This is a genomic window from Peribacillus frigoritolerans (genome assembly GCF_004358755.1).
GTDB lineage: Bacteria > Bacillota > Bacilli > Bacillales > Bacillaceae > Bacillus_P.
In genome coordinates, this window is record NZ_SMZY01000009.1 from 1 (window position 1) to 55137 (window position 55137).

Annotated in this window: 58 protein-coding genes, 2 tRNA genes and 1 rRNA gene; 1 reads left to right on the top strand and 60 read right to left on the bottom strand. The window is 41.6% G+C overall.

Going from position 1 to position 55137, the window contains the following annotated elements:
* Positions 1–326: 326 nt before the first annotated feature.
* The 48 genes from lysS to metG form a co-directional block, all read right to left on the bottom strand.
* Complete coding sequence (gene lysS / locus E2R53_RS22065) at positions 327–1826, bottom strand: lysine--tRNA ligase (RefSeq protein ID WP_070877679.1); 1500 nt, start codon at positions 1824–1826, stop codon at positions 327–329.
* A gap of 92 nt (positions 1827–1918) precedes the next feature.
* Positions 1919–2920 (bottom strand): tRNA dihydrouridine synthase DusB, encoded by a 1002-nt coding sequence (gene dusB / locus E2R53_RS22070; protein ID WP_133313821.1) that lies wholly within the window; start codon positions 2918–2920, stop codon positions 1919–1921.
* A gap of 15 nt (positions 2921–2935) precedes the next feature.
* Positions 2936–3142, bottom strand: a complete 207-nt coding sequence (locus E2R53_RS22075) for a helix-turn-helix domain-containing protein (protein WP_070877677.1) — start codon at positions 3140–3142, stop codon at positions 2936–2938.
* Complete coding sequence (folK, locus tag E2R53_RS22080; protein ID WP_133313822.1) at positions 3094–3618, bottom strand: 2-amino-4-hydroxy-6-hydroxymethyldihydropteridine diphosphokinase; 525 nt, start codon at positions 3616–3618, stop codon at positions 3094–3096. Before folK ends, E2R53_RS22075 begins: the two co-directional genes overlap by 49 nt.
* Positions 3615–3977 (bottom strand): dihydroneopterin aldolase, encoded by a 363-nt coding sequence (gene folB, locus E2R53_RS22085; protein ID WP_133313823.1) that lies wholly within the window; start codon positions 3975–3977, stop codon positions 3615–3617. The genes folK and folB overlap by 4 nt, the downstream gene beginning before the upstream one ends.
* Positions 3970–4827 (bottom strand): dihydropteroate synthase, encoded by an 858-nt coding sequence (gene folP / locus E2R53_RS22090; protein WP_133313860.1) that lies wholly within the window; start codon positions 4825–4827, stop codon positions 3970–3972. The genes folB and folP overlap by 8 nt, the downstream gene beginning before the upstream one ends.
* 15 nt (positions 4828–4842) lie before the next feature.
* Positions 4843–5706: an aminodeoxychorismate lyase gene (gene pabC / locus E2R53_RS22095; RefSeq protein ID WP_133313824.1), complete on the bottom strand. Its 864-nt coding sequence runs from the start codon at positions 5704–5706 to the stop codon at positions 4843–4845.
* Between the two features lie 4 nt (positions 5707–5710).
* Positions 5711–6298, bottom strand: a complete 588-nt coding sequence (gene pabA, locus E2R53_RS22100) for an aminodeoxychorismate/anthranilate synthase component II (RefSeq protein WP_133313825.1) — start codon at positions 6296–6298, stop codon at positions 5711–5713.
* Positions 6295–7728: an anthranilate synthase component I gene (gene trpE, locus E2R53_RS22105; RefSeq protein WP_133313826.1), complete on the bottom strand. Its 1434-nt coding sequence runs from the start codon at positions 7726–7728 to the stop codon at positions 6295–6297. Before trpE ends, pabA begins: the two co-directional genes overlap by 4 nt.
* Before the next feature lie 133 nt (positions 7729–7861).
* A complete protein-coding gene (gene cysK, locus E2R53_RS22110; RefSeq protein WP_133313827.1) occupies positions 7862–8785 on the bottom strand; it encodes a cysteine synthase A in 924 nt (307 codons plus the stop codon).
* Positions 8786–8891: 106 nt separating this feature from the next.
* Positions 8892–9803: a peptidyl-prolyl cis-trans isomerase gene (locus E2R53_RS22115; protein WP_133313828.1), complete on the bottom strand. Its 912-nt coding sequence runs from the start codon at positions 9801–9803 to the stop codon at positions 8892–8894.
* 23 nt (positions 9804–9826) lie between these two features.
* Positions 9827–10705 (bottom strand): Hsp33 family molecular chaperone HslO, encoded by an 879-nt coding sequence (hslO, locus tag E2R53_RS22120; protein ID WP_206197421.1) that lies wholly within the window; start codon positions 10703–10705, stop codon positions 9827–9829.
* A 19-nt stretch (positions 10706–10724) separates the two neighbouring features.
* Positions 10725–11492 (bottom strand): type III pantothenate kinase, encoded by a 768-nt coding sequence (locus E2R53_RS22125; protein WP_133313830.1) that lies wholly within the window; start codon positions 11490–11492, stop codon positions 10725–10727.
* Positions 11493–11711: 219 nt separating this feature from the next.
* On the bottom strand, positions 11712–13646 hold the full coding sequence (gene ftsH / locus E2R53_RS22130; protein WP_133313831.1) for an ATP-dependent zinc metalloprotease FtsH: 1935 nt from the start codon (positions 13644–13646) through the stop codon (positions 11712–11714).
* A 103-nt stretch (positions 13647–13749) separates the two neighbouring features.
* A complete protein-coding gene (gene hpt / locus E2R53_RS22135; RefSeq protein WP_070877665.1) occupies positions 13750–14292 on the bottom strand; it encodes a hypoxanthine phosphoribosyltransferase in 543 nt (180 codons plus the stop codon).
* Positions 14293–14313: 21 nt separating this feature from the next.
* Entirely contained in the window at positions 14314–15699 is a 1386-nt protein-coding gene (gene tilS, locus E2R53_RS22140; RefSeq protein ID WP_133313832.1) for a tRNA lysidine(34) synthetase TilS, read from the bottom strand.
* A gap of 141 nt (positions 15700–15840) precedes the next feature.
* Positions 15841–16827: a protein kinase domain-containing protein gene (locus E2R53_RS22145; RefSeq protein ID WP_133313833.1), complete on the bottom strand. Its 987-nt coding sequence runs from the start codon at positions 16825–16827 to the stop codon at positions 15841–15843.
* Positions 16793–17530, bottom strand: coding sequence for a VWA domain-containing protein (locus E2R53_RS22150; protein WP_133313834.1), 738 nt, complete (start codon positions 17528–17530; stop codon positions 16793–16795). The genes E2R53_RS22145 and E2R53_RS22150 overlap by 35 nt, the downstream gene beginning before the upstream one ends.
* 121 nt (positions 17531–17651) lie before the next feature.
* Positions 17652–20132, bottom strand: coding sequence for a stage II sporulation protein E (gene spoIIE / locus E2R53_RS22155; protein ID WP_133313835.1), 2481 nt, complete (start codon positions 20130–20132; stop codon positions 17652–17654).
* Positions 20133–20337: 205 nt separating this feature from the next.
* Positions 20338–20409 (bottom strand) — tRNA-Glu (locus tag E2R53_RS22160).
* Positions 20410–20417: 8 nt separating this feature from the next.
* Positions 20418–20494 (bottom strand) — tRNA-Met (locus E2R53_RS22165).
* A gap of 304 nt (positions 20495–20798) precedes the next feature.
* Positions 20799–21251, bottom strand: coding sequence for a S1 domain-containing RNA-binding protein (locus tag E2R53_RS22170; RefSeq protein WP_070877661.1), 453 nt, complete (start codon positions 21249–21251; stop codon positions 20799–20801).
* An 81-nt stretch (positions 21252–21332) separates the two neighbouring features.
* On the bottom strand, positions 21333–21713 hold the full coding sequence (locus E2R53_RS22175) for an FtsB family cell division protein (RefSeq protein WP_133313836.1): 381 nt from the start codon (positions 21711–21713) through the stop codon (positions 21333–21335).
* Positions 21714–21726: 13 nt separating this feature from the next.
* Positions 21727–22356, bottom strand: coding sequence for a spore cortex biosynthesis protein YabQ (gene yabQ / locus E2R53_RS22180; RefSeq protein WP_133313837.1), 630 nt, complete (start codon positions 22354–22356; stop codon positions 21727–21729).
* Positions 22353–22658, bottom strand: coding sequence for a sporulation protein YabP (gene yabP / locus E2R53_RS22185; RefSeq protein ID WP_070877658.1), 306 nt, complete (start codon positions 22656–22658; stop codon positions 22353–22355). The genes yabQ and yabP overlap by 4 nt, the downstream gene beginning before the upstream one ends.
* Before the next feature lie 92 nt (positions 22659–22750).
* Positions 22751–23014: an RNA-binding S4 domain-containing protein gene (locus E2R53_RS22190; protein ID WP_070877657.1), complete on the bottom strand. Its 264-nt coding sequence runs from the start codon at positions 23012–23014 to the stop codon at positions 22751–22753.
* 15 nt (positions 23015–23029) lie between these two features.
* On the bottom strand, positions 23030–24499 hold the full coding sequence (gene mazG / locus E2R53_RS22195) for a nucleoside triphosphate pyrophosphohydrolase (RefSeq protein ID WP_133313861.1): 1470 nt from the start codon (positions 24497–24499) through the stop codon (positions 23030–23032).
* 20 nt (positions 24500–24519) lie between these two features.
* Positions 24520–26112, bottom strand: coding sequence for a putative polysaccharide biosynthesis protein (locus E2R53_RS22200; protein ID WP_133313838.1), 1593 nt, complete (start codon positions 26110–26112; stop codon positions 24520–24522).
* Between the two features lie 128 nt (positions 26113–26240).
* Complete coding sequence (gene spoVT, locus E2R53_RS22205) at positions 26241–26777, bottom strand: stage V sporulation protein T (RefSeq protein WP_133313839.1); 537 nt, start codon at positions 26775–26777, stop codon at positions 26241–26243.
* A 202-nt stretch (positions 26778–26979) separates the two neighbouring features.
* Positions 26980–30510, bottom strand: a complete 3531-nt coding sequence (mfd, locus tag E2R53_RS22210; protein WP_133313840.1) for a transcription-repair coupling factor — start codon at positions 30508–30510, stop codon at positions 26980–26982.
* A 155-nt stretch (positions 30511–30665) separates the two neighbouring features.
* Positions 30666–30896: an anti-sigma-F factor Fin family protein gene (locus E2R53_RS22215; RefSeq protein WP_070877652.1), complete on the bottom strand. Its 231-nt coding sequence runs from the start codon at positions 30894–30896 to the stop codon at positions 30666–30668.
* A gap of 65 nt (positions 30897–30961) precedes the next feature.
* Complete coding sequence (pth, locus tag E2R53_RS22220; protein WP_070877651.1) at positions 30962–31519, bottom strand: aminoacyl-tRNA hydrolase; 558 nt, start codon at positions 31517–31519, stop codon at positions 30962–30964.
* A gap of 209 nt (positions 31520–31728) precedes the next feature.
* A complete protein-coding gene (locus E2R53_RS22225) occupies positions 31729–32379 on the bottom strand; it encodes a 50S ribosomal protein L25/general stress protein Ctc (protein WP_133313841.1) in 651 nt (216 codons plus the stop codon).
* 283 nt (positions 32380–32662) lie between these two features.
* A complete protein-coding gene (locus tag E2R53_RS22230; protein WP_133313842.1) occupies positions 32663–33616 on the bottom strand; it encodes a ribose-phosphate diphosphokinase in 954 nt (317 codons plus the stop codon).
* Positions 33617–33762: 146 nt separating this feature from the next.
* Positions 33763–35118, bottom strand: coding sequence for a bifunctional UDP-N-acetylglucosamine diphosphorylase/glucosamine-1-phosphate N-acetyltransferase GlmU (gene glmU, locus E2R53_RS22235; RefSeq protein ID WP_133313843.1), 1356 nt, complete (start codon positions 35116–35118; stop codon positions 33763–33765).
* Between the two features lie 216 nt (positions 35119–35334).
* Positions 35335–35625 carry a septation regulator SpoVG gene (gene spoVG / locus E2R53_RS22240; RefSeq protein ID WP_070877647.1) on the bottom strand — a complete coding sequence of 97 codons (291 nt, stop codon included), beginning with the start codon at positions 35623–35625 and terminating at the stop codon, positions 35335–35337.
* Positions 35612–35773, bottom strand: a complete 162-nt coding sequence (locus tag E2R53_RS23430; protein ID WP_165971070.1) for a hypothetical protein — start codon at positions 35771–35773, stop codon at positions 35612–35614. Before E2R53_RS23430 ends, spoVG begins: the two co-directional genes overlap by 14 nt.
* Before the next feature lie 68 nt (positions 35774–35841).
* Positions 35842–36219, bottom strand: coding sequence for a RidA family protein (locus E2R53_RS22245; protein ID WP_133313844.1), 378 nt, complete (start codon positions 36217–36219; stop codon positions 35842–35844).
* A 9-nt stretch (positions 36220–36228) separates the two neighbouring features.
* Positions 36229–37065, bottom strand: coding sequence for a pur operon repressor (purR, locus tag E2R53_RS22250; protein WP_133313845.1), 837 nt, complete (start codon positions 37063–37065; stop codon positions 36229–36231).
* A gap of 55 nt (positions 37066–37120) precedes the next feature.
* Complete coding sequence (gene ispE / locus E2R53_RS22255; protein ID WP_133313862.1) at positions 37121–37990, bottom strand: 4-(cytidine 5'-diphospho)-2-C-methyl-D-erythritol kinase; 870 nt, start codon at positions 37988–37990, stop codon at positions 37121–37123.
* A 176-nt stretch (positions 37991–38166) separates the two neighbouring features.
* Positions 38167–38349, bottom strand: a complete 183-nt coding sequence (locus tag E2R53_RS22260; protein ID WP_133313846.1) for a small, acid-soluble spore protein, alpha/beta type — start codon at positions 38347–38349, stop codon at positions 38167–38169.
* Positions 38350–38517: 168 nt separating this feature from the next.
* Entirely contained in the window at positions 38518–38787 is a 270-nt protein-coding gene (gene veg / locus E2R53_RS22265; RefSeq protein WP_070877642.1) for a biofilm formation stimulator Veg, read from the bottom strand.
* Between the two features lie 270 nt (positions 38788–39057).
* Positions 39058–39954 carry a sporulation peptidase YabG gene (gene yabG, locus E2R53_RS22270; RefSeq protein ID WP_133313847.1) on the bottom strand — a complete coding sequence of 299 codons (897 nt, stop codon included), beginning with the start codon at positions 39952–39954 and terminating at the stop codon, positions 39058–39060.
* A 294-nt stretch (positions 39955–40248) separates the two neighbouring features.
* Positions 40249–41130, bottom strand: coding sequence for a 16S rRNA (adenine(1518)-N(6)/adenine(1519)-N(6))-dimethyltransferase RsmA (gene rsmA, locus E2R53_RS22275; protein ID WP_133313848.1), 882 nt, complete (start codon positions 41128–41130; stop codon positions 40249–40251).
* A complete protein-coding gene (gene rnmV / locus E2R53_RS22280) occupies positions 41123–41686 on the bottom strand; it encodes a ribonuclease M5 (protein WP_133313849.1) in 564 nt (187 codons plus the stop codon). Before rnmV ends, rsmA begins: the two co-directional genes overlap by 8 nt.
* A gap of 117 nt (positions 41687–41803) precedes the next feature.
* Entirely contained in the window at positions 41804–43033 is a 1230-nt protein-coding gene (locus E2R53_RS22285) for a ubiquitin-like domain-containing protein (RefSeq protein ID WP_353653496.1), read from the bottom strand.
* A gap of 232 nt (positions 43034–43265) precedes the next feature.
* Positions 43266–44036, bottom strand: a complete 771-nt coding sequence (locus tag E2R53_RS22290) for a TatD family hydrolase (RefSeq protein ID WP_133313850.1) — start codon at positions 44034–44036, stop codon at positions 43266–43268.
* Positions 44037–44127: 91 nt separating this feature from the next.
* Complete coding sequence (gene metG, locus E2R53_RS22295; RefSeq protein ID WP_133313851.1) at positions 44128–46083, bottom strand: methionine--tRNA ligase; 1956 nt, start codon at positions 46081–46083, stop codon at positions 44128–44130.
* A gap of 520 nt (positions 46084–46603) precedes the next feature.
* Between metG and E2R53_RS22300 the strand changes: the two genes are divergently transcribed.
* Positions 46604–46888, top strand: coding sequence for an AbrB/MazE/SpoVT family DNA-binding domain-containing protein (locus E2R53_RS22300; protein WP_175443492.1), 285 nt, complete (start codon positions 46604–46606; stop codon positions 46886–46888).
* Between the two features lie 179 nt (positions 46889–47067).
* Here the strand turns inward: E2R53_RS22300 and rsmI are convergent, their stop codons facing one another.
* From rsmI to rrf, 12 genes are all read right to left on the bottom strand, one after another.
* The gene (gene rsmI / locus E2R53_RS22305) at positions 47068–47943 is read right to left on the bottom strand and encodes a 16S rRNA (cytidine(1402)-2'-O)-methyltransferase (RefSeq protein WP_133313852.1); all 876 of its coding nucleotides are present in this window, start codon (positions 47941–47943) and stop codon (positions 47068–47070) included.
* On the bottom strand, positions 47921–48244 hold the full coding sequence (locus E2R53_RS22310; RefSeq protein ID WP_133313853.1) for a GIY-YIG nuclease family protein: 324 nt from the start codon (positions 48242–48244) through the stop codon (positions 47921–47923). Before E2R53_RS22310 ends, rsmI begins: the two co-directional genes overlap by 23 nt.
* Positions 48231–48974, bottom strand: a complete 744-nt coding sequence (locus E2R53_RS22315) for a tRNA1(Val) (adenine(37)-N6)-methyltransferase (RefSeq protein ID WP_133313864.1) — start codon at positions 48972–48974, stop codon at positions 48231–48233. Before E2R53_RS22315 ends, E2R53_RS22310 begins: the two co-directional genes overlap by 14 nt.
* A gap of 152 nt (positions 48975–49126) precedes the next feature.
* Positions 49127–49492, bottom strand: coding sequence for a DNA replication initiation control protein YabA (gene yabA / locus E2R53_RS22320; RefSeq protein ID WP_133313854.1), 366 nt, complete (start codon positions 49490–49492; stop codon positions 49127–49129).
* A 13-nt stretch (positions 49493–49505) separates the two neighbouring features.
* Positions 49506–50333, bottom strand: a complete 828-nt coding sequence (locus E2R53_RS22325; RefSeq protein WP_133313855.1) for a PSP1 domain-containing protein — start codon at positions 50331–50333, stop codon at positions 49506–49508.
* Between the two features lie 2 nt (positions 50334–50335).
* Positions 50336–51325: a DNA polymerase III subunit delta' gene (gene holB / locus E2R53_RS22330; protein WP_435796810.1), complete on the bottom strand. Its 990-nt coding sequence runs from the start codon at positions 51323–51325 to the stop codon at positions 50336–50338.
* Positions 51326–51343: 18 nt separating this feature from the next.
* Entirely contained in the window at positions 51344–51784 is a 441-nt protein-coding gene (locus E2R53_RS22335; RefSeq protein ID WP_133313857.1) for a YaaR family protein, read from the bottom strand.
* A gap of 13 nt (positions 51785–51797) precedes the next feature.
* Positions 51798–52127 carry a cyclic-di-AMP receptor gene (locus E2R53_RS22340; RefSeq protein ID WP_070875703.1) on the bottom strand — a complete coding sequence of 110 codons (330 nt, stop codon included), beginning with the start codon at positions 52125–52127 and terminating at the stop codon, positions 51798–51800.
* A 95-nt stretch (positions 52128–52222) separates the two neighbouring features.
* Entirely contained in the window at positions 52223–52849 is a 627-nt protein-coding gene (gene tmk, locus E2R53_RS22345; protein ID WP_133313858.1) for a dTMP kinase, read from the bottom strand.
* A 5-nt stretch (positions 52850–52854) separates the two neighbouring features.
* Positions 52855–54282 carry an aminotransferase class I/II-fold pyridoxal phosphate-dependent enzyme gene (locus E2R53_RS22350; RefSeq protein ID WP_133313859.1) on the bottom strand — a complete coding sequence of 476 codons (1428 nt, stop codon included), beginning with the start codon at positions 54280–54282 and terminating at the stop codon, positions 52855–52857.
* Between the two features lie 84 nt (positions 54283–54366).
* Positions 54367–54570, bottom strand: coding sequence for a sigma factor G inhibitor Gin (locus E2R53_RS22355; protein ID WP_286166384.1), 204 nt, complete (start codon positions 54568–54570; stop codon positions 54367–54369).
* Between the two features lie 475 nt (positions 54571–55045).
* Positions 55046–55137, bottom strand: a 5S ribosomal RNA gene (gene rrf, locus E2R53_RS22360); the annotation flags it as partial.

The window sequence follows — 55137 nt, forward strand, 5'->3', positions numbered from 1 at the left end:
GCCAGCGTTCGTCCTGAGCCAGGATCAAACTCTCCGAAGAAAATTTGTGACTCAATTTGTTGCTGACTTAAAAATTTAAAACGTTTGGTACGCTTTTGGTTTTGTTTAGTTTTCAAAGATCATTTGCTTCAAGAGCAGCTTTATTATAATAACAAATTCGTTTTAATAAGTCAAGCACTCTTTTCAACTTTTTGTTTTTCTGTTTGTCCGCTTTTTTTGCGGCAACGTTTAATAATATATCACCGCTAACACTATTAAGCAAGCCTTTTTTACAAAAAAATAAAATAAAAAAACCTCCGTCTTTAAACGGAGGTTTTTAACCTATATTAACGATGTCTCATATGCGGGAATAACAATACATCTCTAATAGAAGATGAGTTTGTCAGAAGCATAACAACACGGTCGATTCCGATACCAAGACCGCCTGTTGGAGGCATTCCGTATTCCAAAGCTTCAATGAAGTCTTCGTCCATCATATGCGCTTCGTCGTTTCCTTGTTCTCTTTCTTGGAGCTGTGCTTCAAAACGCTCCTTTTGATCAATTGGATCATTTAACTCTGTAAATGCGTTCGCATGTTCGCGAGCTACAATGAATAGCTCAAAACGATCAGTAAAACGAGGATCTTCATCATTCTTTTTCGCAAGAGGAGAGATTTCAACCGGATGACCAAAGATAAATGTCGGTTCAATTAAATGCTCTTCTACTTTTTGCTCAAAGAATTCATTGATGATATGGCCAACCGTCATATTCTTGTTGATTTCAACATTATGCTCAGCTGCATGCGCACGCGCTTCTTCAACGGTCATTTCCTGCCAGAAGTCTACACCTGTACGCTCTTTAATTGCATCAACCATGTGCAGTCTAGTCCACTCAGGCTGCAGATCAATCTCATATTCGCCATAAGTCACTTTTGTAGATCCTGTTACCTCTTTTGCAATATGAGCAATCAGGTTTTCAGTTAGCGACATGATGTCTCTATAGTCAGCATAAGCCTCATAAAGCTCAATCATAGTGAATTCAGGATTATGGCGTGTAGAAATACCTTCGTTTCTGTACACACGGCCAATTTCATATACTTTTTCCATTCCGCCCACAATAAGTCTCTTCAAATGGAGCTCAATCGCGATGCGCATGTACAATTGCATATCAAGTGCGTTGTGGTGCGTTACAAACGGACGTGCTGACGCTCCGCCTGCAATTGTATGCATAGTTGGAGTCTCAACCTCTAAGTATCCGTTTTGGTCCAAATATCGGCGCATAGACTGAATGATCTTGCTGCGTGCGATAAATGTGCTTTTGCTCTCGTCGTTCATGATTAAATCAAGGTATCTTTGACGGTAGCGCTGCTCGATGTCTTTTAAGCCGTGAAACTTGTCTGGAAGAGGACGCAATGATTTAGTCAGCAATTCAAAGCTTGTGACTTTAATAGAAAGCTCGCCCACTTTTGTTTTGAACATAACACCTGTAACTCCGACAATATCCCCTAAGTCAGCTGTGTTGAAAAGCTCATATTGCTCATCGCCTACAGCATCCTTGCGAACATAGATCTGAATTTGCCCTTCGATGTCTTTAATGTGAGCGAATCCCGCTTTGCCTTTGCCGCGCTTTGTCATGATTCTTCCGGCAAGCGTGACAGAGATTTCTCTTTCTTCAAGATCTTCTTTTGAAATTTCACCGTACTCGCGCACCAATTGTGCTGTATAACCCGTACGCTCGAAGCGTTTGCCGAATGGATCCAATCCTTTTTCGCGCAATGTATGTAGTTTTTCCCTTCTCACTTTCAGCTGGTCATTCAGTTCTTCGTGGGTTAATTCTTCGTGACTCAAAAAAATCAGCTCCTATTCTATTAGTTATGAACGAAAGCAGAAAAACTGCCAGTTCAAACTGGCAGTATGCAATCGCTGCGGTGGAAGACAGATTATCCTGCCTGAATACTGTTTTGTTGTTTTGCTTCTACCTCTAATGTAAACTCATCAATCAAGTTTACGAGCCCATCTCTTGTTTCCATTGTATTAATGGCGTTTCTTACGATGGCGTTGCCGCGGATTCCTTTAAGGTACCATGCCGCATGCTTTCTCATTTCTCTGACAGCAACTGTTTCACCTTTTAACGCGATTAAGCGGTCCAAGTGCAGCTTGCAGACATCCATTTTTTCACGTACTGACGGCTCACCGATCAATTCTCCCGTTTCAAGGTACTGAACTGTACGGTAAATCATCCATGGGTTTCCAAGAGCCGCACGGCCGATCATGACGCCATCCACACCTGTTTCATCAAGCATTTTTTTTGCGTCCTGGGGAGTTTGAACATCGCCATTTCCGATAACAGGAATATTGACGGATTGTTTAACCTCTTTAATGATATCCCAATTTGCTGTTCCTTCATACATTTGAACTCTTGTTCGGCCATGAAGCGCTACGGCTTTTCCGCCAGCTCTTTCAACTGCCTGAGCATTTCTGACAGCATAGATATGCTTGTCATCCCAGCCCATACGCATTTTAACAGTAACCGGTTTTTCAACAGCTGCGACAACAGCCGAAACCATGTCGTATATTTTGTCTGGATCAAGGAGCCATCTTGCACCTGCATCACATTTTGTGATTTTAGGTACAGGGCACCCCATATTAATATCGATAATATCTGCAGTCGTATTCTTATCTACGAATTTAGCCGCTTCTACCAATGTGTCCTTTACCCCTCCGAAAATTTGAAGGCTTAATGGTTTTTCGCGCTCATCGATATAAAGCATGCCCATCGTTTTTGCATTGTTATATAGAATCGCTTTATCGCTGACCATTTCAGCACAGACGAGACCCGCTCCAAATTCTTTTACTGTCAGACGGAATGCAGAGTTGCAGACTCCAGCCATCGGCGCAAGAACAACGCGGTTTTTCATTTGAATATCGCCTATTTTAAACATTGTAGACCTCCCTTCTTAATCTCTTGGTGATAATTCTTCTATGGTGACATTCAGCGCGGCCGCTACTTCTTGTATCAACTGATCATTCGGCAGTCTGTTTCCCCGTTCAACTTCACCTAAAACAGACACGGAAATACCCAGGTCTTTTGCAAAGCCCTCTTGAGTATATCCTTTTAGCTTTCGAAAAGCGCGAATACGTCTTCCCCATTTTTCTGCTTCCATATTCGTACTCCTTTTTTATCTGTTAATTGATCTATAATCATCGAAAGCGGCTGCTCGCTGTTTGGAATCCTTATATCTGGCTGTATCTCATAAAGCGGTATTAATACGAACGAACGTTCCAACATTCTTGGATGAGGAATAATTAGGTGCTCTGTTTCAATATTTTCGTGATTAAACAATAAAATGTCAAGGTCTAAAGTTCGGGGACCCCATTTTACTTCTCTTTTTCTCCCAAGCTCTTTTTCAATATTCTGCATAACATCGAGCAGCTGAAACGCTGTTAAATCCGTGCGGACGGAGAGCACCATGTTCAAAAATGCATCCTGATCTTCGTAGCCTACTGGATCCGTTTCATAAATAGAGGAAATACCTTCTACCTCTATGTCCGAATGGTCATTCAGGCTTAGGATGGCATCTTTTACATAACGCTCTCTGTCTCCAATATTAGAACCAAGTGCAAGATAGGCTTTGTTCATGCGCGGCCTCTCCCGATTTCAACCGCAACGTGCTGATAATGTCCTGCGATTGGAGGGTCCGGCTTGTACAGTTTTACCGTGCAATGACTTACCTGCTGAAATTCCTTCAGCACTTTTTCAGCAATTTTTTCCGCTACAGATTCTACAAGCTTATATGGCTTGCCTTCTGCAATGTCTTTACAGATGTTATAGAGAGAAGCATAGTTCACTGTATGCTGAAGATCATCCGTGCGTCCCGCTTCGCGCAAATCAAGCTCAACTGTGAGGTCTGCGCGGAAGCGCTGGCCGAGTTTTGTTTCTTCCGGGAATACCCCGTGATACCCGTAGAACTCCATGCCGCTTACAAAAATTTTATCCATGAACAGCCGCCCCTTTACCAAGCATCGCATCCATCATTTTAGCCATTCTTGCAATGCCCTGAACATCATGCACACGCACAATGCTGCATCCTTTTTCAATGCCGAGGCACACTGTAGCGCCCGTTCCTTCCATTCTATCAGAAGGAGGCAGGTCCAGAATGCGGCCAATGAAGGTTTTCCTTGATGTTCCCAGAAGAACCGGATAGCCAAGCTGCGAAAATGTTTCAAGGTTTCTCATGACAACAAGATTATCTTCCATTGTCTTTGCAAAACCTATACCCGGATCTAAGATAATCTTATCATCCTGAACACCAGCCCGCTTGACAATTTCTACACTTTCATTAAGATCGGCAATCATATCAGAAATCAGGCTGCCGTAATTTCGCTTTGGCCGATTATGCATTAAAACAATTGGGACATTGTATTTGGCCGCTACAGCAGCCATATTAGGATCTGCTTTTGCTCCCCACACATCGTTGATGATAGTTGCTCCCGCGAGAATAGCCTGTTCTGCGACATCCGCTTTATACGTATCGATAGATATTGGCACATTGATGACCTTAGAAAGTTTTTCAATGACCGGAACCACTCTTTTAATCTCTTCAGCAGCATCAACATACTTCGCCCCCGGACGCGTGGATTCACCGCCAACATCAATGATATCTGCTCCTTCAGAAATCATCACTTCTGCATGCGCAAGTGCAGCATCTATATGATTAAATTTCCCTCCATCAGAGAAAGAGTCCGGAGTAAGATTTAAGATTCCCATAATAAAGGTTTTCTCGCTGAGGTTTAATCTATAAGGGCCGCATGATAATTCTTTTTTATTGTCCAGTAATGTCGTATCCATCATCTCATCAATCCTTTACAGCTCATATCTGCTTTTCAGCAGCATTGTACTTTGCTTATACTTCTTCTGTAGTGTTTGCGTAATTTCACCTTTTTTCCCTAAAAAAGAGTGGGAACCAACTTCTTTTAAAGGAATGATCTCCTGAACAGAATTGACTGCAAATACCTCATCAGCCTTCAGCAGATCTTCTGCTAAATAGAAACCTTCTTTCACCTGAACACCGCTTTTTTCTAAACAGCGAATGACAAACTGGCGGGTAATCCCATTTAGAATCCCAGTATCAATTGCAGGGGTATAGACGATTTGGTCTTTTGCCCAAAAAAGATTTGATACAATCCCTTCTGCCACAAAACCTTCTTTCGTTAAAAAAATACCTTCAATTGATGGTTCATTGCCGATTTCATGCTTGGCCAAAACATTATTAAGATAATGATGTGACTTCAAGCGCTGCTCTCCCTCAGGGGTGTTACGGGGCAGTGACAAGATGCGCCCGCACTTTTCAAAGTCCTCAGGCATTTCAGGCAGCTTCCTCATAAAGAGCATCACAGTCGGCTTCATATATTCCACTGCACCAAAGGCAAGCCCGCCGGCGCCAGCAGAAACATTTAAACGAACTGAAACGTCCTCATTCTCCAGCTGATTCAGGACAAGCAGCTTGTGAATTACTTCCTCAATTTGCAGACCGGACAGATCTAAGTGGATATGAAACTCTTCCAGGGCACCCCGGAGACGGTTCAAATGATCGTCCAGCAAAAAAGGGTGCCCCTTATACAGCCTGAATGTTTCAAATGCCCCTAATCCATACAGATATCCATGATCAAAAGGAGAGATTTTCGCATCCTCAGCTTTTACATAACCTGAATTAAGGTAAATATACATATCGTTAAACCGGTTTTTTGGACGGCTGGTAAGTTTTGATGAAATTGCCGAGTAAATGTTTCCCGAAAGAAGTCATAATCGATTCAGGATGAAATTGCACACCTTCAATCGGAAGAGTTTTATGTCGAATCGCCATAATTTCATCTTCATCTGTCCAAGCTGTAATCTCAAAGCACTCAGGCAATGTTTCTTTTTTCACAATTAAGGAATGATAGCGCGTTGCGGTAAATGGATTTTCGATACCCTGAAAAACCGTTTTTCCATCGTGATGCATCTCTGATGTTTTTCCGTGCATTAGCCGTTCCGCACGGACAACATCACCGCCAAATACCTGGGCAATGGATTGATGCCCTAGGCACACCCCAAAGATAGGGATTTTCCCTGCAAAGCGCTCGATGGCAGCAAGACTGATTCCCGCTTCGTTAGGACTGCACGGCCCTGGCGAAATCATCAGGAATTCGGGAGCAAGCTCTTCAATTTCATCCAAAGTGATTTCATCGTTCCTGCGGACAAGCAGTTCTTCACCAAGCTCTCCTAAATACTGCACTAAATTAAACGTAAATGAATCATAATTATCAATCATTAAAATCATCTTTCTCTCACCTCTGCTGTCATATTCTCTTCTTCACTCAGCTCTTTTGCTCTCAGTAAGGCCTGCGCCTTTTTCAATGACTCTTTGTATTCATGCTTTGGATTTGAATCAATGACAATCCCCGCTCCTGACTGGATGTAGGCATGTCCATCCTTTGCAAGCAGTGTGCGAATGACTATGTTCAGCTCCATATCACCATTATATCCAATCCAGCCGATTGATCCCGTATATATGCCTCTGCGTGATGGTTCGAGCCCTTCAATGATTTCCATCGTTCTAATTTTCGGCGCCCCAGTTATCGTGCCTCCAGGAAAAACACCTTTAAAAACGTCGATATAGTCTTTGCCCTCAGCTAATGTTCCTTGGACATTTGATACAATATGCATGACGTGCGAATACTTTTCAATGACCATGAACTCATTTACTTCAACCGTTCCGTATTTGCACACCCGGCCTAAATCATTTCTCTCGAGATCGACGAGCATAACGTGCTCTGCCCGTTCCTTTTCATTTTCAATCAGTTCATTTGCAAGCTTTTTATCTTCTTCTTCATTTTCCCCTCTGGACCTGGTTCCTGCAATAGGGCGCGTGCTTGCCTTTTCTCCATCAATTTTTACTAAAAGCTCTGGAGATCCGCTGACAATCTGGAAATCCTTTAATTCCAGATAGGCCATATAAGGAGAAGGGTTTAATTCTCTTAGGGTTTCATATACTTTTAGCGGATGAACTCCGAGTGGCTGCGTTTGCCTGACGGATAAGTTCACTTGAAAAACATCGCCGCTCTCAATATATTCTTTGATTTTCTCTACTGCTTCCATAAATGATTCTTTAGTAAAAGCACCCTTTAACGCATCCGCTCCAGGCTCAGCGGCCGGTTTATGAATAAACGGCTCAGTGTGCTCCTCAGTCCACCTGTGTTCCATTACAGCAAGACGTTTCTTCGCCTCTTCTACTTCATTATCCGCAGGGTAATGGGTAATGAACCAAATTTCATGCTTTTGGTGATCATAAACAGCAAGATCATCAAACAGCAGGAAAAATAGATCAGGTGTTTCAAGATCATCTTCTGAATGCCGATCCAGCTTTTCGAAATATCTTACACAATCGTAGCTGAAGAAACCAATGGCTCCTCCCTGGAAATCCGGAAGCTCTTCATCTTTTACAGATTTATAAGCAGAGAACCAATCTCTGAATACATCGAGCAGATTCCCTTTCCGTTCTTCTGCAGAATCTTTCACTTGTATGTTTAAAACAGAATCTTTCCCTCGTACTATCGCTGCAGGCTTAAGTCCTGCAATGCTGTACCGTCCGCCTCTGCCGCTTTCTAAAAAAGCATGATACTCCTCATGTTTTGATAGATGCTGATATTGTTTAAAGAAATCAAGATTGTATGCCGTTTTTTTTGCGAGCGGCTTTCTCTCAAGATGCATCTGGACCCTCTCCTTTAAAACTCATACTTTCATTTTACCTAAAACACAAGAAGATTACATGATGAAAATATTGAAAGGAGAGGAAACTGAGCGGCAATATAGAAAAAAACAGCCCGGGGGCTGTTTTTTATTTTTAATCAAATTGATAAAGCGGAGTGCTTAAGTATCTTTCGCCGTTGCTTGGAATAATGGCCAGCACTTTTTTGCCTTTGCCTAATTCTTTCGCAACCTGCAATGCCGCTTTAATGGCTGCACCTGAAGAAATTCCTCCAAGCAAGCCTTCTTCTTTAGCAGCTTGGCGGGCCACCTCAAATGCTTCTTCATTTTTAACGGTAATGACTCCGTCGTAAATGTCTGTTTTTAAGATATCAGGGACAAATCCTGCGCCGATGCCCTGAATTTTATGAGGACCTGGTTTACCGCCAGACAATACCGGTGAGTCTGAAGGCTCAACTGCATAGATCTTAATGTCCGGATAAGCTTCTTTCAGCACTTCACCCGCACCAGTGATCGTACCTCCAGTTCCGATACCTGCAATAAATGCATCAAGCTGATCGCCCATTTGGCTCACAATTTCAGGACCTGTTGTTCTGCGGTGAACTTCTGGATTTGCTTCATTTTTAAATTGCTGAGGCATGAAGTAGCCATGTTCTTTAGAAAGCTCTTCAGCTTTTCGAATGGCTCCGCCCATTCCTTCAGGACCTGGTGTGAGCACAAGCTCAGCTCCGTATGCTCTTAAAAGATTACGGCGCTCCATACTCATTGTCTCAGGCATAACCAAGATTGCCTTAATGCCTTTGGCAGCAGCAACCATTGCTAAGCCAATTCCCGTATTGCCGCTTGTCGGCTCAATAATCGTATCTCCTGCTTTAAGCAGACCCTTTTCTTCAGCTGCCTCAATCATCGCCAGTGCAATCCGGTCTTTTACGCTGCTGCCCGGATTCATGAACTCAAGCTTCAAATAAACATCAGCACTATTCTCTTCTACGATTCGATTTAACTTCACTATCGGTGTTTCCCCAATCAGTTCGTGTATAGAATTTGCTACACGCGTCAATCTGACCACCTCTATTTCCGAGTATTTTTATTGGCTTTATAAAGAATGTACCAAAACTCAGTCTGAATTGTCAATCTTTTCTTACTTTTCGAATAGGACAAACTGCTTATTCTTTAGAGGCATTGTCTCCATAAAACCACGTAACCCCCGCCTCTTCCCATAACGGTTTAACGGATACAGCAGATTCCATTTGCTCCAGTGCAATCTGCCTTCTCATTTGATTTTTCACATCTTCGTATGAATACTGAACTCCATCAAGCTTTTCTTTTAATAAAAGGACAGAATAGCCAAGATCACTCTTAATCGGCTTACTCCACTCATCAACCTTCAGCTTCTCAGCCTCAACAACATATTGCGAGGGAAGATAATCATTATTCTCTGACACAAATCCAAGCTCCCCGCCCTCATTTGCAGTGAATTCATCAATTGATTTTTCTGAGGCCAGAGCTTCAAAGCTTGAGCCGCCTTTTAATTCCTCTATCACTTTTAAAGCATCTTCCTCTGTCTTCGTTACAATATGAAATAAGTGATACGAATCTTCAATGGAATACAAGTCTTTGTTGGAGTCATAATAGGCTTTTAGTTCCTTATCAGATATTTCAACATCCTTTGTTAACAATTCTTCCAGCAGAATGCTGTACCTGATTTGCTCGCGCAGCTCTTTAGTATCTGTAAGATGTTCATTGTCAAGCGAGTTGTACATGGATTTGTATATCGTAAGCTCGCGGTCAAGTTCTTTATCCGGAATCTTGATGCTGTGCTTTTCAGCAAGCTCCTCAACTACTGTAAAATTAATCATCTCTTCAAGGGTTTCTTTTCCGAAACGCTCTTCAAGCTCAGCCATCCAGTCTTCCCTTGTAATTTCTACTTTTCCGACCACAGCAATTGACTCCGATTCCTGGTTTTTACCAGAAACAACAGCTGCCATACTGTTATCTTTAGATAAGAAATACGCCAAGGTAAAACAATTAATGATGACAAGACCGAAAATGATTGGCCATACTGTTTTTCCGCTCATTTCTCCATCTCCTGTTTCATTGTTCAGTTTGAGGCGCTTTCTTTCAGCTCTGTTAATTCTTCTTTATTAAAATGGTATCTTTCATTGCAAAAATGACATTCTGCTTCTGCTTTGCCATCCTCTTCAATCATGCTTTGAATTTCTTCTGCACCGAGGCTGATAATGGCATTCGCAATTCTATCGCGGGAGCAGGGACAATGGAACGCAACAGAATGTTTATCAAGAAGCTTCACATTTTCTTTTCCCAATACTTCAAAAAGAATTTCTTCAGGAGTTAATCCTTTTTGAATTAATTTCGAGATTGGCTCAACACTTCCAAGACGTTTTTCGATTTCTGTAATCGTTGATTCATCTGTACCCGGCATTAATTGAATAATGAATCCTCCCGCTGCAAGGATGGTATTATCCGGATTCACTAGTACGCCAACACCCACAGAAGAAGGAACCTGTTCTGAGGATACAAGGTAATAAGTAAAATCCTCGCCTAATTCACCAGATACGATCGGAACAGAACCAGTAAAATGTTCTTTCATTCCAAGATCCTTCACAATCGAAAGCATTCCTGAAGTACCTACCGCTTTTGCGACATCAAGCTTGCCTTTTTCGTTAAGATCAAAATGAGTTTGAGGGTTTGTGACATAGCCTCGCACCTCGCCTTTTGCATTGCTGTCTACAACAATGACACCGATAGGCCCGCCTCCCTCAACTTTAATCGTCATTTTGTTCTCGCCTTTAAGCATAGATCCAAGCATAACCCCAGCTGTCATAGACCGGCCTAAAGCTGCTGAAGCAGTCGGCCACGTCTGGTGTCTCCTTTGCGCTTCTCCTACTGTGTCTGTTGTTTTAGCTGCATATGCACGCACTTGTCCGTCAAACGCAAGTGCCTTGACTAGATAATCCAATGTAATCTCACCTTCCAAATTATATGTTGTTTCTTTCATAAATAAGCTGCAGGCCCTTTAACGTGAGAAAAGGATCGACAATTTCAATTACACTTGATTCTGATGCAATCAATGATGCCAGTCCTCCTGTAGCAATAACCTTAGGCTCTGCTTTTGCCTGTTGTTTCATTCTATTAACAATACCTTCGACTTGTCCTACATAGCCAAATAAAATACCGGCCTGCATCGCACTTACTGTATTTTTTCCGATAATATCATCCGGTCTTGCAATTTCGATTCTCGGAAGTTTGGCAGCACGTGAATATAACGCTTCTGTCGAAATGTTAATTCCGGGGGCAATAGCTCCCCCCATATATTGTTTTTCCTCATTGATATAACAATAGGTTGTCGCTGTCCCAAAGTCTACAATAATCAATGGTCCTCCGTATAAGTGAATGCCCGCTACTGCATTTACAATACGGTCAGCCCCGACCTCACGCGGATTCTCATATTTTATGTTCAGACCCGTTTTAATTCCCGGTCCAACAACTAAAGGCTTTTGCTTAAAGTACTTTGAGCACATTCTCTCAAGTGAGAACATTATTGGAGGAACAACCGACGAAATAATAATGCCTTTTATGTCGGAAAGATGTATGCCTTCATGCTCAAATAATGATTTGATCAGCATGCCAAATTCATCTTCCGTTTTGTTTCTTGTCGTTTCAATACGCCAGTGATGTTTTAATTCATCACTTTCAAAAACGCCTAAAACCGTATTTGTATTCCCTACATCCAATACTAAAAACATATGTATCACCACTTTGTCTAGTTTCTTTTACCAATCCAGGGTTCTTTCTTTTCAATCATATCATATGAGTTAAGGATTCGAATCGGTTAAAAATAAGAACTGAATCCATTTTTATTCCCCGAAATAAACGACATCTCCATTTTATTCTTTTTAGAAGATGAAATGCAAAAAGAAAGAACCGCAAGCTCATAATGAACTTGCGGTTCTCTCCCATATCACTTAATCTTCTTTGCGATCTTCATGTATTTCTGATGTTTGTTCTTCATCCTTTTTCGGGAGGATGTTTACTTTCACATCTTCTTGTTTTTTATCAAGAGCTGCAGCAGGACGTTCCGGCAATGTGCCATGATCCACAAGATGTTTAATTTGTTCTGCATCTAGTGTTTCAATTTCAAGCAGCGTTTGAGCAATCAGCTCTAATTTATCACGATTCTCAGTAAGAATCTTCTTAGCACGCTCATAGCTTTCTTTAATGAAGCGCTGCACTTCCATATCAATTTCATGTGCAATGGCATCACTATAGTTCTGCTCGCTGTTGAAATCGCGTCCTAAGAACACTTGTCCTTGCGATTGTCCAAATTGCAATGGTCCAAGCTTATCACTCATACCAAACTCCGTTACCATGCGGCGGGCAATGCCTGTCGCACGCTGGAAGTCATTGGATGCTCCTGTGCTGACTTCGCCGAATACGATGTCCTCAGCCACACGGCCTCCAAGCAGTCCGGTAATTTTATCAAGAAGCTCAGGCTTCGTCATAAAGTAACGATCCTCTTTCGGAAGCATAACCGCGTACCCGCCCGCTTGACCGCGCGGAACGATTGTTACCTTGTGCACCATATCAGCCTCATCAAGAATCACTCCGATAATTGTATGCCCTGCTTCATGGTAGGCAACAATTTTGCGTTCTTTTTGAGAAATAACACGGCTCTTCTTCGCAGGACCAGCAATTACACGGTCTGTTGCCTCATCGATATCAGTCATATCGACCTTTTTCTTATCACGGCGTGCAGCAACAAGTGCAGCCTCATTCAGCAAGTTTTCAAGATCTGCTCCTGAAAATCCAGGTGTACGTGCAGCGATTGATTTTAAGTTAACAGATTCATCTAAAGGCTTGTTTCGGGCATGAACTTCCAGAACTGCTTCACGGCCTTTAAGATCAGGACGGTCAACCGTAATCTGACGGTCAAAACGGCCTGGACGCAATAATGCAGGGTCAAGGATGTCAGGGCGGTTCGTAGCAGCAATCATGATGATTCCTTCATTTCCGCCGAAACCGTCCATTTCAACAAGCAATTGGTTAAGTGTCTGCTCACGCTCATCATGGCCTCCGCCGAGACCCGCGCCGCGCTGACGGCCGACTGCATCAATTTCATCAATAAAGATGATACACGGTGCATTCTTCTTCGCATTCTCAAACAAGTCACGAACACGTGAAGCCCCTACACCGACAAACATTTCAACGAAATCTGATCCGCTTATAGAGAAGAATGGCACGCCAGCCTCTCCGGCAGCAGCACGAGCAAGAAGCGTTTTACCCGTTCCAGGAGGTCCTACAAGAAGAACACCTTTAGGAATACGTGCACCAAGCTCTGCGAATTTACGCGGATCCTTCAGGAATTCCACGACTTCTATAAGCTCCTGCTTCTCTTCATCTGCACCTGCAACGTCTTTAAATCTGACCTTTTTCTTTTCTTCGCTGTAAAGCTTGGCTTTGCTTTTTCCAAAGTTCATGACACGGCTGCCGCCGCCCTGAGCCTGGTTAAGCAAGAAGAAGAAAAGAATGAAGATAATGACAAAAGGTATGATGGATGTAAAGAACGTTACCCATCCGCTGGTTTCTTCTGCAGGCACGAACTTAACGGTCGTTTTACCCTGAGAAGCAGCGTCCACACGGTCTAATGCTTTGTCGCTTAATACATGAGTGACAAATAACTCATCATCTTTATAATCATTCAACTTACCTTTTACTTCATATACCCCGCGCAGCGGCTGAATCGTTATTTCTTCAACATCCCCAGCCTCAAGTTCGGAAATGAATTTGCTGTAAGTTAATGGTTCAGTTTTTGTATTGTTCCCTTGGAAAAAACTGACGACTCCAATTACCACTAAAAAGATTAATAAATAAAATATGGTATTACGGAAGATCCGATTCATTCCTTACCTCCTCCCACAGTAAACACAACTATTTTAAATAGTATCATAGAAAATCATGGCAATACAACTAATTAGCCATTTGTGTACTTGACAAAATCAAGCGTCATTTATTTTGATAAATTTCAGGCTTCAGTACGCCGATGTACGGAAGATTGCGGTAGCGTTCAATGTAATCCAAGCCATAGCCGACTACAAATGCATCCGGCACTTCAAAGCCTACGTAATCCGCCTGGATATCAGCTTTGCGTCCAGTCGGTTTATCTAGCAGCGTTACAATGCTGATTGTTTTTGCTTTGCGGTAACGGAAAAGCTCAACTAAGTAGCTTAAAGTCAGTCCGCTGTCGATGATATCTTCGATGATCAGAATGTCTCTGCCTTCAACTGAAGTATCCAAATCCTTAAGGATTTTAACTTCTCCGGAAGAGACTGTAGATGTACCATAACTCGAAACATCCATGAAGTCCATTTCCAAGTATGTATCAATGTTCTTCAGCAAGTCAGCCATAAAAGGCATAGCACCTTTTAAAACACCGATTGCAAGCGGAAAACGGTCTTTATATTCTTCCGTCAGCACTTTGCCCAATTCTTTTACTTTGACACTGATCTCTTCTTCTGTGATTAATACTTTTTCGATATCCTGCTTCATTACAAGTTGCCCCCTACAAAATCATTGCTCTTTATATTCCAGTACAATACAATCACCCTCGGTTAACCCGTATTCTTCAAAGGAAGATTTCTTAAGGCCGGGAAGCCAAAGGATATTACCGCTGCCATCTTCTAAAACAGGCCAGCTGTTTCTCTTATTGATCGGTACTTTAGCATCAATAAATATATCTTTTACTTTTTTCGTACCGTTCATGCCTTTCAGTTTGATTTTATCACCCTGCCTTCTTGTGCGGATAAGCAAGGGCTTGTTCAAAGAAGAATATGGCATGACGAACACATGGTTCCCTGACAGAACATCAGGACTCCTGTCCGAAATTTCACAAGTTATGATATACCCGTTTGGGAGGGCTGTGCGAGAAGGTATCTGCACCTGCATCTCATATGACTGGTCTGTGTTTTGTTCAAAAGTAAACAAACACGTTTGATAAGATTTGATTACTTTTAGACCGTCGGGGTAATCAAGTGAACCGGAAGGATGTTTTTGCGAGAGTAAGGACTGAAGACTCTCTATATGTATAGAAGAAAGGGAAGATGGAATATCTTCGTAAAGATAGTTTAATATTAGTTGAATACCTCTTCTTTGTAAAGGCATAGGCAGGGTTTTAAACATTTCAATATTCAGTTCAATTTCGTTCTTTTCTTTCCTTTTCAATACTGTATTCAATTTTTCTATCGTTAATTCCTGTAAGAACTGCTCATCTTCTCTAAATGTTCTGCTGAAAAACTGAAATCTCTCATGAACCTTAGGGTTTTCTTCCTTAAGAAACGGCAAAACATGTTTGCGGAAGCGATTTCTTGTATAGTCCTGCTTCTCGTTGCTTGGATCAAAACGCGGAGACAGCCCGTGTTCAAGACAGTACGCAAGAATTTGATCTTTAGTAAAGGATAAGAACGGACGAATGATTTTACCACTGTTAAACTCACGGATTTCAGGAATTCCGGCAATTGAAGCACCAAGTCCTCCTCTTGTCATTCTCATCAAAATGGTTTCAACCTGATCATCGCCATGATGCCCTAAAGCCAAAAACGCTCCATCATGTTTCTCCATTACCTTGCTGTAGAAAGAGTAGCGGCACTCTCTGGCTGCATTCTGAGCACTCATTTCCGGGTGCTTGCGCGCGAAATCAGGAACGTTGAGCTGAACAGCTTCACATAGAATTCCATTTGAGCGGCAATAGTGCTTAACAAATTCCATTTCTTCTTCTGATTGTGAACCTCTAAACATATGATCCACATGAGCAGCAATGATTGAAAGACGTAAGGATTGCTGAAACCTCATAAATAGATGAAGAAGGGCGAGAGAATCAGGACCGCCTGAAACCCCAATTACAACGGTGGCATCTTTTATATCGTTTACATTAAGAAAAGTCCGGAAACGTTCTAGCATGGCATTCCTCTTTTATAGCTGAATTTAATAAGTTTTTCCTAAAACGCAACAGTCTGAGAACGGTACATTCTAACATTCATACTATCACGCATACTTTGGCGTCTGCAAAAAAGAAGTCCCCCGTTCACATATTTATCAAATTTACATGAGATAGTGATATACATAGAACGAATAGATAATACATAAGGCAGCAATAATCAGGACCGTTTCGGCCCATCCGCTTACTCTGCTCTTCTTTTTAACCTGCACGCGCGTAGTTTTCTGTTGCTGGTTCTGAGCGGGCTGATTGACTGAAGCAGAGGGCTTTCTGCTCGGTTTTGGATAAAGAGACTGCAGAAAATCCTGTTTCATTTCAGAAGCATATTTGTATTTTCCCAAGATGGCATTTTTTAAAACGGCAGAATGCTGGCGCAGATATGGATTTGACTGAATAACAGCATCCAGCTGACCGTATCCGTCTCCCTGCTTTTTAAATCGTTTAGGGTATACAGAATTAATTACGATCATAGCGGCTGCAAACAGATCATACTCAGGATCCGCTTTACGGGTCCCAAGTCCCCAGTACCCTCTGTCAAAATAATCGGTGAACTCTTTTATCGATCTCCCCTGAAGCGTTGTTCCTCCAACATCTATAAACCTGAGCCGAACAGGCCTGTCAGCAACAATCAGATTCTCCGGCTTCAAGTCGCCGAAAACCCAGCCTGCCTGATGAAGCTCCTGCAGATTCGAGAGGAGCTGAATCGTTAAAACACCAATCCACTCATGTCCATTGTTCCCGATAAAATCAAGATATTGCTTTCCCTTAATATACTCCATAACATAAAAAGGAACTTGCGTTCGAGTCCTGGGATTCACCCAATCATCTACATCAATTAAAGCAGGTCCAAGGGAATTCCCCTGGACCTTTGAAAAGTGTTTAAGGACATTCACTTCAGAAGTAATGGACATGCTGTTCTCACTGACTTTGAGAGCTGAAAGACCATTTTTCCCCTCTGCTAAATAGACAATCCCTGTAGCACCCTGGCCAAGAGCTTTCACGATCCGGTATTGCTGATGATGCCACTTTCCCTTGATAATGGTGCCTGGTGCAGCTTTACATGTTTGATTCATTGAAGTATTGTTCATCATCTGAGAGCAAACTCCTTAAAGAACGCTTTTTCTTAAATGAGTGGATGCCGTCACGAATAGCCGGGCCGGTCGGTGTAATGCCGCCTGTAGTAAGTTTAGGAAAAATAGAGGAAAGAGATTCAAGTTTCGGTGTCCATTCTAAAATGGTTTCAACCTCTTCCTTTTTCCCAGGAAATACTGACACGGAAAATTGATTTTCCCCTATTCTCGAATTCAGACTGATGGATAAATCCAAAAGTGATTCTTTTACAGTTGGCAGCTTTGGCTTCATGCTTCCGCTCATATCTACTAAAATTAAAATCTCCATGCCGATCGTTTCGCCAAGCTCATCGACTACTTCCATCACCTCTCCCCGTTTTTCAGGAGAAAGCTCCTCCATCGTCACTTTCTTCCCGAGGATTTGCTGAAGTTCAGAATTGACCACGCCTTGCAGAGTCTGAGTCATCGCTTGTCTTGTCACCATTTGCACCGTTTGAGAAAGCTGATGGGCATAGACAATCTGGCTTACGCCTCCGCCCGACATAGCAATTCCTTCAATCTCATCGATTGCTTCCTGATCAATTACATTTTCTTCTACAATTCCGATCACGTTCACTGAAATTCCTTGTTCTTTCGCAAGAGCCGCCATCGCTATTGGATCTTCGCCGTGATTTGAGCAGCCGTCTGTTATAAGCAGAATTTGTTTTAACTTCCCTTTATTCATTTTAGTTTAGCCCCTCCTAATATTTTCATCCTCTTATCACCAAGGAAATAATGTACTACCATCCTCGCCAGGAAATAAGAGTTTTATACTTTAGAAGGGACTTGTATAAAGGGTGCTTCTTCTACATCACATTCTGTTTTTTATAGTGCTTGGACGTCGGTATAGAAGCCCATTTAGGGGTATTATGATCGATTTTGGCTACAACAACTGTCATATCATCTTCAATCTTGCCTGCTCTTGTCCGGATAACCTCCTCCATTATTAAATCTGCAACCTCCTGAGGGTCCATCGTCTCTAACTCCTTAATTTTTCTCTTCATCCATAAATCATGATTCTCCACATGCTTCGGCCCCTCAAAGATGCCGTCGCTCATCATAATCAGAAGGTCTCCGGCCTTCAGCTGCTCACCAACCACATCGACATCAAATTCATCGATGATTCCCATCGGCAGATTGCTCGCTTGAATTTTCATAATTTGATCGCCGCGTTTAATGAAGCTTGGAGTCGATCCAATCTTTAAAAACTTGCAGGTTGCATCCTGCAGATCCACAATAGCGAGATCAAGCGTTGAAAAGATTTCATCTGTGGTTCTTAAAGATAATATGGAATTAATTGTCTTGATCGCTACTTTTTCCTCAATTCCGGACTGCAGAATCTTTTGAAGCAGCTTGATCGTCTCATTACTCTCGAAGTGGGCCCTCACCCCATTCCCCATTCCGTCGCTGATCGCAATCGCATACTTTCCAAAGCCAAGTTCAATCGTTGAATAACTGTCTCCTGAAACAAGACCTCCTCCTTTTGCAGCATGAGCTACACCGGAATCAACCCTATATGTTCTCGAAGAACCAAAGGACACGTGACAGTATCCGTTCGGATAGCTCGAGCATTCTTCATGTTTCACGATTACTGACTCTTCCAGAATATCAGAGAGCATTGGTGCGATAATCTTCTCGCACTCACCGTGTCCATTGCAAAATGGAATGCTCATCTCGATATCAACGTTCCCCTGTTCCAGGCTGTAAATATCCACATGGCCGATTTCAATCCCAAAGCTTTGGAGCGCTTCAAGAATTTGTTCCTCCTGAACAAAATGGTTTTCCCTCTCCCGTTTTATTTCCTTTGCAAAATCCTCCATGACCTGCGAAACGCCCATCAGCTGTTCCGCTACAAGCCTTCTGCTCTCCTGCACCTGCTCTTTTAACTTTTCATTCGCGTCATAATAGTTGATTTCCTGATCAATAGCCTCCTCTACTTTCTTTGGTTTTGAGCAATATCTCTCAAATTCCTTTTTTAATTTCCGATTGCTATGATACGTATTCTGTTTGCTTTCATGCATAATTGTCTTCATAAAATCATAGGTTGTATCAAAGTTCTGCACCCAGCACCTTTCTTTTTTGAAACAGGTCTGACAGGTTTTTTCTGTTATCGTGCTTAAAAACAAGTCGGTACCCCTTTGATCTTCTGACTCTTCACTTTTTTCATAGAATGTGACAAAGCTTTCTGAAAGGGCATGGAATACTTGAGAGAATTGATCTACCCGATGTGCTGTTACATCCCTGATTTTTCTTACATACTGCTGCTGTTCTTGTGTATGTTCGTTTGTTCCTGGAATATGCTTGGCCAATTTATTTGTAATTGCCTTTGGTGTTAATAGAAATAACCCAATGGCAATGAGAGATTCTGATAAGTTTATCATCAGGTCTTTTGACCCTTCACCGTAAAGTGAAATAAGCAGAGAGCCGATTAACAGACCTATGGCTGCCCCAAATTTCTGCCCTTCTTTTAAGAGACCTCCAAGCAGGCCCGAGAAGGCAAGGAGACTCATTTGATAGAGATTGCCGACATTGGCGAGACTCAGGATTAATCCGGTTACAACGCCGACTGTACACCCAATGCTGGATCCTCCAATAAAAGCAAACAGAAGCACGATATATCTCGATAAAATATGTTCTGCCTGCAGTTCCTGGTAAGTGACTCCGACAAAACCGGTCAGCACGGAAGCAAGCAGAATCATAATGCAGATGATTTCTTCTATTTTAAGAGACTGCTTGTACTTTCTGGCAGATATAAGAGGCAGGCTTTGCATAAAGATCAGTGTCAGGATAAACGCAAGTCCTGACTCAACTCCCGCCATCATATAATCGTACAGCGTGAGTGAACCCTCCAAATAGAAGTAACCGATTCTAGTCACCATCATCGAGAGGAAAACAACAAACGGCAATGCTTTCATTTTATCTTTATAGAATAGAGAGATTACTTTTTTCATGATCAGAAAGATAAGAATAGAGGCTGTGACAAATAGGGAGGTCTGCCACGATATGGTGACAGCTCCTGAGATCAGGGCAAGCGAGGAGAATAGCGCTTTATCTTTTTTCATTAAAAGGACAGCGCCAAAGAACGGCAGTGCAAATGGAAGTACTTCCGTTAAAATAAGCGCCCTTCCCAGAAGAAAGCCGATCATCACATAAAGGAGGCCTTTATGCAAAAAGAGCAGCTGCATTCTTGTTCCCAAACGATGAACAGAACGATTAAACCATTGATGTGTCCTCTCAAGATTCACTTCCGTCATGGGCTCTATAACCCTTCTTTCTACCTTTTCCATATTTTCATTCCCCCACTTTTTAATGTTGTGGTTATTATATCGAAGGCAAAAAAAAGATTTTGTCAAAAGAAGGAAGCTCATCCCAAAAAACGTTCGACTGTTTTTTTGAATAGCGACAAAATGCCCGAAAAAGCTTTTTATTCTTATAAAGAAGAACAAAAAAACCCTGATTTTCCATTAAGGAAAATCAGGGTTTTTACAGTGATGACCCGTACGGGATTCGAACCCGTGTTACCGCCGTGAAAGGGCGGTGTCTTAACCGCTTGACCAACGGGCCGGAAAAAATGGTAGCGGCGGAGGGAGTCGAACCCACGACCTCACGGGTATGAACCGTACGCTCTAGCCAGCTGAGCTACACCGCCATTTTAACTGCCAAATGTTATTAGGCACAAGATATATAATACAAAGGATTTCGACTTTCGTCAACAAAAAATAGAAAGTTGAAATATTCAGTAAACATTGTCGGAATAAATAAGGACTATTTTTGAAATCATTCACTTATTTTGATCCGATAAAGAAATGCGGCTTTGCCTTAAAAACAGTCCCAAACATTCAGTTCAGCCAGCCTCCAGCATCTTTACTTTATGAAAAGAACCCATAAAAAAAGAAAGCACATTCGCATGTACTTTCTCTGCCGTTTCAGCATTTATATCAGATAGCAGCAAGTTAACCTCTTCTTGCTCCGCGACCGCCGCGCTTTGATTCTGTATTGCGTTTAAGTGATGATAAGCGATCCTCACTGTCTTTTAAGAACCTGCTCATCTTTTGCTCGAAATTCTCCTTAGGGCGGAATTCATTTGTGTTCGTTCTGCCTCTTGGACGATCTGAGCGGTTTGGACGGTCTGAGCGATTCGGGCGTTCTGAACGTTCTGGGCGCTCAGGACGATCAATTGCCTTTTTAATTGACAGGCCAATTTTTCCGTCTTTCTCTACATTGATGACTTTAACGGTTACCTCGTCACCGACTTTTAAGTGATCGTTAATATCTTTCACATAATTATCAGCAACTTCACTGATGTGGACGAGTCCTGTAGTGCCACCCGAAAGCTCTACGAACGCTCCGAAATTTGTAATGCCCGTTACCTTACCTTGTAACTTGCTGCCAACTTCTATCGACATAAAAAAAATGCTCCTCCTTAATAAACATAAAAAACTCATTTATTTAATTATACATAATCCAAAAATCAAGTGTCAACAACACTACTCTTTATCTTTGTTTGGCAACGTGAAGATAATCTCGTTGTCTTCAGATAAAAAATAGTCCCGACGAGCAATTTTAGCAATATACTCATCATCATTCAACTTTACGATTTCTTCCTCTAATACCTTTTCATCTTTTTGAAGCTCCGTTAATTGAGTTTTAAGTTCTTTTTTTTGATGAACCTTCTCATTAATGGCACTTGATTGAGATATGAGAGTCGTTAATACGATAACAGAAGTTACCGCCGCAATCAATCCAAATAATGTAAGCCGCCTGATCAATCCTCGTTTGCGCCTTTTTAATATCTGATCTTTCCGCTCCTGCTGCTGCATGTATTGTGATTGAAGCTGCGTAATTTTCCGATCTTTAGCGAGACTCATTCATTAGCCTCCTTTATTTCTTCTTTTTCCACGAAATCCATAAGTTACCACTCTTATTCTTGATTTTCTCATAAAATCCTGCTGTTTTCTTGAAAAACCTGTAAAAAAAGTTTCTGATGGACAAAGGAATCAATTTCCACAATCCTTTTAAGATCCAAAAAACGGGAGATAACAGTACCTTTGCAATAAGAAAAATCACTCTTGACATCCATTTTAACAAGTTCCATAAAAAAATGACAAGTCCGCTTATAATCGCTGTCAACAAATTAAAAATGCCAATAATGGGCTTCACCAAAAAGAAGTTCCCCATCTTCAGCACCGTCTTATAAATACCGACTGCACACTTAATGATGAATTCGAGAAGCGCTAAGTAAATGCCCTTGATCAAGCTCTGATAAGCTGCATATCCGCACAGCAGGGCAAGCAGAATGTAGACGCGGAATTCTCCTTCATTCACGTTCAGGAGAACATAAAATAAAAGGAGGCCCTGAACGAGCCAAAATAAGATGTCATTTATGAAAACGACCCATTTGGCTCTTCTCGGCCGCATTAGAAAGCGGCCGTAAGTATCAAGAGAAGCGCCAATAAAACAGCCTGAACAAACCATGGAAAGCATCGTCAGGAATTGAGTGGAGAGCGTCATTTAAACAACTTGCTAAAGAGTCCTTTAGCTTTCTCCGTCTGATGCTCATCGAGATAGACGAGATCGAAAATTCTCCCTTTTATCGAGACGATCCCTTTATCAACGTCCAAATTTTTCATTTGGAGATTCTCACCGCGGATGGCAAGAGCACCCATCACCGTTTCAAGCAGAAACTCTTCATTATCAAAGCTTTCCACATGTGTTACGCCTGTAATATCAAGCAGTTTACGGCCTCTCATAATAACATCATGCTCTTGGATCGTTCCCTTAGGCTGTGATTGATTATCATAATATTGATTCATTGCCAACCCCCGCATTCTTCTAAGAAATATTCTTACCTATTTCTATGAGCCGAGAATGCGAAATAGAACAAGCCCCCGTATGATATCAAATTCTATTCTTCGCTGATCTTTTCTTCTTTTACAAGGGAATACATGCCTGCTGCATCCTCTTTTTTAGATGAATCCTGCAGGTTTTCAATTTTTACCGTAATGCGCTTTTGCCCGAATCGAATCGCAAGTTCATCACCCAATTTGACAATAGAACTTGCTTTTGCAACTGTACCGTTTACCGTAATTCTTCCTTGATCAGACACTTCCTTTGCAAGTGTCCGTCTTTTGATCAGTCTTGAAACCTTTAAAAATTTATCTAGTCTCATCTTTTCAGCACCCCTTTATAGCCCTTTGCTTTTTGCTTCATTCCAGTAAGAATCCATTTCTTCAAGAGACATCTCTTCCAGGTTTTGATTAAGCTCATCTGCTTTTTTCTCTATATATTCAAATCGTCTTTTAAATTTATGATTGGTTGCCGATAAGGCTTCCTCAGGCTCTACATCGTAAAATCTGCCAATGTTGACCAGTGCAAAGAGGATGTCCCCAAACTCTGCAAGGATTTTCGTTTGATCAGCGCGTTTTTCCGCTGTTTCAGCCTTGAACTCCTGCATTTCTTCCTGAACCTTTTCCCATGCTGACTCAGCATGATCCCAGTCAAAGCCGACTTTAGCTGCCTTCTTTTGTATATGGTAAGCCTTAGACAATGCAGGGAGCGAGCCGGCAATCGACTTCAAGAGGGACTCTTTTTCATCTGATCCCTTTTCTGCACGCTTTATCTCCTGCCAGTTTGACAGTACTTCGTCCGAACCGCTTACAACAGCTGTTGAAAAAACGTGCGGATGTCTGCGGATCATTTTTTCTGTTAATGTTCTGATGACATCATCAATTGAAAACAGGCCAGCGTCTGAGCCAATTTGAGAATGAAGCATGACCTGAAGGAGAACATCTCCAAGCTCTTCAACCACATGTTCATCATCGGCTTCATCAATGGCTTCAATCAACTCATAGCATTCTTCAATTAAATACTTTTTGAGAGATTGATGGGTCTGCTTCAGATCCCACGGGCACCCGTTAGGTCCTCGAAGCTCCGCAATCACCGAGCGCAGTGCTGCAAATTGGTGATTCAGAATGCTCTCATCCTCTGCTGGAGGCACGTATACACTTGTTAAGTTGTTAACAGATGTAACCCGGTCAAGCTCAAAGAGAGGCACCTTTACAATCTTTTGCTGGCTGCTTCCGGCCGCTGTAACAATCTGAACCTCATAGTCATCAGGCAAATCTTCCATCAGCGTCAGTTTCACTTCGGAAGCAACCATTTGATCATACACCTGGCAAATAATCAGATGCTGCCTGTAATGTAACTGCTCTCTCTTCATCGTCAGACCGTCTACCATTTGAAACCCGTCAATCGGGTCGATTTGAAGCGCGGTAAATGTAGCATCTAAAAAGCTTTGGCCTCCTGCTATATAAATCTCATAGCCTCTCTGTCCTCCATTTTGAAGCAGCAATTGAACCGTCTGCTCTGCAACAAGGGGATGTCCAGGAACAGCGTAGATAATCTCTTTATCTTCCGCTTCCTTGTATAGCTCCAGTTCAATTTTAGCGTAAACATCGCCGAATTGATCATTCTCTTCGTAGAGGTGATCAAATGTTCTGTAATCCGGCAGTTCTGCCCGCAGTTCATCCACAACCGGATGTTCTTTTGTTCTTAAAAACAAGTGGGAGGCTGATGTAAGTGTTCGATAAACTCCAAGCGGCAAATGACTGGCATCCGAGCCCCCAAGTCCTACTACTGTAATCTTTTTCACCATCATTCCATACCCCGTTTCATTTATTTTAAAAACTTCTCAAGCTTCTTTCCGCCCGGAAATGCAGCGAGTTCGTTTTTCGTAAAAATAGAAAGTTTTAAAATGGCCAATAGATAGATAACCGCTCCTGCTGAAGCACCTGATAATGATCCGATTGTAGCCGCCATTCGGTTAAGGTCATCCCAATATTGATCAAAGACAGACATATATAGAGAAAGTAACGCAAGCATCAGACCTGCAGCGGATGCTGTTTTCAGCATATCCTTCCAGCTGATGAGCATGTACCCTTTCGTTTTTAAATACCAGGCATTCAAAAGGCTGATCACTGCATATGCTACAACGGTAGCAATAGCTGCTCCCTCCGTATTCATCGACGGAACCAAAAGAATGTTTAAACCGAGTTTAACCGCGCATCCAATTACGACTGCTGCTGCAGGGAAAAAGGTGAAGCTTAGGCCCTGTAAGATAGCAGACAGAGTTAGGGCATAGGATGTAAACAAAACGGATATGCCTAAAATACTAAGTACACTTGTTCCTGATGCATCCCGGAACAGCATGATGTTTGTCGGCTCCATAATCACGATCAGCCCTGCCGCCGCCCCTGTTCCAATCACCGTGCAGATTTTCATGGAACTCGTTATTTTATCTGCAATCACGCCATCTTCATGATTCTTTTTCGCATATGATATAAGCGGAACTAATGATAAGGAAAAGGATGTTGCAACCACTGTTCCTATCTGAATCAAAGGCTGTCCTCTGTCATATATCCCTTTTAGAGCCTTGGCTGCTGACATTTCGATTCCGTTAGAGCGGAGCGCCGAATAGAGCTGCATGGCATCGATCATTTGGATAAAAATCAGCATTAAGCTTGTCATGCAAATGGTTATTGTATTGATTAATAAATACTTAATAATTGTTTTTGCGCGAATCGATGATTTCCCTGTTTGAAACAAAGGAGGTCTTCTTTTATCCTTGGCCAAAAACACGGATAATACTGCTGCTGCTGCAATACCACCTGTCAAAGAGCCGAATAACGCTCCTTCTCCCGCCTCATACAGAGAGTAGCCATTTTGAATCAGAATATATGAAAAGAGAAGAATCGTCACAACTCTGATTCCTTGTTCTGTTACTTGGGAGAGAGCGGTAGGCATCATATTATCAAACCCTTGAAAATAACCCCTTGCAAGAGATATAAAGGGAAGCAAAAGAAAAGAGAATGAAATAATCTTAAGCAGCGGGGCAAGCTCAGCATCGCCCATGATTTCTGAAATGTACCCTGCGCCTAAAAAGAGGCATAAAAAGAACAAAGCACAAATGGAAATTAAGAACAAAAAGGAAATCCTCAGGATAGAAAAAAGAGAAGAGTTGTTTCCTTTATCTCCAAATTCAATGATTAATTTTGAAATAATGACCGGAAATCCGGTTGTAGCAAGCATAATAGCAATCGCGTAAAAAGGATAAACCTGCTGATATATGTAAAATCCGATGTCTCCGACAATATTTTGATAAGGCACCCTGTAAGCAGCGCTCATGATCTTTATGATAAGGCCCGCAAGTGTCAATACAAAGGCACCTTGCAGGAAGAGATTTGCTGATGTATCAGAACGGACGTCCATCGCCCAATTCCCCTTCCGATTTTAAGCTGAACGTGCCTATTATATCACAATATGCAATCCGCTCTATCTGCATTCAACAGGAAAAGGCAGCAAAAAATCGCTGCCTGGTAAAACGATATGAATAATGACTACTGTTCCATTTGACGCGCCAAAAATCCAGCTGCAGTTTCTACTGCTTTATGCTCGACTTCACCGACAGCCTGATCCTTTGAAAAGATCACAACAGCACCGATAGGATCTCCGTTAGCAACAATCGGTCCAACTGTGAAGGATTTAAGCTCTTCGCTTGTTCCATCTATCAATTGGATATTCCCGCCTTCTGTGTTCAGCACAGAGCTGCGTTCTTCCATTGCTTTTTCAACCTGATCGCTAATATTTTTATTCATGTATTCCTTTTTGGAGCCGCCTGAAACTGCTATGTATGTGTCACGGTCACATATCAGCACGGGATGTCCAAGACTGTCATATAGAGCATCGGCATATTCTTTTGCAAAATCGCCAAGCTCACTGATTGGTGAATACTTTTTCAATATTACTTCTCCGTCCCGGTCGACGAAGATTTCAAGCGGATCTCCTTCTCGAATGCGCAGGGTCCTGCGTATTTCCTTCGGTATCACCACACGGCCTAAATCATCAATACGACGTACTATACCAGTTGCTTTCATCTAATGCTGCCTCACTTTCACTTGATGATTGTGTACTCGATGATTGTTGGCGCAAGCTAAAAGTGAGCTTTTTATGCCACAACCATCATTGCTTAGAAATAGTATTCTTCACTAAAACACGCAATATACACAATCACAGCGGAATTTTCTTGAATAGGCAGTATTTTCTTTTCAGCTTAGACAAAAAAAACAGGTATTAAACTCAGTTTGCTGAAATCTCTTCTTTTTTTACGGATCCTAATCCATTTAGGAGCTCTGAAGCAATATTCAGCCATTTTTCTGTATTAACGCCTTTTATTTGAATGGTGATTTTCAGTCTTTTTCCATCCATTCCGAGACCGACAGCTCTGCCGTACTTATTGCTCAGTTCAAACAGCTTCTGCCCGTCAACCAGTCTGCTCGCATCTTCACTGACGAAAAGAGCAACCGTATCTTTATCTTGTTTGATCATATCAACCTTCTCTTGGACAGCAAAAACTTTAAGCTTCGCAATCTGCAGAAGGTATCCTACCTCTGCCGGATAATCCCCGAATCTGTCGACGATTTCTTCCTGCAGCTCTTCTAAATCAGCTAAGGAAGCAACAGCTCTGAATCGTTTATAGATATCGATTTTCTGTCTGCCGTCTGAAATGTACTCTTCAGGCAGGTATGCATCCACTTCAAGATCAATTTCCACTTGGAATGGCTTTTCTTTCGGCCCGTCTTCTCTCCGCTCCTCAATTGCTTCCTTCAGCATTTGAGAGTAAAGATCGAAACCAACAGAATCAATGAATCCATGCTGCTGGGCACCAAGCAGATTTCCTGCTCCGCGGATAGAAAGATCGCGCATCGCAATTTTAAAGCCAGAACCAAGCTCAGTAAATTCTTTTATTGCCTGCAGACGTTTTTCTGCCACTTCAGTCAATACTTTGTCTTTTCGGTACGTGAAGTAAGCATACGCAATTCGGCTGGAGCGCCCGACACGTCCTCTTAGCTGATAAAGCTGAGAGAGGCCCATCTTATCTGCATCATGAACGATAAGGGTATTCACATTTGGAATATCGACGCCTGTTTCAATGATGGTCGTACTGACAAGCACATCAAATTGCCCATCAAGGAAATTAAGCATCGCTGATTCAAGTTCATTTTCGGACATTTTGCCGTGGGCGTATGTTACACGTGCATCAGGTACAAGCATAGAAATTTCATCCGCTTTGCGGTCAATATCGTCAACGCGGTTGTATAAAAAGTAGACTTGGCCGCCCCTTGCAAGTTCTCTTTCAATGGCTTCACGGACGAAGCCCCCATTATATTCAACGACATATGTCTGAACAGGGAACCGGTTCTCAGGCGGCGTTTCGATAACAGACAAATCGCGGACCCCAAGCATCGACATATGCAGCGTACGCGGAATAGGGGTAGCTGTTAAAGTCAGGACATCAATATTTGCCTTCATTTGTTTAATTTTCTCTTTATGCGTAACACCAAAGCGCTGCTCTTCATCGATAATCAAGAGGCCAAGCTCTTTGTACGTAACATCTTTAGATAAGAGACGGTGTGTACCGATAACCATATCAACCGTGCCATTTTTCAGGCCTTTTACTGTTTCGTTCATTTCTTTTCTTGATCTAAAACGACTTAACAAGCCTATATTAATTGGATAATCTTGAAACCTTTCTCTCACTGTTTCAAAATGCTGCTGTGCAAGGATGGTCGTCGGAACCAGGAGTGCAACTTGTTTTCCATCGGCAACCGCTTTAAAAGCAGCGCGAATTGCAACCTCCGTTTTACCATAGCCCACATCACCGCAAAGAAGCCGGTCCATAGGACGTTCCCGTTCCATATCAAGCTTGATTTCATGAATGGAGCGCAGCTGATCCTCTGTTTCCTGATAAGGAAAGACGGATTCAAACTCACGCTGCATTTCACCATCAGGCGAAAACCCGTAGCCTACACTTGCTTCCCGCTCAGCATACAGCTTAATTAAGTCATCCGCTATATCCTGAACAGATGATTCAACCTTCTTCTTTACCCGCTTCCAGTCACTGCCGCCAAGCTTGTAGATCTTCGGTTCTTTCCCTTCTGAACCGACATACTTCTGGATGAGGTCAATTTGTTCAACCGGAACATACAGCTTGTCGCTGCCATGATAGCGGATATGCAGATAGTCTTTGTGGACGCCGTTAATCACAAGGGTTTCAATCCCTAAGTATTTACCGATTCCGTGATTTACATGAACAACATGATCTCCGACTTGCAGTTCTGAATAGCTCTTAATTCTCTCTGCATTTGATATTTTTTGGCTTTTCGGCTGCTTTTTCACTCTCTTTTTAAAGAGTTCTTCCTCTGTAATAACGGCAAGCTTCTGCAAAGGGAGTTCAAATCCCGTTTGCAGATCGCCTTCCATAAGGTAGAGATTGCCAAGCTTGGGCGCTTCATTTTTCTTCAAAAAAGCAGCTGTGATGTCATAATCAGCAAGCACGCCTTCAAGCTTTTTGACTCTCTCTTCTGTTGCGCCAAGGAAAACTACCGAGAATTTCGCTTTTTTCCATCTATCAATTTCACTTTTCAATACGTGCATCTGCCCATGAAAGTTTTGCATCTGCTTACAAGATACATTCAGGATATTCTGAGGACTTGTGTGCGGAACATGACGTAAAAATAAGGATAAATAGACAAGCGGATGTTTTGTTTTCGTGAGAACATCTGCATATTTATGTGACATCTGCACATCATTTACAATTTTCCCGTGCTCAAGCAGGCTAGTGTACCAGTCAGCCTCTTCTTTTTCAAGATTTTCGTACATTTCCTGAATTCGGCTGACTTCATCCATGACAACGATTGTCTGCTCATGAAAATAATCTAGTAAACTAGCAGGCTTCTCATAGAAGTATGAAAGATATTTAAACATTTCCTGATTAAACTGGCCGTTCCTTAGTTGTTCAAGCTCATACCCGATATTTTCTGCCAGAATCTCTTTTTGCTTTTCATCCTTAAGACGCTTCAAGCTGTAGGCTAATCCGTTTTCCAGCTTTTGTATGCATTTATTGATTTTGCTTTGATCCACAACAAGTTCTTCAGCTGGACCGATATGAACTTCTTTAAGCTTAACAATCGAACGCTGGTCCTCACTGTTAAAGGAGCGGATTGAATCAATCTCGGTATCAAACAGTTCAATCCGGATCGGATATTCTTCTGTAAGAGGATAGATATCCATAATCCCGCCTCTTAAACTGAACTCTCCAGGAGCTGAAACCATTCCGGCTCTTTCATACCCCATCGTAATCAAAGATGCCATTGTTTTTTCAAGATCCAAATCTTGTCCAAGCTTTAAGTGAAACTGATTTTCAAGCCATGCTTCCTTAGGCGGCAAAAATCTTCTGAGTGCTGCGACCGGAGCAACGATAATTCTTTTTTTATCTTGTGATAGTTGATTCAGCACTTCCATTCTCTGTGCTTTTAACTCCGGACTTGCTACAGCAAGTTCCGATGCAATTAATTCGTTCACCGGATACAGCAGAACCTGATCACCGACAAGGTTGACCAGATCTTCATAGATCTTTTGGGCCTGAAACAAATTATGAGTAATCATTAAAATCGGTTTATTTGAATGCTGATAGAGTGAAGACGTGAAAACAGACCTTGCAGAGCCGGATAAGCCTGCTACGAGCTGTTCTTTCAAGCCTCCTTGAACTCCTTCAATAATTGTCTGAAAATCGTCATTATCATAAAAGTAATGCTGCAAACTTTGCAAAGGCTAAAACCTCCCCTTTTGTTAGTGATAGAAAGGCGGATGTCGATCTCTCTATTAATGGCTCGACAGGAGCAAAAACTAGCACCTGCACCATAAGCCCAGTTACTGGATTTAACGGAAAAATGCCTTGGTTCCTTTCGTCACCAAAGCTTCCCCTATTGAATAAAACGCTGCAGCTGATGATAGTCAGGATTTCGCTCTAATGCTTCCTGACAATCCTCGCAAATGGTTTTTACAAGTATATCGCCATTCGACTCATATGATATCATTTCTTGTCTCTCTTCCTGCGACAGGTGATGAAATCCCAGTTGTTCGCTGTAAACTGAAACGCTGTCAATTGTTCCAACTTCTACGCCGCAATGACGGCATTTATAGTGTAGCGCCATTGAAAAGCCCCTCCTGAAAAGGTTTTTAACTCTAGTATGAACCTTCAGGAGTCCGCTTATACTCTTCAGTTATATTTGTTCATCACCTGTAAAAAAGGCTCTTTAATAAAGCTTTCACATGCATCTGCAGATAATGAGATTGCGTCTTTTATGCTCGGCTGTTCTTCTTTTCCAAAAGAGCCCAAAACATAATTTGAAACGCTCATGCCGCCAGATGGACGGTCGATTCCAATGCGGACACGGTTAAATTCCTGTGTGTTTAAATGCTGGATCATTGATTTGATTCCATTATGTCCGCCTGCACTGCCCTTTGTTCTCAGACGCACTTTTCCAGCCGGCAAATCAAGATCATCGTAAATGACAGCGATGTCTTTATCCTCAATTTCATAATAGTCCATCAATGGTCTGATGCACTCACCTGAGAGGTTCATATATGTAAGTGGTTTTAATAATATGATTTTCTCGCCAGAAACATGACCGATTCCAAAGATTCCGTTAAACTTTGAACGATCAAGAGGGATGTTCAACCGCTTTGAAAGTTCGTCAATCGCCATAAATCCGACATTGTGCCGCGTATCCTCATATTGCTTCCCTGGATTCCCAAGTCCAATGAATAGTTTCATTCTCGTACCTGCCTTTATTCTAGAAGTGGTATGGCTGTGCTTAAGGGTGTCCGCCTTGGCCATACTCCCTCGGGTTATGTTCAAAAAGGATGATGCGGAGTGGAGCAGAGTTACCCCAATCATAATCATCACCCTAAGTTTAGTATCTTTTTTCTCTATTTAAACAATACCATAAAAAACGCAGCCATTAAATGGCTACGTTCTGCAAATTATGATTGTTTTTCGTCTTCTGAGGAACCTTCTTCGTTCTCTCTGCCTTCAGCATTATCCGGCTCGCCAGATTCCTGCTGCTCGCCGCTGTCAATTTCCTCTTCTTGCTGAGGAGGAAGGATAGAAGCAACCACTTCATCTTCTTCATGATTGAATGTGTACTTGCCTGAAACCTTCACATCTTTAATTGTCAGGGTATCGTTGACGCCAAGCTCTGAAATATCCACCTCAATGGATTGCGGGATATCACCAGGTTTAGCTGTAATTGATGCCTGATACATTGGCTGCTGAAGCACTCCGCCGTCTTTTACGCCAGCTGCATCGCCTGTCAGCGTAACCGGAACCTCAACCACTACGTCTTCTTTAAGGTTGACGACATGGAAATCAGCATGCACAATTTCATTTTTAAGAGGGTCAGTCTGCATTTCATAAAGCATGACCGAATGAGACTTTCCATTTAAATCAAGTTTTATAATCGCGTTGCGTCCTTCTTCACGCAGCGTTTTAATTAATTCGATACTATCTAAGGAGATTGATTTTGTATCAGTTGACTTACCATAAATGACAGCAGGAACTTGTCCCTGTTCACGGACCTTTCTTCTAGCCGAGTTTGTAAATTCTGTTCGTTCTTGCACTTTTAATGTTGTCATAATCCAAAACACCTTCCTAACGATAAGTTATGTCTTATTTAATTCCCATTATTGTCAGGGTCTAAACATTTTTCTTAAGAAAAGGATGGTTTTGTCTCGGCTGCTGACTTTCATATAAAGTTAATAAAACGATTGCGAACACGTATTTAAAACAAAAGCTGTTTTTGCATAGATTGTTGTTTTTCATTATCAATGGTTTTAAACATTTAAACAAAATATAAGAAAAGAGCCCAACAAAAACACCCTCTTAGCCCGAAGGCGATGAGGGTGTGCTGGAAAAGCATTAATCAAAAAGTGTGCTGACAGATTGCTCTTCATGAACGCGGATAATAGCTTCACCAATTAGTGGAGCAACTGACAGCTGTTTCAGCTTGCCAATTTTCTTCTCTTCGCCCAAAGCAATAGAATTTGTAACGATTAATTCTTTAATATTTGAGTTTTCAATACGCTCAATCGCAGGTCCTGATAAAACAGGGTGTGTACAGCAAGCATAAACTTCTGTTGCTCCGTTTTCTACTAATGCGTTAGCAGCAAGTGTAATCGTTCCAGCTGTATCAATAATATCATCAATTAATATAGCTGTTTTGCCTTCAATGTTACCAACAATGTTCATAACTTCAGCAACATTTGGTCTTGGTCGGCGTTTGTCGATGATCGCAATCGGCGCTTTCAAACGATCTGCAAGTTTGCGGGCGCGCGTTACGCCGCCGTGGTCAGGCGAAACAATGACGATGTCCTTCAAGTCTTTTTCAAGGAAGTACTCTGAAAGAATCGGCACACCCATTAGATGGTCAATTAAGATGTCAAAGAATCCCTGAATTTGCGGAGCATGCAGATCAAGAGTGATGACGCGGTCAGCGCCAGCCGTTTCAAGCAAGTTAGCAACAAGCTTAGCCGTAATCGGCTCACGAGCGCGTGCTTTGCGGTCTTGGCGTGCATAGCCATAGTAAGGCATAACAATATTGATTGTCTTAGCAGATGCACGCTTAAGCGCATCAATCATGATCAATACTTCCATCAAGTGTTCATTAACCGGAGCACTCGTTGATTGAATAACGAATACATCACAGCCGCGGATACTTTCTTCAATGTTAATTTGAACTTCCCCATCACTGAAACGAGTTACCGAACATTTACCTAAATCAACACCAACTTCATCTGCAATCTCTTTAGCTAAAGCTGTGTTTGAATTTAATGTAAAAATCTTTAAATTAGAATCTGCATAACGATTAGACATATTAAAAGGAGACCTCCACTAGGTTTTATTAATATTGAGAAGTAATTAATCTTGCGCATTGATGTCCAGCTGAAGCGCCCTAATTCCTCGATCAGGACGGTCCTGCCATGCCTGCACTGAACAGAACAAGGCGCCTTCGCTTTTCTTTACTTCATATACTCATCTTTATTGACTTGTCTTGCACGCGCAATAGAAAGCGCCTTGCCAGGTACATCATCCGTAATAGTCGAACCTGCAGCAACATACGCGCCTTGACCAACCGTTACCGGTGCAATTAAGTTTGAATTGCAGCCTATGAAAGCTCCATCCTCAATTTTAGTAAGGAATTTATTCTTGCCGTCATAATTGACCGTAATGGATCCGCAGCCAAGGTTAACATCTGCGCCGACTTCAGCATCGCCGATATAGCTTAAGTGTGAAGCTTTGCTCGCTTTGCCCATTGCTGATTTCTTGATTTCGACAAAATTGCCGATCTTCACTTCATCTGCAATAGACGATGCAGGTCTGATGTGCGCAAATGGCCCGATATTTACATCATGGCCAATTTCACTGTCATGTGCAACAGACTGGCGGATTGTTGTACGATCTCCAACCGTGCAGTCTTTCACTTCAGTATGAGGTCCAATTATGGAATCTTCCCCAATAACGGTATTGCCTGAAATGACTGTGCCAGGGTAAATCACAGTGTCACGTCCAATTTTAGCATCACTTGAGATGTATGTGTTGTCAGGATCAATAATGGAAACCCCGTTTTTCATATGAAAGGCGTTTACCCGCTTTTTCATATACTGCTCAGCTTGCGCAAGAGCTACTCTGTCATTTACTCCAAGCGTCTCTTCAAAAGATGCCGTCTGGAATGCAGAAACGATTTCATTGTTTGTTTTTAGGATTTCAATCACATCAGGGAGATAATATTCGCCTTGAGAATTGTCATTTGACACTTTCTTCAGTGCATCGAAAAGAGCACGGTTGTCAAAGCAATACGTTCCGGTATTGATCTCTTTGATCAAAAGTTCTTCAACATTTGAATCTTTGTGCTCTACAATTTTCTCAACGTGGCCTTCAGTATTTCTGACGACACGGCCGTAGCCTGCAGGATCATCTGCTTTCGCTGTAAGAATTGTAGCTTTTGCATTTATTTCTTTATGATGAGAAAGTAAAGATGCCATTGTATCTGCTGTTATTAAAGGAGTGTCTCCGCAGATAACAATAGTCGTTCCGTCTTGATCTTCTAAATGAGCTGCTGCCTGCATAACAGCATGAGCCGTTCCGAGCTGTTCGCTTTGAACAGCATACAGGACGCTTTCGCCTAGCTGATCTTGTACTTTTTCCGCTCCGTGACCCACTATGGCAACGATTTTGCTTAAATCTAATTTAGAAACTTCATCAACAACATGCTGAACCATTGGCTTGCCGCCTACTGGATGCAGCACTTTATAAAGCTTTGATTTCATTCTAGTGCCTTGTCCGGCAGCTAAAATTACTGCGTATCGGTTATCCATATTTAGGCCTCCAATATACCTTTTTATCCATAGAAAAATATATCTCAAATAGACCCTTATTTCAAGAAAACATATGAAAGTACATAATTTTTCATAAAATTGTCATGATATGTAAGGCTCTTTTCTTCTTTAACCAGCAATCTTAGTTTTGGCTGTTAAAAACAAAAAAGCCGAATAGGACTAAGTCCCACCCGACTTTTAAAGTGCTTCATATGATCAAGAAGCGCCTGCTTCTTCAAATTCAACTTCTAGTTCACCTAAACGATGATACTCGGCTAATACGGCCTCTTGAATTTTCCCGCGAGTTCCAGAATTAATAGGATGTGCGATATCTCGAAACTCTCCGTCTGGAGTGCGTTTGCTTGGCATTGCTACAAAAAGGCCATTGTTACCATCAATCACACGAATATCATGAACAACAAACTCATGATCCAACGTAATTGATGCAATCGCTCTCATGCGGCCTTCGGTGTTTACGCGGCGTAATCTTACGTCAGTTACTTCCATTCTGTTCACCACCTTTTCCTGTATGAAAAACTTTAGTTAAGTTATTCAACGGAATTTTTCTTTTTCCTGCAAGAATGGAAAAATATTTTGAAAAATCAGGTGATTTTGCACATTTTTTATTTTTGCTTTGTTTTTGACGTTCATTCATGAGATTAAGCTGGACTGTTATCCCTGCAGGTCCCCAAAAAAACAATATTATTCTTGCAAAAAAAATGATCAGTCCACAGAAGCAATAACTTCAATTTCCACCATAGCGTCTTTAGGCAATCTGGCTACTTCAACACATGAACGGGCAGGTTTAAGTTCGCTGAAGTATTCGCCATACACAACGTTAAATGCAGCGAAGGTATTCATATCTTTTAAAAATACGGTTGCTTTTACGACAGTCTGCAGAGAGGCACCCGCTTCTTCAAGGACAGCTTTTAAATTTGAAAAAACCTGATGTGTCTGTTCTTCTATTGAGCCATTTACCATTTCACCTTCAGGAGTGAGCGGAATTTGACCGGAACTGAAGAATAAACGGTCAATAATCATTCCCTGACAATATGGTCCAATGGCTGCCGGAGCTTTTTTTGTATCAACTTTTCTCATCATAATCTCTCCCTATAATGTTACTTGGTTTAAGAAGCGGAAGAAGTTTCCGTCCATGACATCAATTTGTTTATCTTTTACATTTACATCTGTTAATTTCACTACAGATATGTATTCATCAACAAGGCGTTCTTCTACACCTTCTGATTCAACCAGCACGCCGATTCCAGCGAGATTTGCATTAAACTCTTCAAGCATGCTGACCATTCCATTTATTGTTCCGCCGGCTTTCATAAAGTCGTCAATAATCAGGACATTTGACCCTGTCTTCAGACTTCTTTTTGATAAAACCATTGTCTGAATTCTCTTGGATGACCCTGATACATAATTGATGCTGACAGTCGGCCCTTCTGTCACCTTACTGTCTTTTCTAACAATGACAACCGGAACGTTCAGCTGATTTGCAACTGCGTAAGCAACAGGAATTCCTTTTGTTGCCACAGTCATGACGATATCAATTTTCCGGTCTGCGAAAACAGATGCAAATAAACGGCCAATTTGATTGACGATCGTCGGGTTGCCAAGTATATCTGTTAAATATAAATATCCCCCAGGCAGCAGGCGTTCAGGTTTTGCCATAAGAGTGCAAAGCTCAGAAATAATTTCTTTTGCTTCGCTTACCCCGATTTTAGGAATAAATTTAACTCCTCCGGCAGCGCCCGGCACGGTTAAAAGGGAACCGATGCCCCGCTGTTCAAAGGTTTGCTTTATGATCGTCAAATCTTCACTGATTGAAGACTTGGCTGATTGGTACTGATCAGAGAAAAAAGTTAAGGGAACAAGTGCATGTGGATGTTGTAGCAAGTAATAAGTCATATCAACAAGCCTTCCACTGCGACGAAATTTCATGGAATAACCTCCAAAATCCGAATATTTTAAAGATAATATAACTTAATATACGTATTTAATCAAGGCTATTCCGTTCCCCAAGCAATCTGACAGCAAATACCTGATCGCAAAAACCCCTTAATCCATTGTATACACGATGGAGCCTCGATTCATAGCGGACAAGGCCAAATACAGTAGGCCCGCTACCGCTCATTAGGACAGCATCTGCACCAAACCGCTTCATTTGATCTTTAATATTTGCTACCTCCGGATACATCTTTAAAGTAACACCTTCGAGAACATTTCCTAAGAGACTGCAAATCTGATCAAAATCCTGCGCCTTGATTCCTTCAATCATTCCATCTACATCAGGATGGTCAACAGCATCCAAATTCAAATTGCGGTACACATCAGCAGTGGATACTCCAATTGTCGGCTTTGCAAGCACGACCCAGCAATGAGGGGGTGTATCGATATGCTGAATTTTTTCACCCCGGCCGGTAGCAAGTGCGGTTCCGCCATACACACAGAATGAAACATCTGAACCAATCTCTGCTCCAAGCTCTGCAAGCTCGTCTAAGCTGAGTCCAATCTTCCATAATCGATTCAGCCCTCTGAGAGTAGCAGCTGCATCACTGCTGCCTCCTGCCAGCCCGGCAGCTACTGGAATCACCTTTGTGATGGCTATCGAGACGCCTTTTTTTACACCGTACCGCTTTTTTAACAACGAAGCAGCCTGATAGGCTAAATTCCGCTGATCATCCGGAACAAACCGATTATGAGAAATGATTTTAATCTCATCAGACGGAAGCTCGACAAGCTCAACGCGATCGGCAAGATCGATGGTTGTCATAATCATTTTCACTTCATGAAATCCATCTGTTCTTTTATGAAGGACATCGAGCGAAAGATTAATTTTAGCCGGCGCTTTCTCCAATATACGCAACATTTTCACCTACTTTTAACGAACTGAAATTATCCACATTGTACCACAAATAGAATGAATATAACGCAGTTTTCGACATTTCCGCTTAATGATGGAATATTTGAAATATCAGTGCTTTTATTGTGATAAAAAGCCGGAGCTTGTCGCCCCGGCTTCTGCCGTCAGTTTTTTAAGCTTTATGATTTATTCTGACTTGCCAAGTGCTGCTCTGCAAGCTCGATCGCTCTCTTCACCATGTTTCCGGCATCACGCGATCTAATGGCACCCCATCCATCATTTTTGACCGTATCATAAAATCCCAAGTCTTTAGCCAGTTCGTATTTGAATTCATCGGACATGATTCCCTGACGTCTTCCCATCACAGAACACCCCTTTTATTTACGTCTGATCCTCAAGGACTTTACCGCATAAAAAAAAGCGGCACTATTAGTATGTGCGGCTTTGTGTAAGTGTTATCCAAAATAAATACCGGCAGAGGAAAAAGATGTCCTGAATTTTAACCATAAAAAAAAGCAGCAAACTAGTGTCTACTGCCCAGCAACTGCCACTGAACCTGAAGTATCTTCAAAAAATGTTAATTGCACTGTTTCAGTTAATACATCTGCATAACTGTATGATACACGTTCAAATGCATTTTCATCTTGATCTAGTTGTACAACGAAGACAGCTGGGTACGTTTCTGTAAGAACACCTGAACGCTCAATCGTTTTTCTGCGGCCGCCGTTTGCTTTAAGCGTAAGCCGCTTTCCAAGATTAGAATCCAGAGAATTTTTAATATCGACTAAAGTTTTTGCCATTGCATCCACCTCACTAATTTCAGTATACACGATAGCCTATTTTAAGTCAAATAAAATTTAAATTATAACAGTGATAAAAGTTCGTTGTCAACAAAATATTTTCAACAAAATTCACGTTCTATCTACAAATTAGGATTAACCTAAATCTTATTTTTTATGTAAAGAAAGGAAAAGATTTCTTTTACACATTGATTGCGTTTGCAATTCAATGAATTCACATAGTTTACCAGCCAGAAGAAAAGAACCGCTGTCTCAGTGTGGAAAGCGGCCCTAAGAATTTGCAGAATTTGATTCATCATGTCTGTGGTACGGCATGCCCGTTCGGAGGACGCCTTTTGTTTCAATGCCGCCGAGGCCCTTCTCTCTTGTTAGAGTATTGCGCAGGACATCCCAGACATTAATTCTCTCCATAAAAGAAGTAAAGCTTATTTTAGCGACTATATACACCGGGTCCAGCGCATGTATGTTTACTCGTGAGGGTGAACTCGCAAAATTCGCTCCAGCCCTGATTAAAGATTCAAAGTGAGACTGACAGGCTCCTGCAAAGATAACCAGCTGATCTAGATGAGGCACGGCTTTTCTTGCGTTGCGCACGGTCTGGACAAAGTGCTTTGAGTGACGGTAGGCATTTAGATCATTAATCTCCCCTTTGTGCTTTGAGTAGGCATCATGACCCGTTATGACAAGGATATTAGGACGGTACTCTTCAATAAGGTCCGCTACCACATCCTGCATTTCTGTTTCTTTCACATGTACTCCGAATACCGGGACACCCACACGTTCATAGAGAGTCAGACACTTTTGAAGATACAGCGGATCGCCGTCTAAGTGCAGCACTTTTCCGGGTAAATGAAAAAACTCCTCATTATGGCTGTAGCTTGCGGTTGCACCATACTCCCGCTTCTCCTGCAGCAGGCGGTAATCCTGCTTTAATAAGTAAAGAGACTGCTCAAGCATTTCCTTTTCATGCACTTTTCTCTCATTGCGTTCCCGGTCACCAATAACGGCTAAATCATCACATAATGCATCAGCGATCAGACGTACTTCTTCTCCGTATAAAATGGCAGCCCATTTTCCATCCTCTGTTTGTTTCAAGTCAATCACCCGAAACAAGACATCACATTGATATGACTTTCGGGCTACGATATCTCCAATTTTCACTTGCATGTTCTTCACTCCAAATGACCGATTCCCCGGAACTGATCTTTAAAGAGCACCGCGGACTGGTTAGGTCCTAAGGTGATGCCCATTCTATGTCTATTACTTATAGACCCCTAAGCTAAGAACAATCCTTTTCTAGCCTATGACAATGAATAAAAAGTGTGAACGCTCACGCCTGCTATATGCCCGTTAAGCAAATGAATGCCATTCTAAACTGACTGCTCCTTCTTAAATAAAAATTCCAAGCACAAAAAGCCCCGCAGCTGTTTCAGCTGCAGGGCCATCTTTCATAAATAAACGTTATCCATTAAATTCTTCAACTAACAAGTCACTGAGCACTGCAAATTCTTCGATCGAAAGGGTTTCTCCTCTTCTTCTTCCGTCGATGCCAGCTGTTTCTAATGCATGTTCAATAACTGATTTCTTTTCTTTTCCGTCAGGAAGAGAATGAGTCAGATTGTTAAGGAGTGTTTTTCTTCGCTGTGCAAAGCTTGCACGAACAATTCTAAAGAAAAAGTCTTCATCTTTTATAACAACTCTTGCTTCCTCACGCAGAAGCAGACGGATAATGGCCGAATCTACATTAGGCTGCGGCATAAAAACGGTTCTAGGCACCGTCATGACCGTCTTAGCGTCTGTATAGTACTGAACAGCTATAGACAATGATCCGTAGTCTTTAGAAGAAGGAGAAGCCGCTATGCGGTCTGCTACTTCTTTTTGAAGCATGACGACAATTCCTTTTAAAGGCAAATGATCTTCAAGCAGCTTCATAATGATGGGAGTTGTTACATAGTATGGGAGGTTTGCAACGACCATCACTTCGCGGCAGTCCTTAAATTGCTCTTCCATAACCTCTTTTACATTCGCCAAAAGGATATCCTGATGAATGACTGTTACATTGTCATAAGGTGATAATGTATCTTTTAAGATTGGGATGAGGCGCTGATCAATTTCGAATGCAACAACCTTTTTCGCCCGTTTGGCAAGCTGTTCTGTCAAAGCTCCGATCCCCGGACCGATTTCAATAACACCTGTTTCATCTGTTACGTCTGCATGGTCTACAATACGGTTCAGCACATTAGGATCAATTAAGAAGTTTTGTCCAAGACTTTTCTTGAAAGAAAAACCGTACTTTTCTAATATAGCTTTCGTGCGAACCGGTGTTGCGATATCTTTAATCATTTTGCTGCTCCTCCCGAACAATCTCCTCTATAGCTTGTGCAAAAGTTTGTTTTGTAATTTGAAACATATGCAGTCTTTTTTCAAGCTGCTTGCCATTTGTATAGCCTATTTTCAAAAGCACCCCGAGTTTTTCGCGCCGTGCCTTCGCTTTCGGCCCGCCTATTAAACCCGCAGTTATTAAATCATCTTTATCAATAATCGGATCTGTATCCGCCATCTCTTCTTTAACCTCTTTTAGAGCGTTTCGGATTGCTTCTGCGGAAGCATGCTCAACTCCAATGCCTTTGCCATTTTTAGGCCTTGCCTCAGGTTTTGTAATAAACGCATGCTTGCAGCCTGGAACCTGCTCTGCAACCGTTTTGCGTATTTTTTCGCCGGGAAAATCCGGATCTGTAAAAATAATGACTCCCCGCGTTTTCTGTGCAAGGCGGATCTGTTCAATGACCGAATCCCCAATTGCAGATCCATTCGTTTCAATTGTATCTGCATCAACTGCTCGCTTTATGGCAGTTGTATCATCTCTTCCTTCAACAACAATAATTTCTTTAATTTTCATGTTTTCCTCCAAAAAGATGAAACTTTCCTGAGCAGTCAAACGTCTATATTATTGAAACGTAATTGTAACCCATTATAACGCAAAAAAACAGAGGGATCTAAACCCCCTGTCAGAGAATCAATTCAATACTTTAATTTTAACCTGCTTTCTTCCCCATCGGTAGGCTGCTCCCTTATCCGAGAAGAAAACATCAATCTTTTTCCCTTTAATTGCGCCGCCTGTATCAGAGGCAATGGCATATCCGTACCCTTCTACATATACTTTAGACCCTAATGGAATAACACTTGGATCTACAGCGATCACTTTGGCATTCGGATTGGCTCTTAAATCGACACCTGTGGCAGTCGTACCTGAACAGCCATTGCAATGAGCCGTATAAGCAGTTGATGTAACAGTAAATTCTTTTGCGACAGAATCGTTTGAACGTGATACTGTCTCAGGCTTGCTTGAAGTACTTGCCTTACTTACAGGCTTAGGCGCAGCTTTTGTGCCTATTGCAACAACACGTTCCTGACTTTCACTTTTCGTTTCTTCTTTGATCAGCTTTCTTGACACTTCTTTTCCATTTTCGAGCATAACCTCAAAATGTTTCGCAACAGTGCCTTCTGTACCAGGTTTAATAACTTCCTGTTTACCTTTTGGAATGCTGCTGTCATTCTTAGTTACAACTGAAAATGCAACTGGTTCTTCCACTACATCGGTGACTTTTTCTACACGTGTGACTATTACGGCGTCATTTGCACTCAATGTTTCATGAATTTGGGGTTCAACCTTATCAAGTTCATTTACCTGTACCTTTTGGTCTTTCAAAAAGTCAGCGACAGTAGTCGAAGTTGACCATACTTGTTGTTTTTTATCTCCAACTGTTAGTGTGATCTGTATGGCTTTCTCAATGTTGAGCTTAAGATTACCTGCAATTTTCGTATGTAACGAAGCATTCATCTTATCGTGCTCAGAAACTGCTATTTTTTGTTCTTTCAAAAATTCTTCTACGGTTTTTGCTGTTGTCCTTATTGTCCTTTTCTCATCGTCCACCGTAAGCTGTACAGGTTTCGAAGCCTCATAAACAACTTTTAGATTGTTTGTGATCTTAGTATCTCCTGATGGGGATACATCGTCTTCTTGTTTTCTATCTATGTCTAAATCTTGAAGTAATTCTTCTACTGTACGTGCGTGTGTCCTGAGTTTCTCATCTTTGCCATTCAGCGAAACTGTAACCGTGTTCTTCGACGCTTCAAATGTCGCGAACGCAGTACCCGTTCCCAAAACTACTAAACTGACAATTGCGAGGACAATCTTGTTAAAGCTTAGTTTTGCGGATAACAGCTTTTTCATATTATTTATCACTATGAAAAACGCCTCCTTCTCCTCCGAGGATTATATAGAGTATCGATCTTGCTGTCAACCCTCACCCACTTCTTTCAAATTTTTCTAATCGTAATCACTATTATGCTAAAAAACTATCAAAAAGTGAAGCAATTCTTGTCGACAAATATATCCTATGAGGAAAAGGAGACTTGTAGAACCTCTTTAAAACCTGTACTTTCGGACAAGCTCCAGCAAAATTCTACAATTTCCTTTAGCGAGAAATGCCGAATATTCTTTTTGCATTGTCGGAAGTTTGTCTAACAAATTCCTCATAATCCATCTCTCTAAGCTCAGCAATTTGCTCTGCTACATATTTCACATAGCTCGGTTCATTCCGTTTTCCCCTAAACGGATGAGGTGTTAAATATGGGCAATCAGTTTCAATCAAGAGACGTTCCATTGGTATCTCCGCCGCAACTTCCTTTGGCTTTTTAGCATTTTTAAATGTCACCGGCCCGCCAAATGAAATATAAAAATTCATATCCATACATTGTTTCGCCACTTCAAGGCTGCCTGTAAAACAATGCATAATGCCGCCCACTTCGCTCGCATTTTCTTCCTGCAGAATCTCAACTACATCAGAGGTCGCATCCCGATTATGAATAATTATTGGAAGCTGAACTTCTTTCGCAAGGGCAATCTGCTTGCGGAATACTTCCTTTTGAATTTCCTTCGGAGATTTATCCCAATAATAATCGAGCCCCATCTCGCCAATCGCCACTACTTTAGGATGTGAGGCAAGCTCTTTAATCCGCTGAAGATCTTCATCTTTCATATCAATAGCATCGACTGGATGCCAGCCAACTGCTGCATAAATAAAATCATACTTCTCGGCAAGCTCGATGGCCCGTGTAATGGTCTCTGTGTCAAATCCGACTACAACCGTATGGGTTACTCCTTCATCCAGCGCTCTTTCAATGACTTCTTCTAAGTCATCCTCGTATTGGATCGCATTTAAATGAGCATGTGTATCAAATAACATGTTTCGACATCCTTTCTTTAGGTGTACACAAAAGAAAAAAGAGGCGTCATTCCCGATTGTTACACGTGAAACACCTCTTTTTTCTCTTTTTTTATTTAATAATCGTACCGTTCGGAAGACTTGAATCGACAGTAGCAAGCGACAAATTACCTTCTTCTTCGCCAGCGAGGATCATGCCTTGAGACAGTTCTCCGCGCAATTTTACTGGTTTAAGATTTGTAATGCAGATGACTTTCTTTCCGACAAGCTGTTCAGGCTGATAGCTCTTCGCAATTCCTGATACAACCTGTCTTTTTTCAGAACCAAGATCCAGCTGAAGCTTTAATAAACGATCGGCTTTTTTTACTGGTTCTGCATGAATAACTTCTGCAACACGCATTTCCACTTTCATAAATTCATCAAATGTAATTTCGCCTGATGCGTCTTCTTTTTGTTCTTTCTTTTCTTCGTCGGCAGCCGGCGCAGTTCCCTGCATCTGCTCTTTAATATATTGAACTTCTTCCTCTACTTCTAAACGAGGGAAAATCGGCACTCCTTTAGAAACCTTAACTTGAGACAGCTGCCCAAATTCTGATAAGCTTGTCCACTCTTTTAAGGAAGCTTCCTGAATGCCAAGCTGTTCAAACATCTTGTCAGGTGTTTTCGTAAGGAATGGTTTCAGCAGGATCCCGGAAATGCGAAGCGACTCAGCTAGATGATACATAACTGAACCAAGCTTTTCACGATTTTCCTCATCCTTTGCAAGATTCCATGGCTGTGTTTCATCAATATATTTATTCGTTCTGCTGATGAATTGCCAAAGAGCATTCAAAGCAATAGAAAACTCCATTTTCTCCATCGCTTCTTCGTATTTAACGATGGTATCTTTGCTGAAAGCTGTTAATTCTCCGTCAAACTCTGTTTTAGGTCCGCTGTACGCAGGGATCTCACCGTCAAAATATTTTTGAATCATGGCGATTGTACGGTTCAGCAGGTTCCCAAGGTCATTGGCAAGATCAAAATTCACTCTTTCGATAAACCCTTCCGGTGTAAAGACTCCGTCCGAACCAAACGGTACCTCTCTTAATAAATAGTATCGAAGAGCATCAAGGCCGTAGCGGTCAATTAACGTAACAGGATCTACTACATTCCCTTTTGATTTGGACATTTTTCCGTCCTTCATCAAAAGCCAGCCATGTGCAAACACTTTTTTCGGGAGCGGCAAATCGAGCGCCATCAGCATAATCGGCCAATAGATGGTGTGGAACCGTACAATTTCTTTTCCTACTAGATGAACATCTGCAGGCCAGTATTTTTTGTACTTTTCATCGTTCTCTGATCCGTATCCAAGAGCTGTAATATAATTGGACAGTGCATCAATCCATACATATATAACATGCTTTGGATCTCCAGGCACTTTTACTCCCCAATCAAAAGTCGTCCGTGACACCGCCAAGTCCTCAAGACCTGGTTTAATGAAGTTGTTAATCATTTCATTTTTGCGTGATTCCGGCTGAATAAACTCCGGATTCTCTGAATAATACTTCAGAAGACGATCTGCATATTTGCTCATCTTGAAGAAGTAGGATTCTTCTTTTACTTTTTCTACCGGACGTCCGCAATCAGGACAATTGCCGTTTTCAAGCTGTCTTTCTGTAAAGAACGATTCACAAGGTGTGCAATACCATCCTTCGTATTGATCTAAATAAATGTCCCCTTGCTCAAGAAGCTTCGCAAATACCTTTTCAACAATTTCTTTATGACGGTCTTCTGTTGTACGGATGAAATCATCATAAGAGATATCAAGCTTGCTCCAAAGATCTTTAATGCCGCTGACAATGTCATCCACATATTTTTGAGGCGTTACTCCGATTTCTTCTGCCTTGCGCTGGATTTTCTGTCCATGTTCATCTGTACCTGTTAAATACATCACATCAAAACCGCGCATGCGCTTATAACGGGCCATAGCATCACCCGCAACTGTTGTATAAGCATGTCCAATATGTAGTTTTCCGCTTGGATAGTAAATAGGTGTTGTAATATAAAATGACTTTTTGTGACCTTCCATCCGTTTCCCTCCTGGTAATGAAGACTGTCTCTGGGTTAGAGAAGAAAAGCCCCCGCCCCAATGGACGAGAGCGACTAATCATTGATATTTATACTCTTTATGATACCATCTTAGCCTTTAATATCAAGAAAATATACCTTCTATGGACAAAAAAACAAAGGAGGACAGGAATAATATGAATGGCTCTTGTATGCCAAATGTTTCCTAATCAATTTTTCTTGTTGATTCTTGTCGAACAATCGTTATAATAAAATAAACAATATTTTGAATTAATACTATTACATGTATAATTAATAATTTCCTTTTATGAGTTTATTTTCCTTTTATCAGGGGTATATATTCTTATTATGCCTAGCGCATAAGGGTTCAAGAAAAATTCGTTTTTTTTGACAAACTATTGGATATTTGAGGATTGACGTTTATTGGAAACACTGTTATGATTATGAGGATGAAGATTTTGTCGAATAATGACGAAGTTTAAGAAAAAAACATATAGAGAACCTATTTTTGGGAGGAGAACATAAACATGAAATCTACAGGAATCGTACGTAAAGTTGATGAGCTCGGCCGTGTGGTTATTCCAATCGAATTACGACGCACATTAGGAATCGCAGAAAAAGACGCATTAGAAATCTACGTGGATGATGAAAGAATTATCCTTAAAAAATATAAGCCAAACATGACTTGTGCTGTAACTGGCGAAGTATCTGATGATAACTTCACTCTAGGCAACGGAAAATTAGTTCTTAGCCGCGAAGGTGCAGAACAAATCCTTAAAGAAATTCAAAGCAACTTAGTAAAATAATTCAAAAAGGACCTGACAGCTATTGTCAGGTTCTTTTATTTTTGGAGATAAGATTAGAATGAAATTTGCCCATTTTTGTCTAACTCCCCGGCCAGAACAGATCCGCAAGTATTGGGAAATAGAGCCTTTTCTGGGGATCATTATTGTCATGCCTGAGCTAATAGGCACATCCGCTTTTCTTATTGATCAACATGATAGGACTGATAAACGTCCCTCTTCGGAATGCTGCGTTCCTTTGCTACCTGCTTGATTGCTTCTTTTGAAGCATACCCTTCACTTACATAGTGATTGACGTGCTCTTCAAGTGTCATGGAGTCCCACCACTTTTCTTCAGCAGGCACATCATTTTCATCCCGGCCTTCTACAATTAAACAAAATTCGCCGCGAATCTGATTTTCCTCCGACCACATTACCGCATCGCTTATTGTTCCCCTCACGAATTCCTCAAAGCGTTTAGTCAGCTCTCTTGATAAGCATATTCTGCGGTTGCCCAAAATCTCGCTCATTACCGCCAGGGTTTCCTTCAGCCGGTGCGGAGATTCATAAAAAATCATCGTTTCCGTACGCTTCGATAATTGTTCCAGCTGTTTTTTCTTTTCTTTTTTCTGTCTTTCCAAAAATCCGAAAAAGAAGAATGGCTGCGGTGTTATTCCTGATGCCACCAAAGCGGTAAGGGCTGCATTTGCACCCGGAAGAGGGATGACCTTTCCGTTCTCTGCCAATATTTCTTCTACAAGCTGGCTGCCGGGGTCTGAAATGATCGGCATCCCGGCATCACTTATCAATGCAACGTTTTTTCCCTGCTTCATCAGCTCAAGGATTTTATGTCCGCTTGATTCCTTGTTGTGCTCATGATAACTGATCAGATGAGTGTCAATTTCAAAGTAATTGCAAAGCTTTTTCGACTCCCGTGTATCCTCAGCGGCAATCACGTCAACCTCTTTTAAAATATTGATTGCACGAAACGTCATATCTTCTAAATTCCCTATAGGAGTCGGGACCAGGTAAAGGGAACCCCACTCTGTATCTTGATTAAAGCTTTTTTGTTCCTGCATCCGTATCATCCTCTCCCTGCAAAAATCCCCATACCTTTTCCTCATCAGGCACATTCAAAAATTCGTCCTTCTTTTTCCTGGACAGCTTTTTAAAGTAATATTCTGCTTTCAGAGCATCACTTTTCTTTTCAAACTGCTTGTTATACAGCAAGGATACTGGTTTTCTTGCACGGGTGTATTTAGCGCCTTTTCCAGCATTGTGTTTTTGAATGCGGGCCTCTAAAGCATTTGTGTAGCCTGCATAATAGCTCCCATCCCTGCATTCAAGCACATAAAAGAAATGAGTGCTATTTGTCTCCATATAAAATCTCTTTTACTTCTTTTGTGTATTCATTGGTTTCGTCATATACAAACAAAGGAGGCAGAATCTTTAAATCTGGCTGTCCGCCCTTAATTCCTTCTATTAATAAAGTATTCGCTTCTTTTCCCTGTTTCGGGTAAACAAGCTGAATCCGCTTAGGTTCAATTTTATATTTTTTCATAAGCTCTGTAATTTCAATTAATCTTCCCGGACGGTGAACAAGCGCTATTTTGCCGCCCATTCTGACAAGCTTGCTGCTTGCCTTAATGACATCCTCAAGTGTGCAGAGGATTTCATGACGGGCAATGGCTAGATGTTCATTTTGATTGATTTCGTCTTTCTTAGGCGTTTTAAAATAAGGAGGATTGCACGTAATCACATCAAACTTCCCGTGGCCTAGTACTGCCGGCATGTCCTTTAAATCGCCATGGATCATGGTAATCTGATCCTGAAGCTGATTATAGGCAACGCTTTTTTCAGCCATTTGAAACAATCTCTCCTGAATTTCAACTCCTGTAATCATCGCTTTGGACCTTGTAGAAAGCAGCAGCGGCACAACTGCATTCCCTGAACATAAATCAAGGATCTGTCCTTTTTGTATCGGCATATATGCAAATTTTGAAAGAAGAACCGCATCTAATGAAAACGCAAAGACAGACGGACTTTGAATAATCCTTAAATCCTCTGCCAGTAAATAATCGAGACGTTCATCTCCTATTAAATCAACCATCATAAAATCCTTTCTTTTTTGTTAGTATTGACAAAGTATACCCCATCCATAAATTCAAACTTCAAACAGTGGAGTTCTTAACTTTTACGGTGGGGGTTTATTGCCCGTTTATGCAAGATAAAAAAAGCTTTCCCCTAAGCAGGAAAGCCAGTTTATTTCTTATTAAGAAAGGAAAGACAAAACAAGCAGTCTCCATCTTTGCGGACACTTCCATAATGAACATTGCAAATATGGAAGCCTTCCTGATAAAGACGGGCCAGATTGTCGTATCCCTCTCCAATGTCCACAATCTTTGAATCCAGTGCCTGTTTATCTGTATGCTGTTTATTCTGCTTCTTTTTTTCCGCTGCAGCAGTCGCGTTCAGACGCCTGCGAAGGTTATCATTTTCAAGCTGCAAATGATGATTTTCCTCAAGCAGCTCGCCTAAATGATGCTTCAGCTCTCCAAGCTGTCGATACAGAGAGCCGATTTGTTCCTCCATACTGCTTACAGATTCAAAGATCTCTTTTTTATCCACTTGTTCCACCTCATTAATCTGTGGATTTCATTGGAACTGCGCCTTCTTTCATTAATTCTTCCCAAGTAAATTCAACCACGCGGTCTTTTTCTGAAAGTTCAACCTGCAATACCCGTTCCAATATATTTAACCCGACTACTTTTCCGATACCGATTGGAGTCCCGATCGATTCTCCAATATCCGGAAGCTGTTCTTTAGCAGATTCGTACTCATCATTCTCATATTTTAAGCAGCACATTAATCTGCCGCATAACCCTGAGATTTTCGTAGGATTCAGCGAAAGGTTCTGATCCTTGGCCATCTTAATGGAAACCGGTTCGAAATCCCCTAAGAAAGTGGAGCAGCACAGCATTCTTCCGCAAGGTCCGATTCCGCCAAGCATTTTGGCCTCATCCCTGACCCCTATTTGTCTTAACTCAATTCGAGTTTTGAAGATGGCAGCGAGATCCTTAACCAATTCCCTGAAATCTACGCGTCCATCAGCGGTGAAGTAAAAAATAACCTTGTTTCTGTCAAACGTATATTCAACATCAACAAGTTTCATATCAAGTCTGTGCTCATTTACTTTTTGCTGACAAACCTCGTAGGCTTCTTTTGCAGCATGATGATTTTCGTCTACAATCAGGCGGTCTTTCTCATCAGCTACACGAAGAACCTTTTTAAGCGGCAAGACTATATCATTCTCGCCAACTTGTTTCTTATGAATAACTACTTTGCCAAACTCTACGCCTCTTACCGTTTCAACAATAACAAAATCGGCGTTTTCTATTTGAAGCCCATTAGGGTCGAAATAATATATTTTACCCGCTTTTTTAAAGCGGACACCCACTACATCGTACAATCTTATCCCTCCTGCAAAGATAAAACCAATTGCTCCATCAGTAATTGTGGACTCACATTCATCTGGAGTCTTTTTTTTGCTTCTAAAATAGAAGTGATTTTTTCAAGGACCATTTGCCTCGATACTTGAATGGCGTGCTGTTCTAACTGTGGAAGCAGATCTTGATAGATAACATGATCCGTATTGCCAATTTGGATGGAAAGAATGTCTTTATATAAATATAATAGCAAGTCATAGCCCATGTCCTGCTGTTCTTTTTCTGCGAAAAATGGCATCCATTGCGTTTGAACGTGGACAAATGCCTGTCCGTTCCGCTTTGATATCACTTCATACAATTTTATCACTACAAGTCTTGCCTGTGCAAACCAATCATCTCGACTTAATTCGAGCGCTTTTTCAACATTGTTGGTCATTCTTGCTGCAAGCTTAGCAAAATTAGGGGATACCTCCTGCTTTAACAGCTCTTTCTCAATAGCTGAAACAGGCAGCGGCATAAAAGTGAGCGTTTGGCACCTTGATAGAATTGTATTTAAAATTTGATGCACTTGTTCAGTCATCAAAATAGCCATTGTATTGGCATTTGGTTCTTCCAAAAATTTCAGCAGACTGTTGGCAGCATTAGCCGTCATTTTGTCAGCATGCGAAATAATGTACAGTTTTTTGCTTGATTCTACGCCGGTTTTTGTGAATTCTCCCTGAAGATCTTGAATCTGCCACTTTTTGATTGATAACCCGTCCGGTTCCACCAGATGAACATCAGGATGATTGCCGGAATGGATGCGTTTGCAGTTTCTGCATGTTTCACACGGCCTGAAATCTTCGGTATTTTCGCAAAAGAAGCTTCTGGCAAGAAGCAAGCTGATTTCTTTTTTCCCTGTTCCTTTTCTTCCTTCAAAAAGGTATGCATGAGCCAGCCGGTTTTTCTCGAGACTGTTGCCCAGCAATTTCAGTACTTTAGGCTGATAATCAGCAAGCTCATTCCAAGTACTCATCGTCATATCTATCACTCTTTACGTATAGAGGTTAATTAAAAGGCCTTTAATTTCACCTATTTTTTCCAGTATGTCGATGGATGACTGATCTTCATTGAGCAGACTTTCCGTCAGTTCAATCAGATGCTGATCCAGTTGTTCTACAGTTAAAAGCGAGCGGCTGTTACCGCTATAGTCGAAGCTTCCGGACTGCTTCAATTTCAGTCCATAGTTAACAGCTTCTTGTACGAAGCGTCTGACAAGCGATTTATATCTTGAAAGATCCCTCATATTCCTGGATTTCGCAATACGCCGGCCAGCCTCTTCAACATTTGCCATCAATGTATTCAATTGCTGCAGCTGCAGCTTGGATTCTTGTTTCAGCACCATTTCTGAGAATGGCTTGGATCCGGCTGCTGATGTTTTCTGATTGGCATTTCTCTTATCTAATCCAGTACGAAGCTCTTGATTGATCTTCATTTATTCCCACGCCTTAAAAATGATGGAATTGTTCAATCGGAAGCACAAATACTGTCGCTCCGCCAACTTCAACTTCAACAGGATAAGGTACATACGAATCTGCATTTCCGCCCATAGGAGATACTGGAGCTACAAGCTGTTCTCTTGATTGACAGTTCTCTTTAATAACGGCCAAGGCTTTCTCAACACGCGCATCTTCCGTACCAATCATGAATGTTGTATTGCCGGATTTTAGAAATCCGCCAGTCGTTGCGAGTTTCGTTGCTCTGAAATTATGTTCAACCAATGCGCTTGAAAGCTTATTGCTGTCCTGATCCTGTACAACCGCAATAATCATTTTCATAGGTATGCCTCCTTATAGTTTAACAGCTTAATCCTGATAAAGCATTGTTTCATTTATGGTAATTGTAACATTGTTGTTACTTATTATATCAGCGTTTACTTTAAATAAGGAATTAAAACTTCCTTTACGTCACGATAGACGTCTTCTAAAGACTGATCAGCATTGATGACTTTTATCCGTTCAGGGAATTTATCGATTAATTGTTTATAGCCCTTTTGAACCTTTAAATGAAAGTCCATCTTCTCTAAATCCAGTCTGTTCACTTCTCTGCTGTCACTGCCATTGATTCTCAATAGTCCGCGCTCAGGCTCTATATCAAAGTATAAAGTTACCTCAGGCATGACACCGTCAATGGCAAACATATTTATAGAATAAACATCATCCACACCAATTTCTCTAGCATACCCCTGATAAGCAAGCGAGCTGTCAATAAACCGGTCACAGATAATCAGTTTTCCCTCATTTAAGGCAGGAATGACTTTCTCGACAATATGCTGGCGTCTTGCAGCCGCATACAGCAAAGCCTCAGTTCTTGAATCCATTTCTGTATTTTCTTTATTTAAAATTACTTCGCGGATTTGCTCAGCAATCCTGATTCCTCCCGGTTCACGGGTGAAGACTGCCTCTATTCCCTTTACCTTGAATTCCTCTGACAGCATATTCAGAATCGTTGTCTTTCCTGCACCATCAGGTCCTTCAAATGTGATAAAAATCCCTTTCATTACAATCACCTTTTCTTTATATAAACTGCAAGCTTTTCTTCTGTCAGTGCCCTGCTGCCCTGAAACCTAGCACCGCCCTGAATCAGCGCCTGTATTTGGCTGATATGTTCCTTCGTTATTCTTTCTCCCTCCATTAAAAGAGGGATTCCGGGCGGATATGGAATAACCGCATCTCCGCTTAATAAGCCGTCCGCATCTTTAAAAGATACAACCTCTCTACTATACCCATTTAACTGATGATAGGATAGGGGGAGCATACTGATCGGGCTGGTGCCGGTCTGTAAAAATAGAGGATTCAATTCGTTTTTTCCAGTGTAAGTACTGTTTATAGCGGTATACCCAAAATGAGGGACTATCTCGCTTGAGAGCGGCAAGACGAGCAAAACATTGTGCAGGTCTGCAAGCTCTGTATAGACGCCAGAAGCCTCTAAGTGACTCTGAAGCTCAAAACCGGACATTCCAATAGTTGACTTAATCGTAAGTTTAAGAGGATCAGTACTTGCGTTTCTGTCACTAGAATGAACAATCGAAAGCTCATCTATTTTCTTAATCCTATTTTTAAAAGAATTGATTGCGGCAGAAATGGAATCAACTGCTTCTGCAGATCTTAAACCCTGCAAATAATCTCTTGCCAAGTCCAACGAGGCCATGATCGGATAAGAGGGACTGCTGCTCTGTAAAATGGATAAAAAGCGGCCTATACGGCCTGCATCTGCCAATGTGCTTTTCACATGCAAATACGACCCCATTGTCATTGCAGGCAGCGTTTTATGGGCAGATTGAACAACAACATCTGCACCAGCCTCCAATGCTGATGGCGGAAAAGGATCCCCCAGTATAAAATGGGACCCGTGCGCTTCATCCACCAAAACAGGGATGTTCTTTTCATGTGCAAGCTTTACCGCCCCATGGAGGTCACACGCAAGTCCGTAATAATTCGGACTTGTTAAAATTAAAGCTGATGCATTCGGATATTCTTTTATCGCTTCAGCAATGGTTTCCTGCGGCACATAAGAAGGCACCCTCAATTCTTCATCAAATTTCGGCGCCAGAAACACGGGGCGAGCCCCCGCCAGTCTGATCCCATTAATGATGGATTTATGACTGTTCCGCTGGACTAAAACCGGCTTATCTCTCTCACAGCAAGCCATAATCATTGCGATATTTCCTGATGTTGAACCATTGACTAAAAAGAATGTTTTATCTGCTTTATATAGAGCTGCTGCAAGCTCCTGAGCCTCCGCAATCGGACCGCTTGGATCATGAAGATCGTCAAGTCCCGTGATCTCAGTCGCATCTATCTTTAATATCTCTTCAAAATCCTCTATTGCCTCTTGAGAAAAAACCTGTCCATATTTATGCCCGGGTACATGAAACGAAACCGGGCGCTTCATCGCATGCTTTTTTAGAGCTGAATACAGCGGAGTCGCCATCTAAACAAAAACCGTCCTTTATTATGTATTACCGCTATTATATCAGTAGAAGGTCAATAGAAAAAGCCGCCTGGACCCGGCAGCTTAAGAATAGAGCGGCGGCGTTTTCACTCTCCGCAGTTTATCAATAAAATATTTATATTTAGGATCTTCTGTTCCGGTTTGAATCATATCAGTCTCGCAATCTGTACAAACAAAGCTTGTATAGAGATGAATTCCCTTCGCCTTCTCTGTATCACATATAATACACGTTTCCCCAGCCGGTTTCTTCAATTCTTCCGAATTCAATGCTCTCCACCTCCATACAAACAGTTTTGCCACAGATCAAAAGTTGTATACAAGATTTCGAATTATCTTACCCTCTCTAATTGTATGATGGTGTTCACAAATCGTGTATGTCTAAAAAAAAATATCTGGGCTGAAAGCTTTTTTAGGATGAAGGCAGCTAGAAACGACCAGTTCCAGAGTTTTTTGTTTGTAAGCTGGATCATATTATGATGCTTCGTTCTGTTCTGGAGCTGCTGCTCATTCATTTACAGGATTCGTCCCATGCTGAAGTTTTTCTATTTATGCTCGCTCACCAGTCATTTGTGCTCTTCTTACCTCCTTTTCTGGTCGCCAAGTAAGATTTATGCCCGTCATCGGTTACCTTACCAATAAGCTGGATCCACTTTCACCTGCTATCTTCCCCAGCTGCCCATGACCATTCTCCTTTTTTTATACAAAAAAAGAACAGCATCTCTGCTGTTCTTCTTTTATGCGTGCCTGGCAACGTCCTACTCTCACAGGGGGAAACCCCCAACTACCATCGGCGCTAAAGAGCTTAACTTCCGTGTTCGGCATGGGAACGGGTGT

Coding starts and splice junctions, on each gene's coding strand:
- dusB (WP_133313821.1), bottom strand. CDS start 2,920: ATGTTTAAAATAGGCGATATTCAAATGAAAAACCGCGTTGTTCTTGCG.
- E2R53_RS22075 (WP_070877677.1), bottom strand. CDS start 3,142: ATGGAAGCAGAAAAATGGGGAAGACGTATTCGCGCTTTTCGAAAGCTA.
- folK (WP_133313822.1), bottom strand. CDS start 3,618: ATGAACAAAGCCTATCTTGCACTTGGTTCTAATATTGGAGACAGAGAG.
- folB (WP_133313823.1), bottom strand. CDS start 3,977: ATGGATAAAATTTTTGTAAGCGGCATGGAGTTCTACGGGTATCACGGG.
- folP (WP_133313860.1), bottom strand. CDS start 4,827: ATGGATACGACATTACTGGACAATAAAAAAGAATTATCATGCGGCCCT.
- pabC (WP_133313824.1), bottom strand. CDS start 5,706: ATGTATATTTACCTTAATTCAGGTTATGTAAAAGCTGAGGATGCGAAA.
- pabA (WP_133313825.1), bottom strand. CDS start 6,298: ATGATTTTAATGATTGATAATTATGATTCATTTACGTTTAATTTAGTG.
- trpE (WP_133313826.1), bottom strand. CDS start 7,728: ATGCATCTTGAGAGAAAGCCGCTCGCAAAAAAAACGGCATACAATCTT.
- E2R53_RS22115 (WP_133313828.1), bottom strand. CDS start 9,803: ATGAGCGGAAAAACAGTATGGCCAATCATTTTCGGTCTTGTCATCATT.
- E2R53_RS22125 (WP_133313830.1), bottom strand. CDS start 11,492: ATGTTTTTAGTATTGGATGTAGGGAATACAAATACGGTTTTAGGCGTT.
- ftsH (WP_133313831.1), bottom strand. CDS start 13,646: ATGAATCGGATCTTCCGTAATACCATATTTTATTTATTAATCTTTTTA.
- hpt (WP_070877665.1), bottom strand. CDS start 14,292: ATGAAGCAGGATATCGAAAAAGTATTAATCACAGAAGAAGAGATCAGT.
- tilS (WP_133313832.1), bottom strand. CDS start 15,699: ATGCTAGAACGTTTCCGGACTTTTCTTAATGTAAACGATATAAAAGAT.
- E2R53_RS22145 (WP_133313833.1), bottom strand. CDS start 16,827: ATGATGAACAATACTTCAATGAATCAAACATGTAAAGCTGCACCAGGC.
- E2R53_RS22150 (WP_133313834.1), bottom strand. CDS start 17,530: ATGAATAAAGGGAAGTTAAAACAAATTCTGCTTATAACAGACGGCTGC.
- spoIIE (WP_133313835.1), bottom strand. CDS start 20,132: ATGGAAAAGGTAGAAAGAAGGGTTATAGAGCCCATGACGGAAGTGAAT.
- E2R53_RS22170 (WP_070877661.1), bottom strand. CDS start 21,251: ATGTCGATAGAAGTTGGCAGCAAGTTACAAGGTAAGGTAACGGGCATT.
- E2R53_RS22175 (WP_133313836.1), bottom strand. CDS start 21,713: ATGAGTCTCGCTAAAGATCGGAAAATTACGCAGCTTCAATCACAATAC.
- yabQ (WP_133313837.1), bottom strand. CDS start 22,356: ATGACGCTCTCCACTCAATTCCTGACGATGCTTTCCATGGTTTGTTCA.
- yabP (WP_070877658.1), bottom strand. CDS start 22,658: ATGAATCAATATTATGATAATCAATCACAGCCTAAGGGAACGATCCAA.
- E2R53_RS22190 (WP_070877657.1), bottom strand. CDS start 23,014: ATGAGACTAGATAAATTTTTAAAGGTTTCAAGACTGATCAAAAGACGG.
- mazG (WP_133313861.1), bottom strand. CDS start 24,499: ATGGTGAAAAAGATTACAGTAGTAGGACTTGGGGGCTCGGATGCCAGT.
- E2R53_RS22200 (WP_133313838.1), bottom strand. CDS start 26,112: ATGGACGTCCGTTCTGATACATCAGCAAATCTCTTCCTGCAAGGTGCC.
- spoVT (WP_133313839.1), bottom strand. CDS start 26,777: ATGAAAGCAACTGGTATAGTACGTCGTATTGATGATTTAGGCCGTGTG.
- E2R53_RS22215 (WP_070877652.1), bottom strand. CDS start 30,896: ATGGCGCTACACTATAAATGCCGTCATTGCGGCGTAGAAGTTGGAACA.
- pth (WP_070877651.1), bottom strand. CDS start 31,519: ATGAAACTATTCATTGGACTTGGGAATCCAGGGAAGCAATATGAGGAT.
- E2R53_RS22225 (WP_133313841.1), bottom strand. CDS start 32,379: ATGACAACATTAAAAGTGCAAGAACGAACAGAATTTACAAACTCGGCT.
- E2R53_RS22230 (WP_133313842.1), bottom strand. CDS start 33,616: ATGTCTAATCGTTATGCAGATTCTAATTTAAAGATTTTTACATTAAAT.
- glmU (WP_133313843.1), bottom strand. CDS start 35,118: ATGGATAACCGATACGCAGTAATTTTAGCTGCCGGACAAGGCACTAGA.
- spoVG (WP_070877647.1), bottom strand. CDS start 35,625: ATGGAAGTAACTGACGTAAGATTACGCCGCGTAAACACCGAAGGCCGC.
- E2R53_RS23430 (WP_165971070.1), bottom strand. CDS start 35,773: ATGAATGAACGTCAAAAACAAAGCAAAAATAAAAAATGTGCAAAATCA.
- E2R53_RS22245 (WP_133313844.1), bottom strand. CDS start 36,219: ATGATGAGAAAAGTTGATACAAAAAAAGCTCCGGCAGCCATTGGACCA.
- purR (WP_133313845.1), bottom strand. CDS start 37,065: ATGAAATTTCGTCGCAGTGGAAGGCTTGTTGATATGACTTATTACTTG.
- E2R53_RS22260 (WP_133313846.1), bottom strand. CDS start 38,349: ATGGGAAGACGTCAGGGAATCATGTCCGATGAATTCAAATACGAACTG.
- veg (WP_070877642.1), bottom strand. CDS start 38,787: ATGGCAAAAACTTTAGTCGATATTAAAAATTCTCTGGATTCTAATCTT.
- yabG (WP_133313847.1), bottom strand. CDS start 39,954: ATGCAAGTGAAAATTGGAGATATCGTAGCCCGAAAGTCATATCAATGT.
- rsmA (WP_133313848.1), bottom strand. CDS start 41,130: ATGATTAAAGATATCGCAACACCGGTTCGCACGAAAGCTATATTAGAA.
- rnmV (WP_133313849.1), bottom strand. CDS start 41,686: ATGAAAATTAAAGAAATTATTGTTGTTGAAGGAAGAGATGATACAACT.
- E2R53_RS22290 (WP_133313850.1), bottom strand. CDS start 44,036: ATGTTATTTGATACACATGCTCATTTAAATGCGATCCAATACGAGGAT.
- metG (WP_133313851.1), bottom strand. CDS start 46,083: ATGGAAGGTCACAAAAAGTCATTTTATATTACAACACCTATTTACTAT.
- rsmI (WP_133313852.1), bottom strand. CDS start 47,943: ATGCAGGAACAAAAAAGCTTTAATCAAGATACAGAGTGGGGTTCCCTT.
- E2R53_RS22310 (WP_133313853.1), bottom strand. CDS start 48,244: ATGGAGACAAATAGCACTCATTTCTTTTATGTGCTTGAATGCAGGGAT.
- E2R53_RS22315 (WP_133313864.1), bottom strand. CDS start 48,974: ATGGTTGATTTAATAGGAGATGAACGTCTCGATTATTTACTGGCAGAG.
- holB (WP_435796810.1), bottom strand. CDS start 51,325: ATGAGTACTTGGAATGAGCTTGCTGATTATCAGCCTAAAGTACTGAAA.
- E2R53_RS22335 (WP_133313857.1), bottom strand. CDS start 51,784: ATGAAGATCAATCAAGAGCTTCGTACTGGATTAGATAAGAGAAATGCC.
- E2R53_RS22340 (WP_070875703.1), bottom strand. CDS start 52,127: ATGAAAATGATTATTGCGGTTGTACAGGATCAGGACAGCAATAAGCTT.
- tmk (WP_133313858.1), bottom strand. CDS start 52,849: ATGAAAGGGATTTTTATCACATTTGAAGGACCTGATGGTGCAGGAAAG.
- E2R53_RS22350 (WP_133313859.1), bottom strand. CDS start 54,282: ATGGCGACTCCGCTGTATTCAGCTCTAAAAAAGCATGCGATGAAGCGC.